Raw genomic sequence first — 55,783 nt, 5'->3', positions numbered from 1 at the left:
GGAGCCCGCACGACCGCCGGCACAGGCCGACACGCCCCCGTTCCTGGCCGGGCCGAGCGTGCCGGACACGCCGACGAGCACCCCCGCCGTCGCGACCCCGGAGGCGACGCTCAACTCGCCGCGACGCCCGACCCCGTCCCCCTCGCTCTCCCGGGCGATCGAGACTCCGGCGCGGCGCCCGCCCGCCCCAGCCCCCGACCTCACCGGTCGCTACCGGACGGTGCAGACCTTCGACGGCGGCTTCATCGGCGAGGTGCTGGTGACCAACTCGTCCAACGCCGGTCGCAAGTGGACGGTACGGCTGCGCTTCCCGCCGACGATCGGTCCGATGCGCACCTTCTGGGTGGAGAGCGCACCGCAGGCGACGCTCAAGCAGGAGGGCGAGGTGTTCGCCTTCACGGGCAGCGTGCCGGTGGGCGCGCGGGGCTCGGTCGCGCTCCGCTTCCAGTTCGACCGCAGGAACGCCGTGACCACCCCGCTGACCTGCGACGTGAACGGGACGGCCTGCACGGCACTTCCGGCCGAGTGACAGTGACCCGGATCACTGTAGACTCGCGCCATCGTCATACCTCGATCGCGAGGGCAGACCCATGCGCCTGTTGCCAGCCGCCATGGCGGCCACTCTCGTCGCACTGACTCTCACCGCCGGGCCGGCAGCCAGCGCCGACCGCTCCGGAGTCCGGGTGACCGACGCCGGACCGGCCCGCTTCTGGACCGGCAGCGTGCGGGCCGACGGCCCCACCAACCCCAAGGTCCCGGAATGCGCCGCGGTCCACTGTGACCGGCTGCGGCTCACCGTGGCCCTGCCGCCGGGCACCTGGCGCCGCCCCGGCGGCCTCCAGGTCGCCATCCGGTGGGCCGGCGTCACGGAGGGCGCGCTCGGCCTCTTCGTCTACCGGGGCAACCGGCTCGTCGCCAAGTCCAACGCGGGTGTGGGCATCGCCCAGTCGCTGCTGATCCCGTCCGCGGCCAACGGCACATATCACGTGTACGTGGCGTACGGCGTCACCTTCGGCGCGGTCGACCCAGACCCCGTCATCTCGTACGAGGGCCTGGCCGAGGTGGAGTACCCACCGTCCGCCCGGCCGCCGCGTGACCTGCTGCCCGACCTTCAGGCGCTGCCCCAGGAGAACGTCACCTACGACAACCCGGGGAGCATCTTCGGCGACACCTCCGAGCCCGGACAGTCCTGTTTCGACAGTGAGCGGGCAGAGCAGGGCGCGGTGCAGTGCCTGCGCTTCGACCAGGTGCTGGAAAACGTCGGCGAGGGCCCGGTGGAGCTGAGGTTCACCCGCGAGACCGGCGTCTTCCAGGACGAGCCGGTCGCCCAGCGGATCCACCACTCGAGCGGCACCTACACCGACCGCCCGGCCGGTCTCGTCGAGTTTCACCCGGTGCACGGCCACTACCACTTCAAGGCCTTCGCCCAGTCGGAGCTCTGGCGCGCGGACGCCAACGGCGCACCGGTGGGCACCGCACCCGCGGCGGTTGGCGACAAGGTCAGCTTCTGCGTCGCCGACACCGACCTCGTTTCGTTCGGCCGCAAGGGCGACGCGCCACTGTCCTACCCGGCACCCGACTGCCTCGACCCGAAGCAGGTCGTCGGCACGACCGAGTACTTCTGGTACGGCATCTCGCGGGGCTGGGCCGACCGCTACAACTGGTACCTACCCGACCAGTACATCGACACGGCGGGCTTGACCGACGGGACGTACGTGCTGTTTACCCGCGTCGACCCGGAAGACAAGCTGCTCGAAGCCGACGACGCCAACAACTGCGGCACCGTGATCGTCCAGCTGACCGGCCTGGCGACGTCCACCCCACGCGCCGACCTCCGCGGCACCGGCCCGGCCTGCACATAGGAGACCGCAGGGCGGCGCGTAGCCGGTAACGCGGCGTAGACAGACAGGTGAGAGGGCCCCGTCGTCGCGAGGGTCAGCCTTCGGGGCGGTTGAGCAGAGCTACCGCGATCGTGTGCACCGCGGCCAGGTCGGCTGGGTTGCTCAGGGTGGCCCGGCCGCCGGTCACGGTGTACCACTCGTCGGCGTCTTTGTACTGCACGCGGAGGGTGACGATGCTGCCGGAGACTTCGCTGCGTAGCGTCAGGTCGCCGGTGACGACGCCGACCTCGTCGGTCATTACGCCGCCGGGACCAGCGGTGATGTCAGTGGTCTGATCGGCCATCACCGCAGTCTAGGGACGCTACTCGCGGGCGGCCGGGCAGGTGTCCAGCATGTCCGACAAAGCGGCTTTCTCCGCCGTGGTGATCCGCAGCCGCCAGAAGTGCTTCACCGCGATCCAGTCGGCCGCGTACTCGCACCAGAAGTCGCGGTTTGCGGGCTTCCACTGTGACGGGTCCTGGTCGCCCTTGGCGCGGTTGGACGTGGCGGACACCGCGCGCAGTTGAGGGCGGCTGAGGTCGTTCGCGAAGTCGCCGCGGCGGTCGTCGTTCCACTTGTCGGCGCCGGAGCGCCAGGCGTTTGCCAGCGGCACCATGTGGTCGATGTCCACGTCGGACGGATCGCTGAAGGTGCGCCCGTCGTACGCGCTGACCCATCGACCGCCGACCACGTTGCAGCCGCTCAGCTTGATGTTCTTGCCGTCGCGCTTGAGGACCGTGTCGCGCACGTCGCAGTTGCGGCCGGCGTCGCGCCAGTGTGGAAAGCGGTCGCGGCTGTATCCACGCATCGAGCTCGACTTGGTGACCGTGAGCTGGCCGAGCAGGCGGGCCGAGTCGGCGGCGGCGGGTGGCGTGCCGGTCGCGCCCGTGGTGTCCTCGACCGGCACGCAGCCGGCCAGGGCCAGGACGGCGACGCAGAGCGTGGAGATCAGGCGCACCTCTTCAGCTTGCGGGTTGCGCGGCGATCCGCACGGCAACCCGGTGTGGTTTCGGCGTTTCGTGGCTTAGGCCGCATCTCGCTGGGAAGCTGTAGCGGTGAGTGGCAGCCTCCGGCTCGGCACCGGGGCGGACGTACATGCTCACGCTCGCCGCGTTCGTACTGCTCGGCGGCTCGCGCTGGGTGACCGGTACGGGCGGCGGCGGATCTTCATGGTCGGCGTGCTGTGGTTCACGGCCGCGTCTGTCCTGTGTGGTCTGGCCGTTGGCGTGGGATGGCTGGTGGCGGCCCGCGCGCTACAGGGTCTCGGCGCCGCGCTGCTCGTGCCGGGCTCGCTCGCGCTGCTCCAGGCGAGCTTTCACCCGGACGAGCGGGGCAAGGCGATCGGCGCCTGGACCGGGCTGTCCGGCGTGGCCACCGCGGCCGGCCCGTTCGTCGGCGGGTGGCTGATCGACGCGCTGTCCTGGCGTGCCATCTTCTTCCTCAACGTGCCGCTGGCGCTGGTCGCGTTGTTCGCCGCGATCCGCTGGGTGCCGGAGAGTCGCACGCCGCGGGTGGAACGGTTCGACGTGGTGGGCGCGCTGCTCGCCGCGGCCGGGCTGGCCGGCGTCACGTACGCCCTGATCGAGAGCGCCGACCGCGGCTTCGGCTCGTGGTCGGTGCTGCTCTCCGTCGCCGCCGGTGTGCTCGCGTCGACCGCCTTCGTGCTGGTCGAGCGGCGGCGCGGGCCGGCGGCGATGCTGCCGCTGTCGCTCTTCGGGTCGAGGCTGTTCAGCGCCCTGAACGTGTACACGGTCGCCGTCTACGCCGCCCTCGGCGGGCTGTCCTTCTTCCTCGTCGTCTACCTACAGAACGTGGCCGGCTTCTCGGCCTTGGCCGCCGGCGCGTCGATCCTGCCGGCCACGCTGCTGTTGCTGATCGGCTCGTCGTGGTCGGGCGCGCTCGCGACGCGGCTTGGCCCGCGCCCGCAGCTCACGGCCGGGCCGCTGGTCGCCGCTGCCGGGCTCCTGCTGTTGCGCGGCGCGGAGCGAGACGCCAACTTCTGGACCGACGTGCTGCCGGGCACCGTCGTCTTCGGCGCCGGCCTCACGCTGCTTGTCGCGCCGCTGACCGCGACCGTGTTGGGCGCCGTCAGCGACGAGCACGCCGGCGTCGCGAGTGGCGTGAACAACGCCGCCGCGCGCGCTGGCGGGCTGCTCGCCGCCGCGGCCCTTCCGCTCCTCGTGGGACTTTCGGGCACGGCGTACGAGCAACCCGACGAACTGGCCGCCGGTTTCCTGGGCGCGATGTTGTGGTGCGCCGGGCTCCTAGCGGCCGGGGCGGTGCTCGGTCTTGTGTTGGTGCACCGCCCCGAAAACCAGCGCGTCGCTCCTAGCGGGCGCGGTTGACTGCGCTTGTCACGGCCTTCATCGAGGCGGTGACGATGTTGGCGTCGAGGCCGACGCCCCACACCGTGCGGCCGTCCACTTCGCACTCCACGTACGCGGCGGCCTGGGCGTCGCCACCCGCGGACATCGCGTGCTCGGCGTAGTCGAGCACGCGTACCTGGATGTCGACGGTCTGAAGCGCGTTGACGTACGCGTTGATCGGGCCGTTGCCGACCGCCACGAGCGCGCGCCGCTCGCCGCGGAAGGTCACGTCGGCCTCGATCTCGACCTTGCCCTCCACAGTGGACGTGGCGTACGTGTGCATGCCCAGCGCCGGCTCCTCCTGGTGGTCGACCAGGTACTCCGTCGCGAAGATGTCCCACATGCGGCCGGGCTCGACCTCGCCGCCCTCGGCGTCGGTGAACTGCTGCACCACGCCGGAGAACTCGATCTGGAGCCGCCGGGGCATGTCGAGGTGGTGCTCTTCCTTCATGATGTACGCCACGCCGCCCTTGCCGGACTGCGAGTTGACCCGGATCACGGCCTCGTAGCTGCGGCCCAGGTCCTTGGGGTCGATCGGCAGGTAGGGCACCGCCCACTCGTGCTTGTCGATCGTCACGCCGGCGGCCGCCGCGTCGAGGGCCAGCGCGTCGAAGCCCTTCTTGATCGCATCCTGGTGTGAACCGGAGAACGCCGTGTACACAAGGTCGCCCGCGTACGGGTGGCGCTCGTGCACCGGCAGCTGGTTGCAGTACTCCACCGTCCGCTTGATCTCGTCGATCTCGGTGAAGTCGATCTGCGGGTCGATGCCCTGGGAGAAGAGGTTGAGGCCCAGCGTCACCAGGTCGACGTTGCCGGTGCGCTCACCGTTGCCGAAAAGACACCCCTCGATGCGATCCGCGCCGGCCAGCAGGCCCAGCTCGGCGGCGGCCACGCCGGTGCCGCGGTCGTTGTGCGGGTGCAGGCTCAGCACGACGCTGCTGCGCCGGGGCAGGTGGCGGTGCATCCACTCGATCGAGTCGGCGTACACGTTGGGGGTGGCCATCTCGACGGTGGCCGGCAGGTTGACGATCAGCGGGCGGTCGGGCGTCGGGTCGACGACGTCGATGACCGCGCCGCAAATCTCCAGCGCGTAGTCGAGCTCGGTGCCCGTGTACGACTCCGGCGAGTACTCGTAGAAGATCTCGGTGTCCGGGGTGTGGATCTCGGCGTACTTCTGGCACATCCGCGCGCCGTCGGTGGCGATCGCGGTGATGCCCGGCCGGTCGAGGCCGAAGACCACGCGGCGCTGGAGCGTGGAGGTCGAGTTGTAGAAGTGGACGATCGCCCGCTTTGCCCCGCGCAGTGACTCGAAGGTGCGGTCGATCAGGTGCTCGCGGCACTGGGTCAGCACCTGGATCGTGACGTCGTCGGGGATCAGATCCTGCTCGACGAGCTGGCGTACGAACTCGAAGTCGGTCTGGCTGGCCGCCGGAAACCCGACTTCGATCTCCTTGTACCCCATCTGCACCAGCAGCTGGAACATCCGCCGCTTGCGCTCGGGGGACATCGGGTCGATCAGTGCCTGGTTGCCGTCGCGGAGGTCGACCGCGCACCAGCGGGGCGCTACTTCGACGCGGCGGGTGGGCCACTGGCGGTCGGGCAGCTCGATGGAGAACTGCTGGTGGTACGGCTGATAACGCTGGTATGGCATGCGGCTGGGCCGCTGCCGAGCGATGGGATTTTGATCTTGAACGCTGCCGGCAGACATTGCGAAACGCTCCTGGGAGTCATGGGCGGTGGAGGATCCGGACAAGAAAGCCGGCGCACACGCCAAACTCCGCGACGAGGTGCCGGCCTAGAGGGCCTCGTCGCGGCGGCGAAGAAGGAGCGCCTGCCACATGACAAACGACACTCTAGGTGATGGGAACCTGGTTTACCAAGAGCTCGGCGACGGGGACGCGGGTGCGCAGGGCCGTCTCCCAGACTCGAAGCTCGGGCGGGAGCATGGCCGGGTCACCCACCCGCCCCACCGCTACGACGACCGAAGGGCGCAGGTCATCGGCGAGTTCGAGGTCGGCGCGGAGGCCGGCGGCATCGAAGTCGGTGATCTGGTGGACGTGCAGCCGCAGCGCCGTCGCCTGCACCGTGAGATGCGCCACGGCCTGCCCCAGGTCGTACACCGCGTGGGGCAGCGTCGCGTGATCGAGGTGAGCCGCGACGAGGAGCGCCGAGGCGTTACCGGCCCAGTGCTGGCACTGGGTGGAGAGGTTTTCCAGGATCCGCTTGTACGTCTCCTCGTTACGCCGGCCGACGGCGAACCGCCACGGCTGGCTGTTGGCGACCGATGGCGCCCACCGGGCCGCCTCGAGCAAAGAGCTGACATCGTCGTCGGACAGCACGGCGACCGGGTCGAAGGCGAGCGGGCTCCACCGGGTCGCGAGCAAGGGGTGTAGCTCGGACATGGCGCCGAGTGTGCCGTATCGGACGCTCCGTCACCACTTGGGGGGTCACCCGGCGTGTCCGGTGATCCACTCAGAGTTCACGCGGACGGAGTCACCGATGGGGTGACGGTTGGCGACGGTGGGGCCGCCATCCCCAGCGGCTCCTGAGCCACCACCGGGCCGGGCAAGGCGATCGCCGGCGGCGCGGCGGATGGCGCGCCGGCGAGCAGGAGCGTGCCGAAGCTCACCTTCGCCCCGGTGAGCGTGCCGTCCGGGGCGTAGCAGTAGATGCCGGCGTCGATGGGCGCGTCGACCGACGCGGTGGTGGTCTCGACGGAGAAGCACGCGCCGCTGGCACCCGGCAAAAGCTGCGCGGTCGAGACGGACAGCGGCGCGGTGCGGTCGGTCAGCACCTTTCGCCAGTCGGTGAACGGGTGCTGCACCCGCGGGTCGATGCCCCGGTCGAGCGCGCCGTCCGGGTCGGCGACCCGCACGCAGGCCGGCTGCACGGGCCGCTCGGCCGAAGGGAGCGCGCACTGGAAGAGGCCTTCGGCGTTTTGCGCGATCGAGACGTCGGCCGTGCCGCCGAGCGCGCCGGACGGCACGTCTACCCGCCAGCTGCCGTCGGCGGCGGAGGTCAGCACGACCGTGCGGTCTGAGCGGCCCGGCGCCGACCAGGTGTAGAGCGCGGTGATCTTGCGGTCCTGTGCGGCCGCCGCGAGCCCGGCGAGCTGCACCCGGGCGTCCGGTGCGCCGGTGGGCGGCGTGGTGATCGGCGCCTCCTGCTCGGGCGCCGGCTCGTCGGAGCCGCACGCGGTCAGTGCGACGAGCCCGAGGAGGGCCGCGGTGCCGGCGATTCCGCGCGTATACACGTTCACATTCTCGTGTCCGGGCCGGGGCGGAGCGGGTGACACGCCGGGCGCGCGCGTGTCCTGCCGGCCGGATGCTGGGATCGCGTGTTCGTACCGTCACAGGGCGCCGGTAACCTGGTGTCGTCTTACGCGGCGCCGCCGGCCTCGGACCGGCGGCGTTGGCACGTAGATGACGATGTGGAAAGGAGCGCGGCTGCCGTGGCACTCGTCGTGCAGAAGTACGGCGGTTCGTCGGTCTCGGACGCGGAGCGGATCAAGCGGGTCGCTGAGCGGATCGTGGCCAGCCGCAAGGCGGGCGACGACGTCGTCGTGGTCGTTTCGGCGATGGGTGACACCACCGACGAGCTGCTCGACCTCGCTCACCAGGTGAGCCCGGTGCCGGCCGGCCGCGAGCTCGACATGCTGCTGACCTCGGGCGAGCGCATCTCGATGGCGCTGCTCGCCATGGCGATCCACAATCTCGGCTTCGAGGCTCGGTCCTACACCGGCTCGCAGGCTGGCGTGATCACCACATCGGTGCACGGCAAGGCGCGGATCATCGACGTGACGCCGGGCCGCCTGCGCGGCGCGCTCGACGAGGGCGCGATCGCGATCGTCGCCGGCTTCCAGGGCGTCTCGCAGGACACCAAAGACATCACCACGCTGGGGCGGGGCGGCTCCGACACCACCGCGGTCGCGCTGGCCGCCGCCCTGCGGGCAGACGTCTGCGAGATCTACACCGACGTCGACGGCGTGTTCACGGCAGACCCGCGGATCGTTGCCAACGCTCGTCACATCAAGCAGATCACGTACGAAGAGATGCTGGAACTGGCCGCATGCGGTGCGAAGGTGCTGCACTTGCGCAGCGTGGAATACGCACGGCGGGCCGGATTGCCCATACATGTCCGCTCGTCGTACTCGCACAACACCGGCACCATGGTCACCGGATCGATGGAGGACCTTCCCGTGGAGCAAGCACTGATCACCGGGGTCGCTCACGACCGTAGCGAGGCGAAGATCACGATCGTCGCCGTTCCGGACGAGCCTGGCGCCGCCGCCCACATCTTCCAGACGGTGGCCGACGCCGAGACCAACATCGACATGATCGTGCAAAACGTCTCTACCGAAGGGACCGGCCGCACCGACATCTCGTTCACCCTGCCGAAGACGGACGGGCCGACCGCGATGGCCGCGCTGAGCAAGGTGCAGGAGAAGGTCAAGTTCAAGGGCCTGCTGTACGACGACCACGTCGGCAAGGTGTCGCTGGTCGGCGCCGGGATGCGCTCGCACCCGGGCGTGGCCGCCAAGTTCTTCGCGTCGCTCGGCGAGGCCGGCGTCAACATCGAGATGATCTCCACATCGGAGATCCGGGTTTCCGTGGTCTGTCGCGACACCGACCTGGACGCCGCCGTGCGCGCTGTGCACGCCGCGTTCGACCTGGGTGGTGCGGAAGAAGCGGTCGTGTACGCCGGGACGGGGAGGTAGGCATGCCGATGCCAACGCTCGCCGTTGTCGGCGCCACCGGTGCGGTCGGCACCGTGATGTGCGATCTGCTCTCCTCCCGCCGCAACGTGTGGGGCGAGATCCGCGTCATCGCCTCCGCCAGGTCGGCCGGCCGCAAGCTCCAGTGTCGTGGCGAGGAGCTGACCGTCCAGGCCCTCACACCCGAGGTGTTCGACGGTGTCGACGTCGCGATGTTCGACGTGCCCGACGAGATCTCCGCCGAGTGGGCGCCGATCGCGGTGTCCCGCGGTGCGGTCGCGGTGGACAATTCCGGCGCGTTCCGGATGGACAAGGACGTGCCGCTGGTCGTCCCGGAGATCAACCCGGAGCAGCTGCGTAACCGGCCCAAGGGCATCATCGCCAACGCCAACTGCACCACGCTCAACATGATCGTGGCGGTCGCTCCGCTCCACCGCGAATATGGCTTGCGCGAGCTGGTGCTCGCCTCGTATCAAGCCGTCTCCGGTGCCGGCCAGGCCGGTGTGGACACGCTGCACGACCAGCTTGCGAAGGTCGCGGGAGATCGGGTGTTGGGAGGGCGTCCGGGCAATGTGCGGCAGGCGGTCGGCGACGACCTCGGCCCGTTCCCGGCGCCGCTCGCGCTCAATGTGGTGCCGTGGGCCGGTTCGCTCAAGGAGGCCGGCTGGTCCTCCGAAGAGCTGAAGATCCGCAACGAGTCGCGCAAGATCCTCGGCCTGCCCGACCTCAAGGTCTCGGCCACCTGCGTGCGGGTGCCGGTGGTGACCGGCCACTCGGTGGCCGTGCACGCGGTCTTCGGCACCGAGGTCGACGCCGAGGGTGCCCGCGAGGCGCTGCGCAACGCGCCCGGCGTGATCCTTGTCGACGACCCGGCGGCGGGCGAGTTTCCGATGCCGATCGACGCGGTCGGCACCGACCCGTCGTGGGTGGGGCGGCTGCGCCGCTCGATGGACGACCCGCGCGCGCTCGACCTCTTCGTCACCGGTGACAACCTGCGCAAGGGCGCCGCGCTTAATACCGCCCAGATCGCCGAGCTGCTCGCCGCCGAGCTGGCGAGCCGCTGAGCAGGGTGCGCGTCACCGGTCGAAGGTAAACAGTCGCTCGCCGGCCGGCAGCTCCGCGGGCGGGCCGTTGTAGACGTGCGCACCGGCGCCGAAGCCCGCTTCGCGGTCGGAAACCCAGAGCGCGCTGAAGCCGGCGGCCTCGAACCAGTCGCAGATCGTCGGCACGAGGTCGGGTGGCTCGCGGTGGCGGGTCCAGACGACGGTGGCGCCCGCCGCGCAGAAGCCGGGCAGGTGGTCGATCGTGCGGTGTATGTCGCCGTCGCTGATGTTGCCGAAGACGCCGCAGACCAGCACGATGTCGGCGGGGACCGCGCCCGCGTAGTTGGCGGTGTCCGCCGCGTCGCCGACGAGCACCTCGATGCCGGCGGGTGCCGGGCGCCGGGCGGCTTCCGCGTTTTGCGGATCGAGCTCGACGAGGCGTCCGGTGACGTCCGTGCGGCGCGGATGGTCGGCGAGCACGCCGAGGATGTCGCGCCCTTGACCGGCGCACATGCTAACCACGCGGATCGGCCCGGGTGGGCGCCGATCGAGGGCAGACCGGATCTGCTGCTGGACGGCATCGAGGCGTCTGGACAGCGACGACGCCGGATCCTCGTACGCCTCGTGCCACCGGACCCAGTCCCTCCCCGCCATAACCCACGACACTAGTGAGCTTTCGCGGTCGGGGGTTGGCGAGCCTGGCCACAATGCACGGTCAAATCCGAGACAGAATTTTTCCCAGGTCCCCGTCAGCTGCGGACCGCATGCTCCCGCGGGCACCGTTCCCGGCCGGCGGCTCGCCAGGGCGAGCCGAAATCCCCGGCCGTCCACTGCCAGGTCCGCGCGACAAGTCCCCCAGGTGAGTTCCACGCCCCTACCTGCAACATCCTGACGCAGCGTTACCAACGTCGGGGGCCGGACTTCGAGATCCACGCCGTGTCACCAAGCGGCGCACCGACCCCGCGGCAGCCATCCGGGAAGGTCCGACCCCCGGTGGGCTTGCGACGCGGACCTGGCAGCGGCCCGCAGCTGACCCGGGCCCGGGGCAAACTCCATCTCGAGGCACACCACGACTGCGTCACCCTCGCAGATCTTGCCCACCGCCAGCTCCCGCAGACACCGCTCCCGGCTCGCGGGGGGAGCCGAAATCCCCGGGCTGAGACCAGCGTCAATAGCGGGATGCGCAATTGGACTATCGTTTGCGGTGACATCGTCGATCATGATCGCGGCCTCGCGGAGAGGAGCAGTGGTTGCCCGCCGACCCGCCTCCTCCGCTGAAAAAGGCCCTCTATTTGCTCGCCGGGGTCTTGGCGACGGTCGCGGTCACGATTTCCACGGGCACGCCCTCCAACCCGTTTCGGTGGGTCGCGCTGGTCATTGGCGCGTTGATTCTGGTCCTTTCCACGACCGGCTTTGTCAGCGCCGGCAAGCCGCCTTCCGAGGGTCCGCCGCGACGGCGGATCGTGACCCGGCGGAGGATCGTGCTGGCCGGGCTGGCCGTGCTGATCACCGGCACCCTTGTCTGGACGGTGGTGCCGCGCGCGCCGGGCTGGGCCGATGCGGCCGGCGTGTGGTGGTCGGGCTGCGACCACCCCACGATGGTGCGGGTGCTCGCGACCCCGGAGGGCCTCGAGTCGACCAGGCGCCTCGCCGACGAGTACCAGCGGCACACGGCGCACGAACACCACGGCTGCCCGGCGGTGCGGATGCACGTCTACGCCGAGCCGCCTGACGAGGCACGCGAGCTGCTCCACAACGGTTGGCCCACTGTGGACGGTGGCGCGTATCCCCGGCCGGACCTCTGGCTGCCCGGCTCCGCTCTGCACGTGAGCGAGGCTCTCGCCGGTTCCACGGATCGTCTCGTGGCAGTGACCACGACGGTGGTGGCCTCGACCCCGATCGTCTTGGCCGTGCCCGCCGGGGAGGCGGCACGCGAGGTCGACGGTGCGCGCCACGGCCGCACATGGTCCGAGCTGATCGAGATGGCGGGCGATCGGGATTGGGGGCTGGCGCGGCCCGACCCGGGCGTCTCGACGGTCGGCCGGCTCGCCACCGTCGCCCTGTACACGAAGGAGGGTCAGCCCGATCGCCTGGCACCCCTCGGCCGGCTGCGGACGGTGGAGCAGCAGCTGGCCCGCGGTCTCGACGAGGGCCACTACACGCTCGGCACCGAGGCGAGCCTGCTGTGCCAGCACCGCAGGGAAGGGGTGTCGCCCACCGCGGTGATCGTGACCGAGCAGGCGATGGTGCGGTTCAACCAGGGCGCCGCACTCGGCGCGCGATGCACCTCTGCCGGCGCCCCGCTGCCCGAGGAGCGGATCCTGACGGCTTTCTACCCGGCCGACACGTTCACTCTCGACCATCCGGTGGTGGCGATCCGCTGGGCCGACACCTCATCCGCCCAGCGGGCGGCGGCGGACGCGTTCACGGCGTGGCTGAAGTCGCCCGGCGGCCGATCCGTCCTCCTCGCGCTGGGCCTGCGCCCGCAGCGCACCACGATCAGCGACCCGGTGAGCCGGCGGTTCGGAGCCGTGCCCGCTCTCGGCTCGGCGCCTAAGGCCCGGGCGCTGCCGGCGGAGCCGACCGTCGAGGCGGTGCTGGAAACCCAGCGGCGCGCCGCCCGCCACAGCCGCGTGCTGCTGGTGCTCGACGCCTCCGGCTCGATGGGCCTCGCGGTGCCCGGCGCCAGAGCGACGCGTTTCGGGGTCGCCGCCGAGGGCGCCAACACCGCGCTGTCCTATCTGGGCGAACGCGACGAGTTCGGCCTGTGGGTCTACCCGGGCACCCCGGGCACCGCGCGCACTCTCGTGCCGATCGGCCCGGCCGGCGCGCCCGCTCGTCGCGACGCCGCCGCCCGCGCGCTCCGCACCGTGCGCCCGGGCGGTCCCACCCCGCTCTACGAGGTGATGCGGCAGGCGGTACGGTCCGTTGGCGCGAGCGACGACAACCGCGCCGCCGCGGTGGTCGTCCTGACCGACGGCCAGGACCAGAACGCGACACTCACCGAGGGCAAGCTCCGTGACGACGCCCGCGCCCGGCAGGTACGCGTCTTCGTGGTGGCCGTCGGCGCGGCGAGCTGTTCGCGTCAGGGCCTGGCCGACCTCGCGGACGGCACCGGCGGCGCCTGCTTCGACTCCGAGCTGAGGAGCATGGACACGGTGCTCGAAGACCTCTTCAGGTCGCTGTGGGGAGGGTCCTGACATGTCGCCCTTTGGCTGGCTGCGGCCCGCCGTACGCAGCGGCCGGCTCTGGTCCGGCTTCGCCGCCGGCGTGGCCGCGGGCACGGCCCTCACGCTGGTCGGCGCCAACTACCTGGCCGATCGCGGCGGCGGCAAGCCGATGGAAGACGGCACGATCGTCATCCTCAGCAGCTTCGACGAGAGCATCGGCAAGCAGCAGCTCGCGCTCGTGGAGCAGTGGAACGCGACGCATCCGAAGCACAAGGCGGAGTTTCGGGAGCTGCGCGGAGTCGCCGACGACCACTACAGCCAAATTGTGGGCCAGGCCGAGGCGAGCAAGAGCGACGTGGACATATTCAGCCTCGACGTGCCCTGGGTGGCCGAATTCGCCGACCGCGGTTTCATCCACGAGATGCCGGTATCCGATGATGAGCTGGACGGCTTTCTCACGCAGCCGTTGGAAACGTGCCGCTGGGCCGGAAAGCTGTGGGCACTGCCCTTCTACACGAATGCCGGCCTGCTCTATTACCGCTCCGACCTCGTCGACGACCTCGAACCGCCTACGGGCTGGTCACAGCTCACCAACTACATCACCGAGGCGTTCGACGCACTCCCGGACGACAAGCAGCCCGCCGCCGGATATGGCGGCCAGCTAGCCGACTACGAAGGCCTCACGGTCAACGCGCTCGAAGCGATCTGGGCGGCCGGCGGAGACGTCGTCGACCGCGGCGGAAACGTGGTCGTCGACTCACCCGAGGCCCGCGAGGGACTGCGCGGTCTCGCCACCGGACTGGCACGCACGAATCCGCAACTCATCGACCGCGAGGCCCGCTCCTACGACGAGGCCGAAACCACCCGGACGTTCCGCGAAGGCCGCCTCCTCTTCATGCGCAACTGGCCGCTCGCCCTCCGCGACCTGGAGACGAGCGAGACCTCGTCCATCAAGTACGACGTGGTGCCACTGCCCGGCCCGAGCGTGCTCGGCGGCCAAAACCTCGCGATCGCCAACAGCACCGACCAGCCGGTGGCCGCCAAGGCGCTGATCCGGTTTCTGACCAGCCCTCGCAGCCAACAGATCCTCTTCGAACGCGGAGGCTTCGCCGCGACCCGCGAGCTCGTCTATCACGACGGCAGCGTCAAGGAGCGGTACCCGTACGCGCAGACGCTGCTGTCCGCCCTGCGCATCGCCCGCCCCCGCCCGGTGACACCGCATTACGCGCAATTCAGCAGGACGTTCCGGGCCGGCGTAAACGAGGCGCTGGACAACGACGGCGAGCTGCCCGACGACTTCACGTCGCGTCTGGACGCCGCGCTCGACGGCCGCAGTTAGGCCTCCAGGGCGGCGAGGTCGCGCTCGGCGTAGCGGCGGTGCTCCCACTCCTCGTTGAGCACCACCAGCAGGCATTCGCGGACCGGGTAGCTGCGCGGCTCCGGCCAACCCGGCCCCTCGACCGGCTTGGTGTGGCCATCCAGCGTCTCGGCGGTAAGCCCGTCGACGAACCGGCGGACCGACGACATCCGATCGCGACGCAGCTCCAGGACCGTGTCGAGTGAGGGCCGGACGGTACGGTCACGCGGCACGCCAGGTGTGTCAGGCATCTCGTCCCACGGCAGATCGAGCGGATGCCAGGGCGACGGATCGCCGAGGATCGCCCGCCGGACCCAGGAGTCGGTGGCAAAGGCAAGGTGGCGCAGCGTCTCGATGAACGACCACTCGCCGCCGACCGACTCGTGCAGCAACGCCGGATCGAGCTTGCGCGCCCGCTCCACGGTGCCTTGCCACAGCCGCTCGACGATGTCCCACGCCTCCCGGAAGCCGGCCGGATCGGTGGGCCGCATCTTGGCGCGTTCCGGGTCGCGGCGGTCCAACTCCGCGTCCACCAACGGGGCGATGTCGACACCGTTGATCGTCAGGCCCTGGATGTCGCCGTAGATGTCCGCGTCGACAAGGTCGACATTCTTCATCTCGACCCTGCTGAGATCGACGGCGCGGAACCGGGCGCCGCTCAGGTCGACGGTGCGGAAGTCAGAGCCGCTGAGGTCGACCCGCCCGAAGCGCGAGTCACGCATGTCGGCGCGCTGGAAGTCAGCCATGGAGGCACGCTAGCCCTGGTTTAGGACGAACGACTGCCGGAAAGGTCCAGAACAGGGCTTCATTGCCCGCGTCCGCGTCAGCTGAAGACCGTTCGCTCCCGCGGGCACCGCTCCGGCCGGCGGCTCGCAGGGCTCGCCGAGATCCCCGGCCTCCGCTGCCGGGTCCGCCGTTCAAGCCCGTCCGGGCAGAGCCAGGATCGTGACCACGGGTCGCGGTCCCGTCACGTCTGGCCATGAAGGCTTTGGTTCGATAAGAAATTGGCTACCGCGATGTTCGTCGTGGTCCAGGCCTCTGGTCCGCTGCTCCCGCGGCTCACCCTCGCGTTTGGACGCGGTCACCCCTCTGCCTCGGCGGATGCGCGGGCCCGTCGCGACGCGGTGCAGCGGTGTTTGTCCACAATGCCTGTTGCTGAACAGGCGACGAGAGATCGAGAACAGGGCTTCGTCCCCCTGGGTAACCGCCGCCGCCGTGCGCGCCGCTCAAGATTCGAGAATTTCTCACCTGAGCCTGCTGACGCTGCGTCACAGACAGCGGCCGGCGAGGCCGGCCCACCCTGTGCGGGCGGGCATGGTCTTGCACCGCGGGCCCGGCAGTGGACGGCCGGGGGTTTCGGCTCGGTCTACGAGCCGCCGGTCGGGAGCGGTGCCCGCGGGAGCAAACGGCCTACAGCTGACGCGGACGTGGGCAAATCTGTCTCCGGGTGTTTCACGAAGGGCGAGACACACTGACCAACCGCTCCCCCGGGGCCGGCAAAGCCCGCCAACGTTTGTAGACGCCCGGCTAGACGTACGACCCGGGTTCGCTTGGTGCGGAGACCACGCTTGGGGCCTCGCCCTCGTCGCCGGGGCGGACCAGCTGCACCTTCACCTCGTGCGCCCGCAGTGCGCCCGAGGCGATCTGCTCCGCCCAGTGGCAGGCCACCTTCGTGCCGCCGATGTCGCGCAGCACTGGCCGCTCGTCGGCGCAGCGGGTGGGCTGGGCCCATGGGCAGCGGGTGTGAAAGCGGCAGCCGTGCGGTGGGTTGGCCGGGGAGGGGAGATCGCCGGCGAGCAGGATCCGTTCGCGGCGGTCTTCGATCTCCGGGTCGGGCACCGGCACGGCGGACATCAGCGCGCGCGTGTACGGGTGCAGCGGCTCGCGGTACAGCCGGTCACTCGGCGCCTCCTCGACCAGCGCGCCAAGGTACATCACGCCGACCACGTCGGAGATGTGGCGCACCACGGCGAGGTCGTGCGCGATCACCAGGTAGGTCAGGCCCAGCTCCTCCTGGAGCTCGTCGAGGAGGTTGATGACCTGGGCCTGGATCGAGACGTCGAGCGCGGAGACCGGCTCGTCGGCCACGATCAGCTCCGGTCCGAGCACCAGCGCGCGGGCGATGCCGATCCGCTGCCGCTGGCCGCCGGAGAACTCGTGCGGGTAGCGGGACAGCGCCCAGTGTGGCAGGCCGACCGCGTCCAGGGTCTTGTTGATGATCTCGCGTCGCTCGGTGCGGCCGGCGCCGATGCCGTGTGCGCCAAGGCCTTCGGTGAGGATCGACTCGACGTTTTGCCGGGGGTCCAGGCTCGACATCGGGTCTTGGAAGATCATCTGCATGCGCCGCCGCATGCCGCGCATCTTGGCGGCCGGCAGCTTGGTCAGCTCCACGCCGTCAAACCGCACCTCGCCCGCGGTCGGCGGGGTGAGCTGGAGGATCGCCCGGCCGAGCGTGGACTTGCCGCAGCCCGACTCGCCGACGAGGCCGTACGTCTGGCCGCGCGGGACGGTCAGGTCGACGCCGTCGACGGCCTTCACGTGGCCGACCACCCGGTCGAAGAACACACCCGTGGTGATCGGGAAGTGCACCTTGAGGCCGCGCACCTCCACCAGCGTTTCGGTCATGACTGTGCCTTCTCTGGCGACGGCGGAGGGACCGGGTTGACGCACCGGTACTCGTGCCCGGTGTGCGTGGGGATCATCGGGGGCGGCTCGCCGACGCAGGCGTCGACCCTGCGGTCGCAGCGGGGCGCGAAGGCACAGCCGTCCGGCCACGGCAGCACGTCGCGCACGGAGCCGCGGATCGGCGTGAGTTTTTCGCCGCGGCCCGCGTCGAGACGCGGGATCGACCCCAAGAGGCCCACCGTGTACGGGTGCCGCCGCTCGGCGAACAGCTCCTTGCGGCGCGCGGTCTCGACCACCCGGCCGGCGTAGAGCACATTGATCGTGTCGCACATGCCGGCGACCACGCCCAGGTCGTGCGTGATCATCATGAGCGCGGTGCCCGAGTCGCGTACCAACTCCTTGAGCAGCTCCAGGATCTGGGCCTGGATGGTGACGTCGAGCGCGGTGGTGGGCTCGTCCGCGATGAGCAGCCGGGGCTGGCAGGCCACCGCCATCGCGATCAGCGCGCGCTGCCGCATACCGCCGGAGAGCTGGTGCGGGTACTCCTTCAGGCGCCGCTTCGGGTCGGGGATGCCGACCCGGTCGAGCAGCTCCGCGGCCTCCTTGCGGGCGGCGTCGCCACTCATGTCGCGGTGGCGGACCAGCACCTCGGTGACCTGGATGCCGATCGGGAGGACCGGGTTGAGCGAGGAGAGCGGGTCCTGGAAGACCATCGCGATGTCGCGGCCGCGCACGTCGCGCATCGACCTCTGGTCGAGCGCGAGCAGGTCGGTGCCGTCGAAGTCGGCTGATCCACGGACCTCGACGCCGCGCTGCCGGGGCAGCAGCCCCATCAGGGCCAGCGACGTCACGCTCTTACCGCAGCCGGACTCGCCGACCAGGCCGACCACCTCGCCAGCGTCCACATTGAACGAGACGCCGTCGACCGCGTGCACGGTGCGCTGGCCCCGCCGGGCGAAGGTGACCGACAGGTCCTTTACATCGAGAAGCGCCATCGGTCACCTCACCTCCGCAGCTTGGGGTCGAGGGCTTCGCGCATCGCCTCGCCGAGGAGCGTGAAGCCCAGCGCCGTGATGATGATGCCGAGTGCGGGGTAGATCGCCAGCCCGGGGCGCACGTCGAGATAGACCTGCGCGTCGGCGAGCATCAGGCCCCACTCCGGCTGGGTCGAGTCGGGGTTGCCGAGGCCGAGGAACGACAGCGCCGCGACCTCGATGATGGCCGTGGCGAGCGTGAGGGTCGCCTGGACGATCACCGGCGCCAGGGAGTTCGGCACGATGTGGCTGATCGCGATCTTCGAGTTGCGCACACCGAGCGAGCTGGCCGCCAGCACGTAGTCGCGGTTGGCCTGCGCGATCATCGACCCGCGCAGGAGGCGGGCGAAGATCGGCACCGACACCATGCCGACCGCGATCATCACGGTGACGAGACTCGGCCCGAGCAACGCCGCCACGCTCACCGCGAGCAGCAGGCCCGGCAGCGAGAGGAGCATGTCGATGAACCGCATCAGGACGCTGTCGACAAGCCGGCCCCACCGGCCGCCGAGGCCGGCCGCGGCGCCGGCGACGCCGCCGATCAGCACGCCGATCGTCAGGCCGATGAGCGTGGAGATGATGCCCACGATCAACGTCTGCCGGGCGCCCACGATCAGCCGGCTGAACTCGTCGCGTCCCTGGTGGTCGTACCCGAGCCAGTGCTCCGCCGACGAACCCGGGATCGAACCAGGCTTGATCACGCCTTCGCGGATGCCCGACTGGTCGACCGGGTCGTACGGAACCAGGAACGGTCCTACGACGGCGACCAGCACGAAGATCGCCAGAATCGCGGCGCCCACGATGGCCGCGGGGTTACGCCGCAGCCGCCGCATCGCCTCCCGCCAGAGGCTGACGCCCTGCTCGTCGTCACGTACGGCGGACAGCTCGGAGAGCCGGTCCAGCTTTTCTTTCTTCTTGCCGGGAGCAAGTGTCATCGGACCCTCACCCTCGGGTCGATCAGGCTGTACGAGATGTCGACCAACAGGTTCACCAGCGCGAAGATCACCGCGATGATCATGATGAAGCCCATCAGCACCGGGTAGTCCAGGTTGCTGATCGCGTCCTTGATGAACGAGCCGATCCCGCTGAACGCGAAGACCGTCTCGGTCAGCACCGCGCCGGAGAGGAGGAGGCCGGTCAGGAGGCCGATCGAGGTGGCCACCGGCAGCATCGCGTTGCGCAGCACGTGGCGGCGGCGCACGGTGCGCTCGGTCAGGCCCTTTGCCTCAGCGGTGCGCACGAAGTCTTCGCCGAGCACCTCGAGCACGCTCGCCCGGGTGATCCGCACGATGATCGCGAGCGGGATGCTCGCCAGCGCGATGCCGGGCAGGACCAGATGCCAGATCGCGTCGCCGGCCGCATCCCACTCCCGGGTGAGGAGGCCGTCGAGCACGAAGAAGTTTGTGATGTGGGTGGCCTCGATCGTCGGGTCCTGCCGGCCGATCGTGGGGAACCAGCCGAGGTTTTCCGCGAAGATCGCCTTCAGCACGTACGCCAGGAAGAAGATCGGTATGCAGGTGCCGAGCAGCGAACCGCCCACCGAGGCCTGGTCGAGAAACGAGCCGCGGCGGCGGGCGGCGAGGTAGCCGAGCGGGATGCCCAGGCCGATCGCGATGACCATGGCCGTGACGGTCAGCTCGACGGTGCCGGGGAAGCGCTGTAGGAATTCGGTGGTCACCGCGCGCTTCGTGGAAATCGACGTGCCCAGGTCGAGCTGGACGAGCCGTTTCACGAAGCGGCCGTACTGGATGAATATCGGCTCGTTCAGACCCAGGCTTTCCCGGATCGCGGCGCGCGACTCGGGTGTGCCGCGCTCACCGAGGAGCGCGGTCTCCGGACCGCCCGGCAGGCGGTGCAGCCAGATGAAGAGCAGGATCGAGAGGCCGAACAGCGTGGGTACCAGCTGCAACAGCCGTCTGACGATGAATCGGAACACGGGCGCCTCGGCGGTTGAAGAGGGCCGCGCGGGCGGGCACCTGGTGAGTGCCCGCCCACGCGTTCCTATCTATATGTTTCAGGACTTGAACTCGGCGGTGGCGTACCGCTCATCCGTGAGCGGGCTGGCCTTGACGCCGGTCACGTCCTTACCGAGGACAAGGGCGGGAGGCGAGTGGGAGATCGGCACGCCGGGCAGGAAGTTCATGATGTCGGCGTTGAGCTCCTTGTAGAGCGCGTACCGCGCGGTCGCGTCCGCGGTGCTGTCAGCCTGCGCGAACTTGTCGAACAGGGCCTTGTTGTTGAAGCCCCACTCGTCCTTCGGGCGGCCGAAGAAGGTGCCGATGAAGTTGTAGCCGTCGCCGTAGTCACCGGTCCAGCCCAGCAGGTGCAGGTCGTGCTTGCTGCCCGAGGTGGTGGTGTTGAGGTAGTCCGGCGTCCACTTCAGCGGGATGCCCTCCACCTTGATGCCGGCGGCCGTCAGGTCGGCCGAGAGGAGCTCGAAGATGTCCTTCGGGTTCGGCATGTACGGCCGGGTGACCTCGGTCGGGTAGTGGAAACGCAGCGTCAGGTTGGACGCGCCGGCCTCGGCCAGCAGCTGCTTGGCCTTGTCCAGGTTGTAGTCGTACTTGGTGACCTGGTCGTTGTAGCCCTCCACCGTGGGCGGCATGAAGTTTGCCGCCACCTCGGCGCCCGGCGGCATCTTCGAGTCGACGAGGGCCTTGCGGTTCAACGCGTACGCGATCGCCTGGCGCACCCGGAGGTCAGCGAGCTTCGGGTTGCCCTTCTGGTTGATGGCCAGATAGAGGATGTTGAACGCCGGCCGGGTCAGCACGTTGAAGCCCTCACCCTTGAGCGGCTCGACGTCGGCGGGACCGACCAGGTCGTAGCCCTGGATGTCGCCGGAACGCAGCGCCTGCTTGCGCGCGTTTTCGTCGGAGATCGTGCGGAAGACCAGCGTCTTGAGCTTCGCCTTGGTGCCCCAGTAGTCGTCGTTGCGCTCGATCGTCAGCGTCTTGTCCGCGACGTTCCACGACTTGAACTTGAACGGCCCGGTGCCGGTCGGGTGCTCGGTCGCGTACGACGGGTACTTGATGTCGTCGGCGGTGCCGCTGATGTTGCTGGCGTCGAACTCCTGGAGCGCCTTCGGGCTGCTGATCGAGAACGAGGGCAGCATCAGGGCGGCCGGGATCTTGCTGGACACCGCCGTGAACGCGAGGTCGACGGTCGTCGCGTCCTTGGCCGTGCACGACTTGAAGAGGCTCGGCGGAAGGTCGGGGTTTTCGTTCTTGGCGAAGCCGCCCATGACGTCCTGCCAGTAGGCGGTGACGTCCGCGCTCTGCATCAGGCCCGTGGAGTTGTACCACCGGTTGAAGTTGACGCAGACGGCCTCGGCATTGAAGTCCGTACCATCGTGGAACTTCACCCCGGACCGGAGCTTGAAGGTCCAGACGGTGCCGGTGGAGTCCGGCGTCCAACTCTCGGCCAGACCGGGGGTGACCTTCGTGCCGCCCTCCTCGGGCTTGACCAGGGTCTCGTACATCTGGCGGGCGACACGCAGCGACTCACCGTCGCTGGCGAGGGCCGGGTCGAGCACCTTGGGATCTCCGGCGGTGCCGAAGACCAGGGTGTCTTTGGTGCTCTGGCCAGAGCCCTCATCGCCGCGATCGCTCTCGGCACAGCCGGCTACCGCGAGGGCCGCGACCGCAACGACCGCGATAGCGGCCTTGGGCCTTGCTGCACGCATGGTGCTTCACCTCGTCCTTGGGGTACGGACATACGCGGTGACGGGGGTCACCGATGGCGCGACACTAGCGGGCTGTCTCACTAGCCGGAAACCAGCCGATAAGGGGTTGGTACCGGATCGTGTCCTTGCGGCCACGCTCGACGCACAGAAGATCGACATCGTGTAAGCAAACGGGCCGTTTGTCCTGGTTTACTCGATGCCAAGTTGTTACATGCCGAAAGCGTTTCGGCGGCGCGGTGTCAGATGGCGCGGCACGGTGCGAGATGGCGCAGCGGGGGTGTCAGATGGCGCGGCGCCCTTCGAATGCTCGGCCCAGAGTGATCTCGTCTGCGTACTCGAGGTCGCCACCGACCGGGAGGCCGCTCGCGAGCCGGGTGACCGAGATGCCCATCGGCTTGACCATCAGCGCGAGGTAGGTGGCCGTCGCCTCGCCCTCGGTGTTGGGGTCGGTGGCGAGGATCAGCTCCTTGACCTCGCCACTGCTCAGCCGCGCCATCAGCTCGCGGATGCGCAGGTTGTCCGGACCGATGCCCTCCAGCGGATTGATCGCCCCGCCGAGCACGTGGTAGCGCCCGCGGAACTCACCGGTCCGCTCGATCGCCACCACGTCTTTGGGCTCCTCGACCACGCACAGCACCTCGTCGGTGCGGCGCGGGTCGCGGCAGATCCGGCACTGCTCGGACTCGGCCACGTTGTAACAGGTCGTGCAGAAGCGCACGAGCTCCTTGACCTTCCGCAGCGCGGTGGCCAGGCGGGTGACGTCCGCCGGATCGGCGGAGAGGATGTGAAACGCGATCCGCTGGGCACTCTTCGGACCCACGCCGGGGAGCCGACCCAACTCGTCGATCAGGTCCTGGATAGCGCCTTCGTACATGCTGCCCTGGTCTTAAAAGCCCGGCAGGCCGAGGCCGCCCATGCCGCCCGCGACCGGTCCCATCTTCTGCTCGGTCAGCTTGCGCACCGCGTCATTGGCGCTGTGCAGAGCCGCCAGCACGAGATCTTCGAGCGTCTCGACGTCGTCGGGGTCGACCGCCTTGGGGTCGATCTTCACCGACTTGACCTCACCGGAACCGGCGATCGTGACGGTCACCAGGCCACCGCCGGCGGTGCCCGTCACCTCGGCCTCGGCCAGCTCCGCCTGTGCCTCGGCGAGCTGCTGCTGCATCTTCTGCGCCTGCTGCATTAGCTGTTGCAGGTTGGGCTGTCCACCGGGACGCATCGCCGTCTCCTCGTGTGTTCGACTGCGTGTCAGCCTAATGCGGCCCGCGGCCGCCTCGTGGCGGCGGGCTCTAGACCTCGCCGATCTTTTCGGCGCCGAAGGTCTGCTGTAACAACTGCATGGCCTGCTGCTCACTGCTCTGGCGGGCGGTGCGCTCGTCGACGACCTCGTCGGTCGGCTCGTCGCCGGGGTCGAAACCCTCGTACGCGGCCGCCGCCGGGGGCGCGCTCACTGCCGCGGCGCCCGGCCGTGGGCTGTCGTAATCCGGGTCGTAGGGAGGCTCACCCGCCCAGGTGGTGTCGGCCGTCGGAGCCGCAGGGGTACGCGCGCCACGTCCCGCCGCCGCGGCGCGTGCCGCGGCGAGCCCGTTGGACTCCGCCCGTGCCGCGGGCGACGGCGCCTCCGGCGCGTTGTCGGCTTTGGCGGCTCCGCCCCCGGGGCGCGCCGGCTCGGGCCACTCTTCGGTCTGGGCGGGCTTTGGGGCTGGGGCTGGTTTTTGGTCCACGGGTGCGGCGGGTCGAGTGGGCTGCGGCGCGGCGGCGGGGCGCGAATCGCCGGCGACCTCGCAGCGCAGCTCCCAGCGGACGCCGAGCACCTCGTAGATGGCATCGCTGAGCACGCTGGTTTCCTTGGCCATCATCGACGCGAGCGCCGACGACTGGAACGTCAACACCAGCACGTCACCGTCGAGGTCGCGCACCGTCGCATTGCGGGCGAGCGCGGCGATCCGCTTCTTACGGCTATTGACCATGCCGAGGATCTCGTCCCACGCCCGGCGCACGCCGGCGACGTCGAGCTGGGCGGGCGGGCTGCTGCCCGGACGCTCCGGCTCGGGCGTGGCCGGGTCGTCCATGACCGCCAGAGGCCTTTCCACCTCTCGCGCTGGTGGGGTGGCTTCTGACCGGGGTGGTGTGGCGGCGGGCCCGGTTGGGGTTGCGGCTGGCACGGGTGCCGTCGCGGTCGGCGCGGCGGCTGGCCGGGGTGGCGTCGCGCTCGGCGTGGCGGCCGGCGCGGGTGGCGTCGCGGTCGGCGCGGGTGGCGTGGCGGCCGGCGCGGGTGGCGCTGAGGCCGGCGCGGGTGGCGCTGAGGCCGGCGCGGGTGGCGTCGCGGCCGGCGCGGGTGGCGCGGCGGCCGGCGCGGGTGGCGTCGCGGCCGGCGCGGGTGGCGCTGAGGCTCGCGCTTGGGGCTGCGGCCGCGCCGCTTCCACTGGGACAGTGACCCCGCGCTCCACCCGCTCCAGGCGCTGGAGCAGGTCTTCGGTCTTGTCGGCCCCCGGCAGCAGCATGCGCGCGGTGATCAGCTCAAGCAGAAGCCGCGGCGCGGTGGTGCCGCGCATCTCCACAAGTCCGTTGTGGACAATGTCGGCGCATCGCGAGAGCGTCGCCGGACCGAGCCGCGCCGACTGCGCCACCATCCGCTCGATCTGGTCGCTGGGCCCGTCGATCAGCCCCTTGGTCGCGGCATCGGGCACCTGCTGAAGCACGATCAGGTCGCGCAGCCGCTCCAGCAGATCGGACGCGAACCGCCGCGGGTCGTGCCCCGCCTCCGCCACCCGGTCGATCGTGCCGTAGGCAGCGGCGCCATCCCCGGCCGCCAGCGCGTCGCACATCTCGTCGATCAGGGCCACGTCGGTCACACCTAGCAGCGCGACCGCCCGCGCGTAGGTCACACCCTCCGGACCGGCGCCGGCGATCAGCTGGTCGAGCACCGAGAGCGTGTCACGTGCGCTGCCCCCACCGGCCCGCACCACCAGCGGGAACACCGCCGACTCGACCTTGGCGCTCTCGGCCGCGCACAGCTGCTCGAGATAAGGACGCAACACCCCGGGCGGGATCAGCCGGAAGGGGTAATGATGCGTACGCGACTTGATCGTCCCGAGCACCTTCTCCGGCTCGGTGGTCGCGAAGATGAACTTGACGTAGTCGGGCGGCTCCTCGACCAGCTTGAGCAGCGCGTTGAAGCCCGCCGACGAGACCATGTGCGCCTCGTCGATCACGTAGATCTTGTATCGGCTGGTCGCCGGCGCGAAGAACGCCCGCTCCCGCAGCTCACGCGCGTCGTCGACACCACCGTGGCTGGCCGCGTCGATCTCGATGACGTCGATCGACCCGGACCCGTCGTTGGCCAGCGACTTGCACGAGTCGCACTGGCCGCACGGCTCCGGCGTGGGCCCGCGCTCGCAGTTGAGCGAGCGGGCCAGGATGCGGGCACTCGAGGTCTTGCCACACCCGCGCGGCCCCGAGAACAGGTAGGCGTGGTGCAGCCGCCCGCTCCGCAACGCCTGCGACAGCGGCTCGGTGACGTGCTCCTGCCCGATGACCTCTGCGAACGTGCGGGGCCGGTACTTGCGGTAGAGCGCCAGTGCCACTCTCGCCGCCTCCTCTCGACCGCGCCATTCTCCCCGCCTGCCGGGGAGCTTGCCAGCGGGGTACGACACTCGGCCGGGTGCTTCTGGCGGCCACTTCGACCTCATGGGGGTCGCTTTGACCTCTTGGGCCGCTTCGACCTCTCGGGGGCCGCTTTGACCTCTTGGGCCGCTCTGACCATGAAGAGGCCCCCCGTGCACCCGTCAGAGCCCGCTTATCCTTGCTGCCTTCCGGCCCTGGGGAGGTTCACAGGATGACGCCGCACGAGGGGCGCCGCCAAGTCTACCGGGCCGCGCCCGGAAGGCCGGGACCCGGGGCGGGCGGTGCGCCGTGCGCCTGCTTCGTCCCCCGGCGGGGTATGCCTGTACTCTGTCCGGCGGAGGATTCGCCTAGAGGCCTAGGGCGCACGCTTGGAAAGCGTGTTGGGGGCAACCCCTCACGAGTTCGAATCTCGTATCCTCCGCCACCCTCGAAGGCCCGGTCGCTGTCATGGCTGCCGGGCCTTTCGCTTGGCCCACCCACTCGTACACACGTGCTATCCACAGCCTGTGGACAACCTGGGGACACCGTCGGGTTGGGGGCGGTCCGCCAAGACTGGTCATACGGCCGTCGTACCGTCTCACCGTGAACCTCGACGCCGTGACGCAAGCCAACGTCTTGGCCGCGATCGCACAATGCGATGACCTCGGCCGCCGCGCCTTTCTTAAGGCCGCCCACTTCGGCACAAGCTATGCCTACTTCTTGGATCACGAAGACAAGTTGTACGACGTGGGGGCGATCATGAGCGTGGCTCACGAACGGAGCGAGGGTCAGCCTCTGACCCGCGCGGATCTCAAGGGCGCGGAAGCAGCCGTTGCTCGGCTGCTTCAGAAACTCGGATTTCGCGTCGTGAGTCTGCCCAGACCTGATTGGACCCGCGAAGAGATCCTCCTCGCTTGCGAGCTCGTCGTCCAAAACGGAGGGCGACAGCTTGGGGCAGACGAGGCACGAGTCAAAGAGCTGTCGGCGCTGCTACAAAGCTCCGCGATCCACCCAGGTCGTAAGCACCCCGACTTCCGAAATCCTGCAGGAGTTGCCCGCAAAACGCTGAACATCGTCGATCCACGCAGCAATGGCAACCGGCTGGACCACGAGGTGTTCGAGGACTTCCAGGCCCGTCCAGTAGAGATGCATGCCGAGGCCGCCCAGATCCGTTTGCGGCTGTTGGGCGAAGCATCGCGTGACGACCGGAAGGCAGAGGGGACGGCCGGTCCCGGCTTCGATCGCTCCTATCGCGGCAAGCCCGCCGAAGGCCTTTACCCATCCATGCAAGCAACGAGCCCAGAGGCGAAGGAAGCCGCTCTGATGGAGCACGACGCCCTCTGCCGGCGGCTCATCGACTATCTAAACGGCCGTGGGATCCTCGCGGGCGAGCTGGTCGACCCACCTGTAGACATCGCCTGGCAAAGTCCGGCGGGCTTCCAGATGATCGCCGAAGTCAAAAGCTGTAGCGGCGGTAACGACATCAATCAGCTGAGGCTCGGACTCGGCCAAGTGATCGAGTATCGGCACCGTGTCACTGCCCAACGTTGCCCTGCCACGGCGGTGCTGGTCGTTAGCCGAGTCACAGACCCGACCTGGTTCCAAGTCTGCCGCAGTGTCGACGTGCACCTGCTCGCAGGTGACGATGAGGCCGGTTGGTCCCGCCTGGTGACCATGGGATAAGCGAAGGCCCAGCGGCTCATTGGAGTCGCCAGACGCACACCGCGACCGGCGCCGTGCGTACCAGGCAACAGACAATCTTGGGTAGGCCGCCACACAACCTGGTTCCCCCTCGAATGAGACGACAACTGAGACTGTCCAGGAGCAGGCGCCGGCTGGTCCGGTTCGGCGCGGCCGCTCCCGTTGCCGCGTTGCCCGAGCCAAGAGCTTGAAGCGGAGCTGACGTCTCTGCGGTGCTGCCACTGACGTGCTTCCACCAGGGACGCATCTCCTTCGGCGGCGCCCGCGGGGAGGCCGCTGAAGCATTGCGGCACCGCGTGCGCGCGTACTGGTTCTCCCGCAGTTCCAGTTCAGGTAACTGCGGGGGTTGCGGTGATGAACCACTCCAACGTAATGTCCGCGCTACAGACCACACGGTGAGGAGCAAAGGGTGACGTTTGGTGTACTGGAGGGCGTGCCGATCCGGCTGATGCCGTTCCGTCAATACGCTGCGGTGGGGGTGATGACCTGGGGCACGCTCCTTACGCTCGTCCCGGACCCTGTCAGGGAGGAGAACGCGACGGCCCTCCGGAGCGACCGCAAGCTACGGGAGCATGCGGAGCTGCGATCCGAAGTCCAGCGCCTGCTGAAGGGCACCGCAAAAGGCAAGAACGTGAAGCCGTACGCCGCCTACATTGCCGCGGGGCTGCGGGGTGAACTCGACAAAGCATGGTCCTCGCCTCCAATCTGCCTCTGGTCTTCGCGACCGCTAGAACCCGGGCCGGACGGCGTCGCATCGTTGCCACTGGGGGTCCCTATCGTAGCCATCGATGGCGAAACCCAGGTTGCCGCAATGCACGCGATCATGAACGACCCAGCAGCATTCGATCTGGACGAGGCGACCATTGGCCGGACCCCTGTTGCCTTCGAGATCTACTGGGACATAACAACCAGCGATGCTCGACAGATCTTCCATGACCGGAACTTGTTCGGCGTGTCAGTCGCCAAGACCCTAGCTCTCTCGATGGACCAGCGCGATTTCGGCACGACGATTGCTCAACGCGTTCTGTCGATTACGGAGGTATCGGTTGGCGGCAAGAGTGAGAGCTTCAGCCATTTCGTGAACTCACGCAAACGCCAACTAGGGCAGAGTGATCCAGAGTGGATGACGCTTTCTGGGCTTCGATCCCTCTGCGTAACGGTACTCTTCGGCAAACCGGGCATAGAGGCAACCTCGGGAACGATCGAAAAGTCTGATCTCGCTGATATTGAGCCTCAGATTGCGCTCAACGAAGTCTCATCCACCGTCTCCAGTCTCGTCCGAGCCTTTTCCGATGACCTGGCAACGCGCTCCGCCTTGACCGCCCCCGCGATCCTCGCTGGTGTGGGAGCAGCCGCACATCGGACGACCAGCTGGACGAGAGAACAGCCGCGACTTACGAGCGACCAACTTCACTCGCTCCTCCGGCAGGTTCGATGGGAGCGTGAAGAGAAGTATTGGGAGGGCGTCGCAGCTAAGCGAACCGCAAGCGGCGGGCTTTCGTTCGCGGGCGGCGCAAAAGACTCCGGACACCGCGTTTGCGACGCTGTCCTTAACCCGGACTCCGACCTTGGAAAACGTATTCGCGGGCGCTAGGTGATGCTGTAGGCCCGCCTGTCTTCAAATCTAAAGCGGCCTGCCGCTTATCCACCACTACGAACGTCGCGTGTCGCGTTTCGGTACGGCTTTCCATATACGTTGCCGATACTGCCGTCATTTCGATACACGGGTGGGGCGGCCCCCGTAACGCTGCGGGCTGTACGGTGCCAACGTCCGGAGGCATGTACGGCAGAAGGTCGCCAACCGAGTCGGCGGCTTGCTCTGGCGCTCGAACGCCGACCTAACGGACGGCGACGAAGTGCCGCCAGGGGCCTCACCAGGCCTCGCGCGGGCACAACTGAACCCACATGGCACAAACGCCTGGCTGGTTTGCGAGCGCCAGCCAGGCACTCTGCCTGCTTGGGAGCGGTGGCGGCGGGATTTGAACCCGCGGAGGGCTTGCACCCTCACACGCTTTCGAGGCGTGCTCCTTAGGCCACTCGGACACACCACCGCCGAGAAGGGTACCCGACCGGTGGGGGTCGCTCCTCGGGGGCATGCCGCCTGGCAGGATCGCGGTCATGAGTACGCACATCGGCGCCAAGCCGGGCGAGATCGCGGAGCGGGTCCTGATGCCGGGGGATCCGCTGCGGGCCAAGTGGATCGCGGAGCACTACCTCGAGGACGCCAAGTGCTACTCGACGGTCCGCAACATGTTCGGCTTCACCGGGACCTACCAAGGGGTCCGCGTGTCGGTGCAGGGGTCGGGCATGGGCATGCCGTCCGCGTCGATCTACGCCCACGAGCTGATCAACGAGTACGGCGTCAAGACCCTCATCCGGGTCGGGTCGTGCGGCGCGCTCACCGAGTCGCTGAAGCTGCGGGACGTGGTCGCGGCGATCGGGTCCTCGACCGACTCGAACATGAACCGGATGCGCTTCGACGGCCTGATCGACTACGCCCCGGTGGCGGACTTCGGCCTGCTCCGCACCGCTGTGGACGTGGCCGAGCGGCGGGGCGTCCAGATGCACGTGGGGCCGATTCTCGCCGCCGACGCCTTCTACACCGACCGCCCCGACCTCTACGACACCCTCGCCGACTACGGCGTGCTGGCCGTGGAGATGGAGTCCGCCGCGCTGTACACGATCGCGGCGAGGTTCAAGGCCCGGGCGCTGACGGTGCTGACGGTGAGCGACCACATCAAGACCGGCGAACGCACGACCGCCGAGGAGCGCGAGCGTACGTTCGCCGAGATGGTCGAGATCGCCCTGGACACCGCGATCGCCTAAGGGGTCGCGAGGGCCTCCGTGGGGGCCAGGCGGGAGGCGCGGACAGCCGGGTAGAGGCCGGCCACGGCGCCGATCAGCAGGGTGGCGACCAGGCCGCCTCCCATCGCCCAGGCGGGGACCACCGTGGGCCACTCCTGGGTCCAGGAGTACACGCCGGTCACGCCGATGCCGACCAGTACGCCCGCGAGGCCGCCGAGCGCCGACAGCAGCAGCGACTCGGCCAGAAACTGGAGGCGGATCTGGCCCCGGGTGGCGCCCAGCGAGCGGCGCAGACCGATCTCGGCGCGCCGTTCGAGCACCGAGATGACCATGGTGTTGGCCACGCCGACGCCGCCGACCAGCAAGGCGACCGCGCCGAGGCCGAGTAGCAGGCCGTTCAGGGCTTCGTCGGTCGCCTGCTTGGCGGCCAGCGCGTCGGACGGGCGGGACACCTCGACCTCGTTGGGGTTTTCCGGGTTGGCGGTGGCCGCGAGCACGCCCTGGACAGCCTCCACCGAGGACTCGGTCGTGCGGGTGTAGACGGTGGTGGCGTACCCGTCGAAGCCGAGCTCCGACGTGGCCACCGACCAGCCGACCAGCGCGGCCGTGTCGAGCTCGGCGGCCAGCGGCACCGGGGCGAGCACACCGACCACCGTGAACCACCGCTCGCCGAGCCACACCTGCACCGACGGTCCGGCCAGGGCGACACCGAGCCGGTCGGCCGCGGTCGAGCCGAGTACGACGGCGGGGTACTCGGCGGTGCGGTCGTTCAGCCACGTGCCGCTCGCCATCGTGGCGCCCACCGTGCCGGGCAGGTCGGTACGAGCGGCGCGTACCCCGATCCCGCCGGACTCGGCGGTGGGGATCTGGTCGGTGCGGTAGACCTTGGCGTCGACGTTGCCGGTGGCGCTGACGGACTCGACCGGGCCGATCCGGTCGATCATGCCGATCGCCTCCTCCGGCAGGTGCGACTCCTCGCCGAAGAAGGTCTGTCCGGGGCCGACGGTGAGCAGGTTGGTGCCGAGCTTGTCCAGGGTGCGGTCGAGCTCGGCGCGGGACGACGTGGAGATGCCCACGACGGCAAGCATCGCGGCAATCCCGATCGCGATGCCCAGCGCGGACAGAAACACCCGCAGCGGCCGGGACCGGAGTCCGGACGCGCCCACCCGCACGACGTCCATAGGGGACAGTCGCGCCGGCTTCACGACAGCACCTGCCCGTCGCGCATGCGCACCTGCCGGGGCAGCGAGGCGGCGATGTCCAGGTCGTGGGTGATCACGACGACGGTCGTACCGCTGGCGTGCAGGTCGTGCAGCAATGCCATCACCGCCGCGCCGGACGCCGAGTCGAGGTTGCCGGTCGGCTCGTCGGCCAGCAGGATCGGCGGCTCCCCCACCACCGCCCGCGCGACCGCCACCCGTTGCCGTTCCCCGCCGGACAGCTCGTGAGGCCGGTGGTCCAGGCGGTGCCCGAGCCCGACCCGCTCCAGCGCGGCGCGGGCGCGCCGCCGCCGCTCCCGCAGCGGCACGCCGGCGTAGAGCAGGCCGTCGGCCACGTTGTCCACCACCGGCACACCGGCGGCCAGATGGAACTGCTGGAAGACAAACCCGATCCGGGTCGAACGCAACGCGGAAAGCGACCGGTCGGACAGCACGGACACGTCGTACCCGTCGATGGTGACCTGGCCGGACGACGGGCGGTCGAGGGTGCCGATCAGGTGGAGCATCGTAGATTTTCCCGACCCTGACGGCCCGACGATCGCGACGAGCTCGCCCGCGGCGATCGAGAGGGAGGCGTCGCGGAGCGCGGTCACGCCGCCCGGGTAGGTCTTGGAGACCCGCTCCAAAAAGATCACTTGGGAACCCCCACGACCAGCCCTTCGGTCAGACCGGCGCCGGTGACCTCCACCTTGCCGCCGGCGAACATGCCGGTGTCGACGGCCACGTACCGCGTCGTGGCGCCCTCCACCACCTGCACGCCGTACCCGCCTTCGGCGAGGGCGACCAGGGCGTTGAGCGGCACGGTGAGGACGTCCTTGCGCTGCTCGGCCTGGAGGATCACGTCGACCGGCGCCTCGTCGAGCGTGCCTAGTGCCTTCTGGTCGGCGACGGTGACGGTCACGTCGAGGGTGGTGGTCTCGTCGTCGCCGACCTTCGTCGTGGCCGCCACGGTGCCGACCTCGGAAACCTTGCCCTGCACGCGCTTGCCGTCCGGCAGCTCGACGGTGGCCGCGGTGCCCTTCTTCACCAGCTGCTGTTTGTCCACCTCCAGGTCCACGGTGACCACCCGCGTGGTGCCGGTATAGGTGAACACGGGTCCGTTCGCCGGATCGCCGGTGCTGAGCTGGAGGTCAGCGACACGGAGCTGGCCGGGTGCGACCGCGACCTGTCCGACTCCGACGGCGCCCGTGGACGAGATGCCCAGGTCTTCCTGCCACTCCTCGACCGCGTCCGCTGTGGACGACGTGTACTCGTCGTCCACGGTGAACCCGTCGTAGCCGAGCGCAGAAAGGTTCTGCTCGAAGAGCTTGACGTCCGCGCCCTCGACGCCGGCCGAGAGCGTGCGGTAGAGCGGCGACGCTCCATAGAGGAGTACCACGGGGTCGCCGTCCACTTCGTACAGTGGTTTGCCCCGGCTCACCACCGCGCCCTCGGCCGGCAGCCAGGTGAGCGTCCCGCCCGACCCGCGCGCCTTGAGCGCCGTCGCGTCGCCGTACCCGAGGGTGCCGTCCACCGTCTCGGTCTGGGTGAGGGTGGCGCGGGTGACCTTCGCGGTGGCGGGTGGTTGGGCGCTGCGCTCGGGTGTCGACGCGTCGGCGCCACCGAAACCGACCGTGGCGGCGGCGCCGGCCGCGACCACGAGCACCAGGCCCCCGGCTCCCAGCACGGCACCGCGCCTCATGAGCCCTGCCCTTGCCGGAATGTGAACTTGTCCTGGCAGGCCTCCATGGCCTTCTGGAACTTGGGGTCGTCCATGTCGAACGGGAGCTCCCCGCCGCCGCCGAAGAGCGAGCCGCTGTTGGGGTCCGGATCCGGTACGTCGACGCCGTTGTCACGCATGCACTGCGCCCACTGCCGCAGCTGCTCCTGCTGCGCGGGGTCCAGATCCCGCCGTTCACCCCCGTTGGGCGCCAGGTCGCGGCACTTGTCGAGCGCCGCCCGCCCCTTGTCCGAGTCGAGTACCGCACGCATCGCCTGGGGGTTTCCGCCGCCGAAGGTGCCGTCCGGGCCCGGATCGGGGAAGTCGGGTACGCCGTTGTCCCGCATGCATTGGGCGAACTTGCGGTTCTGGTCGGCGCTGTCCGCGCTCGCGCTGGCGCTCGCCGTGGGGCTGGCCCCACCGTTGGACGCGGTCGCTATGCCGTCGTCGCTGTCCGTCCCGCCGCATCCGGCCACCAGCACCGCCGCGAACGCGACTACCACGAGTCTTCTCATGTCCCGGAAGTGAAGCGACTCGCCCATAACCACGCCGTAACGCCGCGAGTTAACGCCGGCGTTATCCGCCGCCGAGTGACCATGGTGGGGTGCGGATCCTGGTGGTCGAAGACGAGAAGGTGTTGGCCGACGCGGTCGCCGAGTGGCTGCGGCGGGAGGCGTTCGCGGTCGACGTCGTCTACGACGGCGAAGCCGCCCTGGAGCGGTTCGGCGTCAACGAGTACGACGTGGTCGTACTCGATCGGGACCTGCCCGTGGTGCACGGAGACGAGGTGTGCCGCGCGATCGTCGAGTCCGGCGCGGCGGCCCGGGTGCTCATGCTGACCGCCGCCGCCGGCATCCGCGACCGGGTCGCCGGCCTGGGCATCGGCGCCGACGACTACCTGACCAAGCCGTTCGCGTTCGCCGAGCTGTCGGCACGCGTGCACGCGCTCGGCCGGCGGGCCCGCCCGGCCGTGCCACCGGTGCTGGAACGCGCCGGCATCCGGCTCGACCCGGCCCGGCGCGAGGTCTTCCGGGACGGGCGCTTCGTGCCGCTGGCCAACAAGGAGTTCGCGGTGCTGAGCGAGCTGATGCGGGCCGGCGGCGCGGTCGTCTCCGCCGAGCAGCTGCTGGAGAAGGCCTGGGACGAGCACATCGACCCGTTCACCAACGTCGTGCGGGTCACGGTGATGAAGCTGCGCCGCAAGCTGGGCGAACCGCAGGTGGTGGAGACCGTACCGGGAGTGGGGTACCGAGTGCCATGAACCGATGGACGATCCGGGTACGGCTGACGGTGCTCTACGGCGGGCTCTTCTTCCTCGCCGGCGCGGTGCTGCTCGGCGTGACGTACCTGCTGATGGCGCAGCGCCTCGACCGCAACCTCACCGACCCCGGCGACCTCGCGCTGCGCAACGAGCAGGTGTTCGAGAGGTTCGGCAACCCTGAGGTGATCAAGCAGGCGATCCTCAACGCACAGGCCGAGCGGGAGCAGCTCCGCGCGGACGCGCTCAACTCGCTGCTCACCCAGGGCGGCATAGCCCTGCTGGGCGTGGGTGTCGTCGCCGGCGCGTTCGGCTGGCTGGTGGCCGGGCGGGCGCTCCAGCCGCTGCACCGGATCACCGACACGGCCCGCCGCATCGCCGGCGCCGACGGCGCCCGTGCGGCACTGCACGAGCGGATCGCGCTCGCCGGGCCGCGCGACGAGGTCAAGGAGCTTGCCGAGACCTTCAACGTGATGCTCGAGCGGCTGGACCGCTCCTTCGACGGACAGCGGCGCTTCGTGGCCAACGCGTCGCACGAGCTGCGCACGCCGCTCGCGCTCAACCGGGCGCTCGTGGAGCTGGCGGTCACCCGACCCGGCGCGGCGGCCGAGACCAAGCAGCTCGGCGAGTCGCTGCTGACCGTCAACGAGCGCCACGAGCGGCTGATCGACGGCCTGCTCACGCTCGCCGACGCGGAAAACGAGGTGGCCGAGCACTCGCCCGTCGACCTGTGCGAGGTGGCGGACTTCGTGCTCGACCAGGCCAAGGCACCCGAGCTGGAGGTGGTGCGCCAGCTCGCCCCGGCGCCCACGCGCGGCGACCCGATCCTGCTGGAGCGGCTGGTGCAAAACCTCGTCGAGAACGCCGTGCGCCACAACGCCCCGGGCGGCTGGCTGGCAATCACCACCCAGGCGGCGAACGGGTGGGCCGTGCTCACCGTCACCAATACCGGCCCGGTCGTGCCAGCGTACGAGGTCGAGACCCTCTTCCAGCCGTTCCGGCGGCTCCACCGCGAGCGGGTGGACGGCGGCCGTGGCTTCGGCCTGGGCCTGTCGATCGTCCGCGCGGTGGCGATGGCCCACGGCGGCACGGTACGCGCCGAGCCGCGGGAGGGCGGCGGCCTGGAAATCACCGTCGCCCTCCCCCAGCACGCCTGATCACGGCGCGGCCAGCGCCTCGGTGAGTGAGAGGCAGGCCGCACGCGCCGCATCACGGCGCGGCCAGCGCCTCGGTGGGTGAGAGGCGGGCGGCGCGCACCGCCGGGTACAGGCCGGCGATCGCGCCGATGAACAGCGTCGCCAGCACCCCACCGGCGGTGGCCAGCGGCGGCACCACGGTGGGCCAGCCCTGTGTCGCCGCATAGATCGCGGTGACTGCGACGCCGAGCGTCACGCCGCCGAGGCCGCCGAGCGCGGACAGCAGCAGCGACTCGGCCAGGAACTGGAGGCGGACCTGCCCCCGCGTCGCGCCGAGCGACCGCCGCAGCCCGATCTCGGCCCGCCGCTCCAGCACGGAGATCACCATCGTGTTGGCCACGCCCACGCCGCCGACCAGCAGCGCCACCGCGCCGAGGCCGAGCAGCAGCGCGTTGAGCGTGGCGTCGGTGGCCCGCTGGGCCTCCAGCGCGTCGGACGGGCGGGATACCTTGACCTCGTTGGGCTGCTCGGGATTGGCCGTCGCGGCGAGCACCGCCCGCACGTCCTCGACCGCCGACTCCCGCGACCGCGTGTAGATCATCGTCGGATGGCCGTCGAAGGCCAGGTGCTCCTCCGCGGCCGGCCAACCGACCATCGCCGACTGGTCCAGCTCGGGCGCGAGCTGCCCGGGCCGCAGGATGCCGACCACGCTGAACCACGTGCCGCCCAACCACACCCGTACGCCGGCCGCGCGGATGTCCAGCCGGCGGGCGGCCACCGCGCCGAGCACCACGCCCGGGTATTCGGAGGTCGCCGAGGTCAGCCAGGTGCCGGTCGCCACCTCGGCGGCGACCGTGTCGAGCAGGTCGAGCCGCGCGGCCACCACCGCGATGCTGCCGGTCTGGCCGCGCGGGATGTGGTCGTTGCGGTACACGGCCACGTCCGGTACCCGCCCCACCGCGCTCACCGACTCCACCGGCCCGATCCGGTCGACCATGGCCAGCGACTCCTTGGGCAGGCGGGAGGCGTCACCGAAGAGCGTCTCGCCCGGGCCGACCGTCAGCAGGTTGGTGCCGAGCCGATCGAGCGTGCGGTCCAGCTCGGCCCGGGACGACGCCGAGACGCCGACCACGGAGATCATCGCGGCGATGCCGATCGCGATGCCCAGCGCGGAGAGGAACACCCGCAGCGGCCGGGCGCGCAGCCCCGCCGCGCCGACGCGGACCACGTCGGCCGGGCTCAGCCTCGCCGGCCTCACGGCACGACCTTCCCGTCGCGCATGTGCACCTGGCGGGGCAGCGCGCCCGCGATGTCCCGGTCGTGGGTGATCACCACGACCGTCGTACCCGTGTCGTGGAGATCGCGGAGCACCGACATCACCGCGGCGCCCGAGGCCGAGTCGAGGTTGCCGGTCGGCTCGTCGGCAAGCAGCAGCGCCGGCTCCCCCACCACCGCACGGGCGATCGCGACCCGCTGCTTCTCACCGCCGGAGAGCTGGTGCGGGCGGTGGTCGAGCCGGTGCGCGAGACCCACCCGCTCCAGCGCCGTCCGGGCGTGCCGCCGCCGCTTGCGCAGCGGCACGCCGGCATAGAGCAGGCCGTCGGCCACGTTGTCCACCGCGGGCACGCCGGCCGCGAGGTGGAACTGCTGGAAGACGAACCCGATCCGGTACGTGCGCAGCGCGGACACCTGCCGGTCGGACAACCCGGCCAGGTCGTGCCCGTCGATGTGTACCCGCCCGGAAGTGGGCCGGTCGAGCGTGCCGATCACGTGCAGCATGGTCGACTTGCCCGAGCCGGACGGCCCGACGATCGCCACCATCTCGCCGGTCGCGATGCCGAGAGAGACGCTGTCGAGCGCGGTCACGCCACCCGGATAGACCTTGGAAACCCCGTCCAGCTCGATCATTTCGGTAGACCCACTGTCATGCCCTCGGCCAGCCCGCCGCCGCTGACCTCGACCCGGCCGTCGGCGAAGAGTCCCGTGTCCACGGCGACGTACCGGCTGGCGCCGTTCTCGACGACCTCCAGGCCGTACCCGCCCTCGGCGAGCGCGAGCAGCGCGGCGACCGGGACGGTCAGCACGTCCTCGCGCTCGTCGGCCACGTACGCGACGTCGACCGGCGTCTGCTCCAGCGAGCCGAGCGCTCGCTGGTCGGCGACCGTCACCGTCACCTGGATCTGGGCGTCATCCGTACCGGTGGAGTTGGGCCCCTGGTCCTCGCTGTCGTCGCCGGTAGCCACCGTGCCGACCGAGGCGACCTTGCCGGCGACCTCCTTGCCGTCCGGGAGGGTGACGGTGACCGGGGCGTTCTTGACCGCCCACCCCGCCTCACCCGCGTCCACCGGCACGGTGATGATGCGGGTGGTGCCGGTGAACGTGTACATCTCGCCGCCCGCCGGCGAACCGACCCGCGCGGTCAGTTCGGCCACCCGTACCGCCCCCGAGGCGACCACGACAAGCGACGCGTCGACCGTGCCGGTCTCGGTGACGCCGAGGTCGTCCTGCCAGCGCTTGACCGCGCTGGCCGTCGAGCTCGTGTACTCGTCGTCGACCGTGAACCCGGTGTAGCCCAGCTCGCGCAGGTTGCGCTCGAACTGCGTGACGTCCGCGCCCTCCACGCCCGCCGCGAGCGGGCGGTAGATCGGCAGCGCGCCGTAGAGCAGCACCACCGGCCGCTCGTCCGCGCGCAGCAGCGCCTGGCCGCGCGAGATGGTCGCGCCGACCCCGGGGAGCCAGGTCACCGTTCCTTGCGCTTGTGATGCGAGAGGCACCGGGTCACCGTGGCTCAGCTCGCCCTCGACCGTGGTCGCCTTCACGAGCGTCTGTCTGGTCACCTGGGTGGTGGTGGCCGGCTGGGCGCTCGGCTCCTCCGTGCCGTCGGCTCGGCCGCCCCCGAATCCGGCGGCCGCGACGCCCGCCGCCGCGACCGCCACCAACGCCACGCCGGAGAAGATCACCCCGCGCTTCACTTACCGCCGCCCTTCCTGCCACCGGTCGGCAGTTTGTCCCGGCACTTCTCGTCGGCTGCCTCGATGTCCTTCTTGGTGATGCCGCTGTCCAGCTCGTTCTTGAAACTCCCGCTTTCCGGGTCGGGATCGGGGAAGGCGGGGACGCCGTTCTCGCGCATGCACTTGGCGTACTCGCGCAGCTTCTCGAGGTCCGCCGCCGACGGCTTCTCCGGCTCGCCCCCGTTCGGGAGGTACTTGCGGCACTTCTCCATCGCCCGCTGCATCTTCTGCTTCTCGGCCTGGACCCGGACGCCCCGTCCCGGCCCCTCCGCGTCATCGATGTCGATGCCTTCGTCGCGCATGCACTGCGTGAACTGGCGCTTGCGCTCCTCGTCATCCGCGGCCGGCGCGCTCGGATCGGGGCTGGCCGACGCCGTGGCGACGTTGCCGACGGTCGCCACGCCCGGCCCCTCCTCCCCACCCCCGCTACACGCGGTGATGGCGGCGAGCAGCAGCAGGGGTACGGCGGTGAGCATCCTTCTCATCTCGGCACACTCCTCTCTGTCGTTCCGGATCCCACCGCGTCGGGCGTAAGACGGTCATCAGCGCGAATGCTTATGGCGTCCTTATCCGGGCGTTGGGCACCATTGGCGCGTGCGGGTACTCGTCGCGGAAGACGAGGAGCTCCTGGCCGACGCGATCGCCGAAGGGCTCCGGCGCGAAACACTGGCCGTCGACGTGGTGTACGACGGCGACGCCGCCCTGGAAAGGCTTGGCGTCAACGACTACGACGTGGTGGTGCTCGACCGCGACCTGCCGCTCGTACACGGCGACGAGGTGTGCCGGGCCGTGGTCGCGGCCGGCGGCGAGACGCGGGTGCTGATGCTCACCGCGGCCGCCGAGGTGCCCGACCGGGTGGCCGGCCTGGCGCTCGGCGCCGACGACTACCTACCCAAGCCGTTCGCCTTCGTCGAGCTGGTGGCCCGGGTGCGGGCCCTGGGGCGGCGGGCTCGCCCGGCGATACCACCACGGCTGGAGCGCGCCGGCATCGCGCTCGACCCGGCCCGCCGCGAGGTCTTCCGCGACGGTCGCTTCGTGCCGCTGTCCCGCAAGGAGTTCGCGGTGCTGGAGGAGCTGCTGCGGGCCGAGGGAACCGTGGTCAGCACCGAGCAGCTCCTGGAGCGGGCCTGGGACGAAAACATCGACCCGTTCACGAACGTCGTGCGGGTAACGGTCATGACGCTGCGTCGCAAGCTCGGCTCGCCGCCGGTGGTCGCGACCGTTCCAGGAGTGGGGTACCAGATTCCATGAACATCCGCGGGAGTTGGACGGTCCGGATGCGCCTGACCGCCCTCTACGGTGGCCTCTTCCTGCTCGCCGGCACGGCCCTGCTCGCCGTGACCTATCTGCTGCTGGCCGCCGCGCTGGAAAAGCAGGAGCCCAAGCCCGGCGTGGTGTACACCGAGTTCACCGGGTTCCAAAAGCCGATCGACGACAAGGCCGCCGCGGCGATCAAGAAGTCGCTGCCGCCCGCCGACCAGGCGGCCATCGAACGCAAGGAAGCGCTCGCCAAGCAGATCCAGCTCGACCTGCGCGAACAGACACTCGGTTCGCTGCTGCGCCGCGGCTCGCTCGCGCTGGGCGGGTTCGCGGTCCTCGGCGTGTGGCTCGGCTGGCTGGCCGCCGGGCGTACCCTCCGGCCGATCACACGGATCACCGAGACCGCCCGCCGGGTGGCCGACCGCAACCTCCACGAACGGATCGCGCTCGGCGGCCCGCGAGACGAGCTGCGCGAGCTGGCCGACACGTTCGACGACATGCTCGAACGGCTGGACAGGTCGTTCGACGGGCAGCGGCGCTTCGTGGCGAACGCCTCGCACGAACTGCGCACCCCGCTGGCGATCAACCGCACGCTGCTCGAGGTGGCGATGGGCCAGCCGGACGCGCCGCCGCGGCTGCACCAGCTCGGCACGACGCTCCTGGAGGTGAACGCCCGCCACGAGCGGCTGATCGACGGCCTGCTGACGATGGCCCGCTCGGAGCAGGCGGTGGTCGACCCGGTGCCGGTCGACCTGGCCGACGTGGCCGGCAACGTGCTGGACCAGACCCGCGCGCCCGGCGTCGAGGTACGGCACGAGCTGCTGCCGGCGCCGACCTCCGGCGACCCGGTGCTGCTGGAACGCCTGACCCAGAATCTCGTCGACAACGCCGTGCGCTACAACGCGACCGGCGGCTGGGTGCAGGTGTCGTGTACCCAGGAGGGCACGCGCACGCGCCTGAGCGTGACCAATACCGGCCCGGTCGTGCGCGCGTACGAGGTCCCGGGGCTCTTCGAGCCGTTCCGGCGGCTGACCGACCGGGTGGGGTCGGCCCGCGGCACGGGGCTGGGCCTGTCGATCGTGCGTTCGGTGGCGCGGGCTCACGGCGGTGAGGTGCACGCCAGCCCGCGGGACGGCGGCGGCCTGGTGGTGCAGGTCACTCTTCCGGCAAATTAGATTTACGACCGGTCGGTCTTATTCATATGCTGGCCGGGTGATGGTCGACGGCCGGGTGGCCCGGGGCGAGCGGACGCGCACGGCGGTGCTGGACACCGCGGTCGCGCTCGTCACCCAAGACGGCCTCGACGGGCTCTCCCTCGGCCAGCTCGCCGAGGCGCTCGGCGTCAGCAAGTCTGGCCTCTTCGCCCACTGGCGCTCCAAGCAGGACCTCCAGCTCGCCACCGTCGAGCGGGCCCGCGAGCAGTGGGAGGAGCAGGTGATCGGGCCGGCCCGGTCGGTGCCGCGGGGCGTGGGCCGGCTGTGGACGCTGCACGTGGCGCGGCTCGACTTCTACGCGTCCAGCACGCTGCCCGGCGGCTGCTTCTTCGCCACCGTCAAGTTCGAGTACAACGCCCGCTCCGGCCCCGTCTACGAGCGGATCGCCCAGACCCACGCCGAGTGGATGCAGTACATGGAGAAGCTCGCCCGCCAGGCCATCGAGCTCGGCGAGCTGCGGGCGGACACCGACGTGGCCATGCTGGCATACGAGATAGAGGCGGCCGGCGTCGCCGCCGTCATGCAGTTTCGCCTGCTCTCGCCGCAAGTCGTCTACCCGCTGGCCCGCCGGGCCGTGCTGGAGCGGCTGCGCGGGCTGTGCACCGACCCGACCCTGCTGCCGGAGGAATGATGACGCACGCCGCACTCGCGGATCGCACCGTGGACTACGGCCACGTCGAGCCGATCGCGATCTACTTCGACGACCTCGACGCGATGGGCATCGTGCACAACGCGCGATACGCGGTGCTCCTGGAGCGGGCGATCACCCCGTACTGGACCGCGCGGGGCCACTACTACGACCACAACGGACCGTCCATGCCGGACCTCTTCCACGCGGTGCGCGAGTTCGCGATCACGTACCACCGGCCGATCCGGGGTGGGGGCGAGGTGCTCGTCCACTTCTGGCTCGACAAGCTCGGCGAGACGAGCGCGCTGTACGGCTTCCGTTTCCTCTCCCGCGACGGCCGCACCTGCTACGCCGAGGGCAAGCGGGCGATCGTGCGGCTCGACCAGGCGACGCTGCGCCCGACCGCGTGGACCGAGTCGGCCCGCGAGGTGGCCACGTCGCTACTCAAGCCGGAAGAAGCCGCGTAGCAGCTCCGCGCACTCCGCTGCGAGCACGCCCGGGTACACCTCGGGGCGGTGGTTGAGGCGGCGGTCGCGCACGACGTCCCAGAGCGACCCGACGGCGCCGGTCTTGGGCTCCCACGCGCCGAAGACCAACGTGGACACCCGGGCCAGCACGAGCGCGCCGGCGCACATCGTGCACGGTTCGAGCGTGACGACGAGCGAGCACCCGTCGAGCCGCCACGAGCCCGCGGCCGCGGCGGCCCGGCGCAGCGCCACCACCTCGGCGTGCGCGGTCGGGTCGCCGGTCAGCTCCCGCTCGTTGCGGCCGGCGCCCAGTTCGGCGCCGTCCGGCCCGTACACGACCGCACCGACCGGAATGTCCGCACCGGACGCACCGGCGACGGCCAACGCCCGCCGCATCCACTCCTCGTGGCGGGCGAGCCGATCACTGCTCACGCAGGTCTTCGACCTCGTCGGCGCAGCCGAGGACCTGGCAGATCTCCGCGGTGACGTCGGCCGGCAGCAGGCCCTCGTGCGCGCAGAGACTGAGCAGCTGGTGTGCGGAGACGCCCAGGTCGGCGAGGAGCTCAGGGTCGCCGACCGGGTCGACGTCGGGCTCGGCGGCCGGCGGCGCCGCCTCGTCGTCGGTGTCCGCCGGCGGGTTGGTCACCTCGTCGATCTCCAGCGCCGGCGCCTTCACGTCGCCGAGCAGCAGCGCGCCGAGCCGGGACTCCTCGGCGAACACCGAGTCGGAACCGAAGACGCGCAGATCCTCGCCCTGGTCGAGGCGGAGGATGGCCAGGTATGAGTCGTCGGACTCGACGAACAGCAACGCCACGTCGGCGTCCGCGTCGGCGTCACGTAGCCGGTCGACGACCTCGTCGATGTCGGCCGCACCGGTCAGATCGAGCTCGGACGCGGCCCAACCGGACGAGCCGCGCGCGACGGCAGCAGCGAAGTACGACACGGTCCCCCCAAGTGAGCGAGCTTGCGAGCGAACCATCAAGCTCAGTGTTAACCAACCGCGTGGGCCGGCGGCATCCCACGGCCGTTGTTTCCGCTACGCGTGACGGTAGCCGCTCCGATCGGCGACTGGCCGCACAACGCCCCGATGAATTGCCTCGAGGGCTCCGCTCAGCTCGCCAGGCGCCGGCGCGTGGCGATCAGCTCCCGCAGCCGATCTCCGCGCAGTCGCCGAGGGCGCTCGCGATCCCGCACCGACTTCGCGCTGGCGAGCTCCGCGAGGAGCTGGAGCCGGCGGCGGCTTCGGTCGGGGTCGAGCCGCTCCACTGTCCAGGCCATGCCGCGAGGATGCCGAGCGGTGGCGCCCTTCGTCAAGCCCGGGTGCGCCACGCAACGACGAGTTAACAGAACGCCTACCCAACGCCTACCAAAGTGGCCAGTCGCCGGTCATCCCCCACCGCACGGCGACCGCGATGGCGGCCGCGGACCAGGCCACTCCGACGCTGATCGCGACGCCCGCGGCCACGCCCCGGTCACCCTGCCGGCTGAGGATCAAGGCCACCGACCAGGCCACGGCGCCCGCGAGCACCGACCACCAGACGTAGCTGCGCAGATCGCTGCCGAGCAGCCCGAGGAAGAGCATCCAGGCGGCGCCCGCGCCCAGCCCGGCGCTCAGCGCACCACCCCGCACGCGGTGCGGCTCGCGGTAGGTGGGGCGCGGCGGCCGGGACGGAAACAACCCCGACGGGGTACGCGGAAAGTGGTCCGCCATAGAGGCAGCCTACCCGCCGGGTCGGCGGGACCCAGGCTCGTCTGCCAGTATGGCCGGGTGCTTTCGGGACGACGGATACGAGCGTCGATGATCGTGGTGCTGGCCGGCGCCTTGGCGGCCGGCTGCGCGCAGGATGCGCCCGAGGCCGGCGAGCCGGTCGCCTGGGAGCAGCCACCGGCCACCACGGCCGCGGCCGACCCGACGACCGCCGCGCCGGAGCCGACGCCCACGCCGAGCGCGACGCCCACACCATCGCCAAAGCCGACCCCGTCCAAGAGCAGCCCCGCCAAGGCCACCGCCGGCAAGTGGAAGTACGTGTTTCCGGTGCAGGCCAGCAACGTGTCCTATCACCCGACCCACTCCGGCTACCCGGCGACCGACATCTTCGCCGACTGCGGCGAGCCGGTCGTGGCGGTCACCGACGGCAAGGTGCTCGAGGTGAGCCGCGTCGACAAGTACTCGAAGACCGGCGTGCAGGGCCCCTACAACGGCGGCCTGTCCGTGTCGCTGCTCGGCGACGACGGCGTGCGCTACTACGGCTCACACCTGACCGTGGTGCAGTCCGGCATCGAGGCGGGTGTCCGGGTCCGCGCCGGTCAGCGGCTCGGCACGGTCGGCAAGACCGGTAACGCCAACAACGTCTGCCACCTGCACTTCGGCGTCTCACCGGTGTGCAAGCGCACGGGCGACTGGTGGATCCGCCGAGGCGTGGTCTGGCCGGCCCCGTTCCTCAACGACTGGCGCAAGAAGAAGAGCACCTCGCCGGTGAGCAAGGTCGCGTCGTACAAGGCGAGCAACGGCTGCCCCAGCGAGCCCTAGGCACTACCAGACCGCGCCCCGGCGGAGATCTCAGTAACCACCCCACAGCGGGGTGTGCTTAAGTCTCCCGCGTGGACATCGCGGTGATCGGGCTGGGACTCATCGGGGGATCGACGCTGCGGGCGCTCGCCCGAGCCGGGCACCGGGTGCTCGGCTACGACGCCGACCCGGCCACCCGGGCCACCGCGCGTACCGCCGCGGCCAAGGCACCGGCCAGCGCGCGGTGGCAGGTCGCGCCGACCGTGCGCGACGCGGTCGCCAGCGCCGAGCTTGTGGTGATCGCGGTGCCGCTGCCCGCCTTCGACACCGTGCTCGACGAGTTGGGCAAGGCCGGCTACTCGGGACTCGTCACCGACGTCACATCGGTCAAGGGGCCGGTCCGCGACCTGGTCGGGCGCCGGCTACACCGGCTGGCCGGGTTCGTCGGCGGGCACCCGATGGCCGGGCGGGAGACCTCCGGCTTCACCTCCGCCGACCCCGACCTCTTCACCGGCTGCGCGTGGGTGCTCTGCCTGGAGCCGCGCGAGACCTCGCTGCCCGACTGGCTCGAGCTGGCCACGCTGCTCACCGGGCTTGGTGCCCGCGTGGTGCCGGCGACGGCCGACGAACACGACCGGGCGGTGGCGATCGTCAGCCATGTGCCGCACCTGCTGGCCGCCGCGCTCGCGGCCAGCGCGACCGACCCGCTCGCCGCGGCGCTGGCCGCCGGGTCGTTTCGCGACGGCACCCGGGTCGCGGCCGCGCGGCCGGAGCTCGTCGCCGCGATGTGCGGTGGCAACGCCGACGCGGTGGGGCCGGCCCTCGACGCGGTGCTCGAAGCCCTGACCCAGGCCCGCGCCGCCCTCGGTGGCGCCGACCCGATCGGCGAGCTGACGGCCTGGCTCAAGCCCGGTGCGGCCGCCCGCGCCGCCTGGCCGCCCAAGCCGGGCACCACGCTCGACCTCCCGGCCCGCTCCGACGCCCTGATCCGGCTCGGCCGCGCCGGCGGCTGGATCACCGCGGTCGCGCAAGACCGCCGCTCGGTGACCGCCGTCCGCCCCACTCCCCCCGACGACTAGGAGATTGTTTCGGGATCAAGGTGATGCCGTCTGGTGTGCCTCAAGCTTGAGTGTGCCCGGGTCCGTGTCAGCTGCGGACCGCCGCTCCCGCCGGAGACCGCGCGGGTCGGCGGCGAGCTGGCGCTCGCCGAGATCCCCGACCCACGCTGCCTGGTCCGCGCCGCAAGCCCACCGGGTGGAGCTTTGTCGGGCGGATGCCCGCGGCCCGCTCCCGGCCGGCGGCTCGCGGAGCCAGCCGAAACCCCCGACGGACATCGCGGTAGCTCAGATCTGCTAGTCGGAGACCCGCTTCAGCACGTCGACGAGGACGTCGCGGCTGTTTTTGGTGATCAGCTCGCTGCTCCACGCCTCCTGCACCGAGATCGTCTGTCCACTGTGCAGTGTGATGTCGGCGCGCAGCGGGACGCTCTTGGTGACGGCGAACGAGGTGACCTCCTCGTACGGCAGGAAGCGGTGGCGCTTGGCGATCTCGTCCGCCGGCGCCGACCCGACCAGCTCCTCCAGCCGGGCCTTCCCCTTGTCGGACTTGCCCGGGTCGCCGACGAACACCAGCCCCTTGTCCAGCACCAGCAGGTCGTGCTCAACGCCGTCGACCTTCACGTTGGCGATCGCGGCGATCACGCCCGCGCCGGTCGCGCTGGCCCGTTGCTCGACCACCACCGCGCTGCCGGGGTCGATGCCGAGGTGGGCAAGCCAGGCGCGGGCCTCACCCACGGTCTGCGGCGACACGGCCCGCGCGGCGATCTCCGCGGTCGGCAGTGGCTGGCCGTCGCGGCCGACGAGGCGGGCCGGCCCGGTCCACGAGTGCTGCCAATAGGCCACATTGGACCGGACCGCGGCGAGCGCGATCAGCATGGCCATCGTGTCGGTGAACCGCTTTGGCACCTCGCGCCGGGTGGCGTCCGGGAAGAGGCTCTCCGCCGCGGCACCGAGCCGGTTGGCGGCGACGATGTCGAGCAGCGCGGACAGGCCGAGCTGGTGGGCGCCGACCGCGCGGCCGATCGCCCGGAAGACCGCGTCCGCCTCGCGCTGCATCGTCGTGGTGGCGGTGGCCGCGGTGAAGTACGCCCACGGCAGCACCTGCCGGTCGCCGACGTTGAGCATCCTGGTCTGCATCGCCCGCCCCGCGCCACGCAGGTCGGGCAGCAGCACGCCGGCCCGGCGGCCGTCCGCCGGACGCGCGACCTCGGGTGTGGCGGCGATCGCGCCGATCCGCTCGCCGATCGGCGGGTGCGTGTCCCACACCGATCCCTCGCTCGGCGGCTCCTGCCCGCGCAGCTCTTCGAGCTCGTCCTTGCGCGCGGCGATCAGCTCGGCGAACCCGCCGAAGAGGTCGTCCGGCGCGTACCCCGATTCCCAGCCCGGCTCGACGTACCGCCGGAAGTAGAAGCCCCAAACCGCGTCGACGACCGGGATCTCGCGCAGCGCGCTGGCCGCGGCGGCCCGGCCGGCGGCGCGGACCGCCGCCTGGTCGGCCTCCAGCTCCTGCCGGCGGGAGGAGGCGTTGTCGACCAGCAGGTACAGCCGGGCGTATCCCTTGAAAACCCAGCCCGCCACGTTGTACTGCCCGATCCGGCTGATCGTGCCGCCGATCGCGAGCCGTCCCCGGTACGCGATCGCGCCGAGCCGGGTGTGCGAGTGCGAGTAGTGGCCGAGCTCGTGCGCGAGCACCGCCCGGAGCTGGTCGACGGTGAACGCGAGGAGCAAGGGCAGTCCGATGTAGAGGGTGCGCCGCCCGCCGATCAGGCCGAGCAGGTGTGCCTCCTCGTACACGGCGGCGTTGACGTCCGGCACGAGCCGGATCTCGTTGGGCACCCGGGTGCCGACGACGTGTGCGAGCTCGTGCACGGTGCGCCACAGCTCGGGCGCCTGATCCGGGCCGACGCTAAGCCCTTCCGGCGGCTTCGGCTTCGCGCGCGCCGCCTTCCACAGCCCGATGGCCACGGATCCGATCGCGGCGATCAGCACCGGCCCGATGAGCTTGACGGCGAGACCGCCGGGCATCAGGGTGCTCAGCCAGACGCCGAACGCGATGGCGGCGACGACCTGTATGAGCGCGACGAGATAGAAGCCGGCGAGCATGAGCACTGACGCACCGGCGCGTACTGCGGCGACCATGCGCTTTCCTCCCCGTGGAAACGTGCGGACAGTACCGAGTTGATCTTTTCTCGGCAACCCCGTCCAGCCCGGTAGAGTCCCCAGGGTCGTCGATACGGGGAGGAAACGATCATGGGGCTGTTCTCCAGGAAACGGCCGGATCAGAGCCAGCAGGCGAGCGACGCGTCGCGGCCGACCATCGACAAAGCCCAGCGCGACCCGGCCGCGCGGCAGCTGATCACCGCGATGGAGCGGCGCGACTGGGCGTCCGCGCGCGGCTTCCTCCAGTCCGTGCGCGACCCCGACGACCACGCCTTCTACATCTCCGTCTGCGCCGACGTCGACGGCGTGCAGGACTGGATCGGCGAGTGGGTGGCGGCCGAGCCGCAGTCCACGCTCCCGCTGCTCGTGCAGGGCGCGCACGGTGTCTTCTGGGCCTGGGAGGCGCGCGGTTCGGCCCGCGCCGAGGCCACCCAGCGGGAGCAGTTCGACCTGTTCTTCAAGCGACTGCGGTTCGCCGAAAACTGCCTCGACGAGGTGGCCGACCGCGACCAGTACGACACCACCGCCCGCGCGTTCTTGCTCACCTCCGGTGTCGGCCGGCAGGTGGACCTCGAGGAGCAGCAGCGCCGCTTCCAGGACGTGGTCAAGCGCCACCCGACGCACAAGTGGGCACACGGCGCGATGCAGCAGTACCTGTGCCGCAAGTGGTTCGGCAGCCACGAGCAGATGTTCGCCTTCGCGCGGCAGACCTCCGGGTACGCCCCGCCCGGCTCGCAGCTGCACGGCGGCCTTGTCGAGGCGCACATCGAGATGTGGCTCGACCTGCCCAGCGGCGAAGACGTCGAGTACATGAAGCGCCCCGAGGTGGGCGCCGAGATCCGGGCCGCCGCGCAGCGGTCGATCTGGCACCCGTCGTACCAGCCGCGCCCGGGCTGGCCGAAGCTGCACAACTCGTTCGCCTTCGCGTTCTGGCAGTGCGGCGACATGCAGGCGGCGATCGACCAGTTCAAGCTGATCGGCTACACGTACATCACCGACCACCCGTGGCACTACATGGGCGGCGGCGACCCGGTCGACTACTACCTGAACGCGTACGGCGGGGGACGGTAGGTTCGGGGCGTGACCACCCGAGACCCCGTCGCCGACCTGCGGCGCATCGCCTTTCTGCTGGAGCGCGCCAACGAGGCGACCTACCGGGTGCGCGCGTTTCGCTCGGCCGCCAAGGCCCTCGCCGCGCTCCCCGCCGAGGAGCTGGCGAGCCGCGCCGCGGAAGGCACGCTCACCAAGCTCTCCGGCGTGGGCGACGTGACCGCGCGCTGCGTGAGCGAGTCGCTCGCCGGCGAGGAGCCGGTGTACCTCCGGCGCCTGCTGGCCACCGAGGGCGTCGACCTCGACGACGCGGCGTCACAGCTGCGCCAGTCGCTCAAGGGCGACTGCCATACCCACTCCGAGTGGTCCGACGGCGGCTCGCCGATCGAGGAGATGGCGCTCGCGGCGGTCGAGCTCGGCCACGAGTACATGGTGCTGACCGACCACTCGCCAAGCCTGACCGTCGCGCGCGGCCTGACCGCCGACCGGCTGCGCAAGCAGCTCGACTACGTGGCGGCGGTCAACGAGGCGCTGCCCGCCGGCTTTCGCATCCTCACCGGCATCGAGGTCGACATCCTGGCCGACGGCTCGCTCGACCAGGACGAGGAGCTGCTGGCCCGGCTCGATGTCGTGGTCGGCTCGGTGCACAGTGGCCTGCGTGACGAGAGCGCCAAGATGACCAGGCGGATGCTGACCGCGATCGCCAACCCCCACCTGGACATCCTCGGTCACTGCACGGGGCGCATGGTCACCAAGCGGCCGAAGGGCGCCGAGGGCGAGGGTGACCGGGGCCACCGCCGGGCGAGCAAGTCCGGCCGGCCGGAGAGCCAGTTTGACGCCGACGCGGTCTTCGCCGCCTGCGCCGAGCACGGCAAGGCGGTCGAGATCAACTCACGGCCGGAGCGGCAAGACCCGCCAAAGCGCCTGATCCGCAAGGCCCTGGAGGCCGGCTGCTCGTTCGTCATCGACACCGACGCGCACGCGCCGGGTCAGCTCGACTGGCAGCGCTTTGGCTGCGAGCGGGCGGCGCTCTGCGGCGTGCTCCCCGAGCACGTCGTCAATAGCTGGCCTGCTGAGCGGCTTGTCGAATGGGCTCGCTCGCACGGCTGACCGGCGGCTTGCGGCGGCGCACCAGGCCCTGCGACACCGCCACGCCGGCGAGGACGACGACCGCGCCCACCGGCTGATACCACGACAGCCGCTCGTCGAGCGCGAGCACGCCGATGACCGTGGCCGCGATTGGGATCACGTAGGTGACGGTCGACGCGGTGCTGGCCCCGGCGAGCCGGATGTTGCGCATGTTGATCACGAACGCGAGGCCGGTGCCGAGCGCGCCTAGCGCGAGCACGCTGCCGATCACGTCGAACGAGAGGCTCGCCGGTGCCGGCGGCGCGCCGACCAGCAGCGGCGTCACGATGGCCAGCAGCACCGTCGCGGCGACAAGCTGGGCCGCCGACAGCGCCACGCCCGACTCGGACCGCCCGGCGACGAACCGCTTCATGTACGGAATGACGAAGCCGTAGCAGGCCGCCGCCCCGAAGCACATGAGCTGCCCGGTGAGGTGGGAGCCGCCGACGCCCTCCCACACGCCGAGGATCGTCAGCACTCCCGCGAAGCCGAGCCCGACGCCCACCGCTCCCCGGCTCGTCAGCCGCTCGGTGCGGAACGCGAACACCGCCATCGGCAGCGCGATGAGCGGGGTCGTCGCATTCCAGATGCCGGCGAGCACCGAGGAGACCCGCTCCTCGCCGTAGCCGAAGAGGGTGAACGGCAGCGCCACACCGATCGCGCCGGCGACGGTCAGGTGGGCCCAGAGCTTAGGGTCGCGGGGCAGCTGGACACGCGTGACCGCGAGCACGACGAGCAGCGTCAGCGCGCCCGTGCCGACCCGGAAGAGCGTGAGGTAGAGCGGGTGTAGCTCGCGCACACCGATTTTGATGAACAGGAAGCTGGCACCCCAGATCACCGCCAGGGCCAGGTAACCCGGCAGGAAGGCCCGAAGACTGAGCCTGTCAGGAGCGGTAGCGGTGGACACTCCTGACACTCTGCCGCAGGGGTACGACGAAAGTCCCGCGCTTTTCGGACCTGGTGATGGCTGTCACTCGGAGCGTTTCGGGGTGACAGGCAATGGCAAGGCGCACGACAGGGGCGTCGCGTAGGGTCGCACCGTGGGACGAATCGATGACCTCGCGGACCGCTACGTCGACGAGTGGGCCGCGCTCAACCCGACCGGCGCCACCTATGCCGGCATCAAGGGCTACGACGACAAGCTGGACGACCTTTCGCCGAGCGGATTCGCGGCCCAGGCCGACCTGACCCGCCGCACGCTGGCCGCGATCGACGCGACCGAGCCGGTCACCGAGCCCGAGCGCGTCGCGAAGGAGGCGATGGCCGAGCGGCTCGGCCTGGAGCTGGAGCGGTACGACGCGGGAGAGGCCGCCAGCGAGCTCAACGTGATCGCGAGCGCGCTGCACGGCCTGCGCATGGTCTTCGATCTGATGCCGAGCGAGGGCGAAGAGGCGGTCGCCAACATCGCTGCCCGCCTGAGCCAGTTCCCGGCCGCCCTGGAGCAGTACAAGGTGACGCTGCGGGAGGCGGCCGAGGCCGGCCACGTGAGCCCGCGCGCCCAGATGATCGAGGTCGCCAAGCAGTGCGACAGCTGGACCGACCCGGACGCCGACAACTTCTTCCACGGGTTCGTCGACGGGCTCGACGCCGGCGACACTCTCACCGCCGAGCTCAAGCGGGGCGCCTCCGCGGCCACCGCCGCGACCGCCGCGTTCGGCGAGTTCCTGCGCAAGACCATGGCGCCGCTCGGGCGGGAAAAGCAGGCCGCCGGGCGCGAGCGCTACCAGCTCGCCTCCCGTTACTTCCTGGGCGCGCGCGTCGACCTCGACGAGACGTACGCGTGGGGGTTCGAGGAGCTGGCCCGCCTGGAGTCGGACATGCGCGCGGTCTCCGCCCGCATCGCCGGCTCGGGCGCCTCGATCGACGACGCCGTCGCCGCGCTCGACGCCGACCCGGCCCGCCGGATCGAGGGCAAGGAGGCGTTCCGCGACTGGATGCAGGCCCTCGCCGACAAGGCGCTCGTCGACCTGCACGGCACCCACTTCGACATCCCCGAGCCGGTCCGCCGCATCGAGTGCTGCCTGGCGCCGACCAGCGACGGCGGCATCTACTACACCGCGCCGAGCGAAGACTTCGCCCGTCCCGGCCGCATGTGGTGGGCGGTGCCGCAGGGCATCACCGCGTTCTCCACCTGGCGCGAGGTCACGACCGTCTACCACGAGGGCGTGCCGGGCCACCACCTCCAGATCGCTCAGACGCTGGTCCGGGCCGAGCTGCTCAACCGCTGGCAGCGCCTGCTCAGCTGGTGTTCCGGGCATGGCGAGGGCTGGGCGCTCTACTCCGAGCGGCTGATGGACGACCTCGGCTACCTCGAGGACCCGGGTGACAAGCTCGGCATGCTCGACGGCCAGGCGTTCCGGGCCGCCCGCGTCATCGTCGACATCGGCATGCACCTGGAGCTGGAGATCCCGCGCGACAACCCGTTCGGCTTCCACCCGGGTGAGCGGTGGACGCCGGAGCTGGGCTGGGAGTTCCTGCGCGCCCACTGCCGGGTGCCGGACGAAAACCTCCGCTTCGAGCTCAACCGCTACCTCGGCTGGCCCGGCCAGGCCCCGGCGTACAAGGTGGGCGAGCGCATCTGGCTACAGGCCCGAGACGACGCCAAGGCGCGCAAGGGTGCCGACTTCGACCTCAAGGAGTTTCACCGCGAAGCGCTCAACCTCGGCTCGCTCGGCCTCGACCCCTTCAAGGCCGCGATGTCCCGCCTCTAGGGACCCTTTCGGAGTCCGGCTTCGGCGCCCGTCGCTTCGAGAAGGTCAAATCCAAAATCGACATTCGAGCTGCCGCGACGTCCGCTCACGCAACGTCACCTCCCGCGCTCGCGGCAAGGTGCGCGCATCCTCGCCCGCGCCGGCCGGCGGCCTACGTGACGAAGCACGCGAGATCTAAGGCGTGTTGACGAGGTCCTTGGCGGTGAGCGTCTTGCAGTCGACGTAGGCGAGCTGGATCTCGACATCGGTGAAGACGATCGGGAGCACCGGCACCGGGACGCCCGGGATCAGCGGCGGCGGCGCGGTCGGCGTGTAGACCTGGGGCAGGCCGAGCAGCTTGCCGGCGAAGCGCGGCGTGAAAAACCGCACGGTGCCCTCGACGGTCAGCGGTTTCGCCTTGATCGACATGCGGCGATTGTTGGGGACGGTCGGCTTCAGCTCGAAGTCGTCCGTCACCGCCTTCGTCATGTTGAACCAGAGCACCTTCATCGTGCCGCCGCCACGCAGCGGGAGGTCGGTCACGCCGTGGTACTCCAGGTTGTAGTTGGTCAGCTTGGAGCCGGTCATGATCGACGGGACGCGGTTGATCGCCTCGATGTCCGCCGGCGGTTCGACCACCCGGGTGAGGATCGGCTTCTCGTCGTCGCCAGGCTCTTCGGCACCAGGTGCGCCGCTTGGCGGGCAGGTGGGTGTGGGCGTGGGGTCGGCCGGCTTGCCGGGCGCCTGCGTGCCGCTCGGGGTGGGAGTCGGGGAGGCCTCGGCGGCCGGCGCCTTCTCGTTTCCACCACCGATCCCGATCAGGTCGCCGATACCTTCGATGATGTCGCCGATGATGTTGCCGCCGCCTTCCTCGGTGCCGCCTTCCGGCGCCGGGGTGGGCGTGGGCGTGGCGGACGGGGTCGGTGTGGGCGTGGCGGGCGGCGCCTCGGGCTTGCAGGGCGCCGCGTGCGCCGGCGTGCCGCCGCGCAGGATCACCGCCCCGGTCAACGCCAGGCTCATCAGCACGACGGCGATCGTGTAGAGCTGAGACCGGCCCGGACCGGGCCGCTGCGTTGGGATCTCGCCGGTCGTGTCTACATCGGACCCTTGCCAGTGGTCGCGCCGCTGCGGCGTCTCGGGCCCGTCCAGCAGGTTGTCCACTGTGGCCTCGTTGGCCGGCTCCGGCTCCTCCGCGGCATCCGGCTCGCTCCCGGCCGGCGCCGGCTCGGGTGGCGCGACCGGCGTCCAGGCGAAGCCCAGCGCGCTGCCCACCATGCCGAGCAGCAGACCGATGAAGAAGCCGCCGAGGTTGACCCCGATGAGGGAGAAGACGGCGGTCATCGCGGCGACGATCGCGTAGAAGAGGCGCTGGCCCGGCGACACCCACATCAGCACGCCGCAGGCGACCAGGATCGTGGGGATCAGCCAGGACAGGAATCCGGTCGGACCCATCTGAAACGTCAGGCCACCCAGGCTCCCCTGCGTGGTCGCGAAGATCTCCAGGCCGGCGAGGATCGTGAACAGGCCGCCCCAGAAGGGTCGGGTCCGCCGCCACACGCGAAAACCCCGCCAGCCGCGGGCAAGGGGGCTGCTCTTCGCGTGCTGCGGCGTCGGGGAAGTCACCAGCTCCTCCAAAGGAGAGATTCGACGGCCGGGCCGGGACAGGGCCCGCGAAGGCGATCGCTCCGCGGGCCCGTGCCGACTACTGCCAGTAGAAGCATTCCTTCGCATCGGCGCCCACGTTGACCTTCAACCTCAGGCCCTTCAGCGTGAACGTGCCGGCGGTGGTCGACCACGCCTCCTGCTGGAGGTCGGTGATGACGACCTTCTGGGCACGCTGTCCGAAGGCACCCGACTGGCCGCCGACGTCGGAGGCGTCCACACCGATGTCGATGTTGGTGAACGTCGCGTCGCCACGCAGCTCTGTCACGTCGAGCAGAAGGTCGGTGGCGGTAGCCGGGTCGCCGTCGCCGCCCGCGTTGATGGTCAGCACGACCGGGAGGTTGGGCACCTTCACCGACTGGCACAGGTCGTACAGCTTCGCGCTCTTGATCCCGGAGATGGCGACCGGGTGCTGGGTGCCGTCCTTCTCCTTGGCGACACCGCCGTACTGCGTGAAGCCGTCACCTTCCAGCTTGCTGGCGGAGACCTTGAAGGTCTGGCCCGAGACGCTGAACGACGCGGCGATCGCGCCGTTGGCCATGCCGAAGATGATGGCGCCGGCGAGAGCTGCCGCCGGGACCATCAGCGCGGCGAAGCGCCGCCATCTGGTGCGCCCCTGCACCAGATTGCCTTGCGGATCCTTCACAAGGTCCTCCTCGATGGGTGCCACCAGCGCGACGGAAGCGCCGGCGGCGGATGGGAGCGTGGGGGAACGCGTATCAGGGCCGCTCCTGCCATTACCAGCCGGTAGCAAGCGCGGTGCCGATGTTCTCGCGAAGCGACCCGGGTCACAAGACCCTTGCTACTGGTTGGTAACACTTTCGTGGAAGACTGATTCGGGACCTGTCACCTGCTGTTATGCCCTAATGACCAGATCAGGGGTGACAAATCCACCTTAAGCGACCATCGGGTACGACAGCGCTCACCCGCCGTAGTGGATTTGTCGAGTAGTTACGATTCCGTAACGACAGCGACCCCGCCCCGCGGCCGGAACCGCGGAGCGGGGTCTGCGAAAGGGATTCGTCAGGCGGCGACGAGAGCCGGAGCCCGCTCCTCCGCCGGCCGCAGGGCCAGTTCGAGTACGTCGGCGACGTCACCGAACGTGTGGATCGTGAGCGCCTCGCGCACCGCCTCCGGCACGTCGTCCAGGTCGGGCTCGTTGCGCGCCGGGATGATCACCTCGGTCAGCCCGGCCCGGTGGGCGGCGAGCAGCTTCTGCTTCACCCCGCCGATCGGGAGCACCCGCCCAGCCAGCGTGACCTCACCGGTCATGCCGACCTCCGGACGCACCGGGCGTCCCGAAGCGAGCGACGCCAGCGCCGTCACCATCGTGATGCCCGCGCTCGGGCCGTCCTTCGGCACCGCGCCGGCCGGGAAGTGCACGTGGATCCGGCGCTTGGCCAGCGAAGCCGCGTCGATGCCCAGCTCCGCGCCGTGCGAGCGCAGGTAGGACAGCGCGATCTGCGCCGACTCCTTCATCACGTCACCGAGCTGGCCGGTCAGGGTCAGCCCCGGCTCGCCCTCCATGGCGGTGGCCTCGATGAAGAGCACCTCGCCGCCCGCACCGGTCACCGCGAGACCGGTGGCCACGCCAGGCACCGCCGTGCGCTCCGCCGTCTCCGGGGTGAACCGCGGCCGGCCCAGGTAGGT

At 70.4% G+C, this 55,783-nt stretch carries 51 protein-coding genes, 2 tRNA genes, 1 other RNA gene and 2 pseudogenes (2 of these 56 cut by a window edge); 22 read left to right on the top strand and 34 right to left on the bottom strand.

Annotated elements, in window-relative coordinates:
- A protein-coding gene (locus AC5L36_RS02395; RefSeq protein ID WP_441220009.1) for a cellulose binding domain-containing protein crosses the window boundary here: on the top strand, nt 1–529 show its 3' portion. Its footprint begins 122 nt before the window's first position; 529 of the gene's 651 nt are visible here — the last part of the coding sequence; its start codon lies beyond the left edge, outside the window; the stop codon is at nt 527–529.
- A 61-nt stretch (nt 530–590) separates the two neighbouring features.
- On the top strand, nt 591–1,862 hold the full coding sequence (locus tag AC5L36_RS02390; protein WP_441220008.1) for a lysyl oxidase family protein: 1,272 nt from the start codon (nt 591–593) through the stop codon (nt 1,860–1,862).
- A gap of 73 nt (nt 1,863–1,935) precedes the next feature.
- On the opposite strand, the pseudogene AC5L36_RS02385 reads toward AC5L36_RS02390, so the two are convergent.
- Together AC5L36_RS02385 and AC5L36_RS02380 are read right to left on the bottom strand one after the other, a co-directional pair.
- Nucleotides 1,936–2,175: pseudogene (locus AC5L36_RS02385) on the bottom strand (hypothetical protein); the annotation flags it as partial.
- 27 nt (nt 2,176–2,202) lie between these two features.
- On the bottom strand, nt 2,203–2,838 hold the full coding sequence (locus AC5L36_RS02380) for an HNH endonuclease family protein (protein ID WP_441220007.1): 636 nt from the start codon (nt 2,836–2,838) through the stop codon (nt 2,203–2,205).
- Nucleotides 2,839–2,972: 134 nt separating this feature from the next.
- Here AC5L36_RS02380 and AC5L36_RS02375 point away from each other — a divergent pair.
- A pseudogene (locus AC5L36_RS02375) lies at nt 2,973–4,225 on the top strand (MFS transporter); the annotation flags it as partial.
- Here the strand turns inward: AC5L36_RS02375 and leuA are convergent.
- The 3 genes from leuA to AC5L36_RS02360 form a co-directional block, all read right to left on the bottom strand.
- Nucleotides 4,209–5,954 (bottom strand): 2-isopropylmalate synthase, encoded by a 1,746-nt coding sequence (gene leuA, locus AC5L36_RS02370; protein WP_441220006.1) that lies wholly within the window; start codon nt 5,952–5,954, stop codon nt 4,209–4,211. The pseudogene AC5L36_RS02375 and the gene leuA sit on opposite strands and share 17 nt — an antisense overlap.
- Nucleotides 5,955–6,099: 145 nt before the next feature.
- Nucleotides 6,100–6,648, bottom strand: coding sequence for a nitroreductase family protein (locus AC5L36_RS02365; RefSeq protein WP_441220005.1), 549 nt, complete (start codon nt 6,646–6,648; stop codon nt 6,100–6,102).
- Between the two features lie 77 nt (nt 6,649–6,725).
- Nucleotides 6,726–7,499 (bottom strand): hypothetical protein, encoded by a 774-nt coding sequence (locus AC5L36_RS02360; RefSeq protein ID WP_441220004.1) that lies wholly within the window; start codon nt 7,497–7,499, stop codon nt 6,726–6,728.
- Between the two features lie 198 nt (nt 7,500–7,697).
- On the opposite strand from AC5L36_RS02360, the gene AC5L36_RS02355 reads away from it, so the two are divergent.
- Both AC5L36_RS02355 and AC5L36_RS02350 read left to right on the top strand, forming a co-directional pair.
- Nucleotides 7,698–8,963: an aspartate kinase gene (locus AC5L36_RS02355; protein WP_441220003.1), complete on the top strand. Its 1,266-nt coding sequence runs from the start codon at nt 7,698–7,700 to the stop codon at nt 8,961–8,963.
- A 2-nt stretch (nt 8,964–8,965) separates the two neighbouring features.
- Nucleotides 8,966–10,024, top strand: coding sequence for an aspartate-semialdehyde dehydrogenase (locus AC5L36_RS02350; RefSeq protein WP_441220002.1), 1,059 nt, complete (start codon nt 8,966–8,968; stop codon nt 10,022–10,024).
- Nucleotides 10,025–10,036: 12 nt separating this feature from the next.
- Here the strand turns inward: AC5L36_RS02350 and AC5L36_RS02345 are convergent, their stop codons facing one another.
- On the bottom strand, nt 10,037–10,657 hold the full coding sequence (locus AC5L36_RS02345; protein WP_441220001.1) for an SAM-dependent methyltransferase: 621 nt from the start codon (nt 10,655–10,657) through the stop codon (nt 10,037–10,039).
- A 596-nt stretch (nt 10,658–11,253) separates the two neighbouring features.
- Here AC5L36_RS02345 and AC5L36_RS02340 point away from each other — a divergent pair.
- Both AC5L36_RS02340 and AC5L36_RS02335 read left to right on the top strand, forming a co-directional pair.
- Nucleotides 11,254–13,203, top strand: a complete 1,950-nt coding sequence (locus AC5L36_RS02340) for a vWA domain-containing protein (RefSeq protein WP_441220000.1) — start codon at nt 11,254–11,256, stop codon at nt 13,201–13,203.
- Between the two features lies 1 nt (nt 13,204).
- Nucleotides 13,205–14,512 (top strand): extracellular solute-binding protein, encoded by a 1,308-nt coding sequence (locus AC5L36_RS02335; RefSeq protein ID WP_441219999.1) that lies wholly within the window; start codon nt 13,205–13,207, stop codon nt 14,510–14,512.
- Here AC5L36_RS02335 and AC5L36_RS02330 read toward each other — a convergent pair.
- The 10 genes from AC5L36_RS02330 to ffs form a co-directional block, all read right to left on the bottom strand.
- Complete coding sequence (locus AC5L36_RS02330; RefSeq protein ID WP_441219998.1) at nt 14,509–15,276, bottom strand: DinB family protein; 768 nt, start codon at nt 15,274–15,276, stop codon at nt 14,509–14,511. The genes AC5L36_RS02335 and AC5L36_RS02330 overlap by 4 nt on opposite strands.
- Nucleotides 15,277–16,057: 781 nt before the next feature.
- Nucleotides 16,058–17,155, bottom strand: coding sequence for an ABC transporter ATP-binding protein (locus tag AC5L36_RS02325; RefSeq protein ID WP_441219997.1), 1,098 nt, complete (start codon nt 17,153–17,155; stop codon nt 16,058–16,060).
- On the bottom strand, nt 17,152–18,150 hold the full coding sequence (locus AC5L36_RS02320; protein ID WP_441219996.1) for an ABC transporter ATP-binding protein: 999 nt from the start codon (nt 18,148–18,150) through the stop codon (nt 17,152–17,154). Before AC5L36_RS02320 ends, AC5L36_RS02325 begins: the two co-directional genes overlap by 4 nt.
- A gap of 8 nt (nt 18,151–18,158) precedes the next feature.
- Entirely contained in the window at nt 18,159–19,124 is a 966-nt protein-coding gene (locus AC5L36_RS02315) for an ABC transporter permease (protein WP_441219995.1), read from the bottom strand.
- Nucleotides 19,121–20,125: an ABC transporter permease gene (locus AC5L36_RS02310; RefSeq protein ID WP_441219994.1), complete on the bottom strand. Its 1,005-nt coding sequence runs from the start codon at nt 20,123–20,125 to the stop codon at nt 19,121–19,123. The genes AC5L36_RS02315 and AC5L36_RS02310 overlap by 4 nt, the downstream gene beginning before the upstream one ends.
- Nucleotides 20,126–20,203: 78 nt before the next feature.
- A complete protein-coding gene (locus AC5L36_RS02305; protein WP_441219993.1) occupies nt 20,204–21,871 on the bottom strand; it encodes an ABC transporter substrate-binding protein in 1,668 nt (555 codons plus the stop codon).
- A gap of 280 nt (nt 21,872–22,151) precedes the next feature.
- Complete coding sequence (gene recR / locus AC5L36_RS02300; protein WP_441219992.1) at nt 22,152–22,745, bottom strand: recombination mediator RecR; 594 nt, start codon at nt 22,743–22,745, stop codon at nt 22,152–22,154.
- 12 nt (nt 22,746–22,757) lie between these two features.
- Complete coding sequence (locus tag AC5L36_RS02295; protein ID WP_441219991.1) at nt 22,758–23,090, bottom strand: YbaB/EbfC family nucleoid-associated protein; 333 nt, start codon at nt 23,088–23,090, stop codon at nt 22,758–22,760.
- 70 nt (nt 23,091–23,160) lie between these two features.
- Complete coding sequence (locus tag AC5L36_RS02290; protein WP_494907317.1) at nt 23,161–25,458, bottom strand: DNA polymerase III subunit gamma and tau; 2,298 nt, start codon at nt 25,456–25,458, stop codon at nt 23,161–23,163.
- Between the two features lie 179 nt (nt 25,459–25,637).
- An RNA gene (gene ffs / locus AC5L36_RS02285) (signal recognition particle sRNA small type) lies at nt 25,638–25,731 on the bottom strand.
- A 103-nt stretch (nt 25,732–25,834) separates the two neighbouring features.
- On the opposite strand from ffs, the gene AC5L36_RS02280 reads away from it, so the two are divergent.
- From AC5L36_RS02280 to AC5L36_RS02270, 3 genes are all read left to right on the top strand, one after another.
- Nucleotides 25,835–25,922 (top strand) — tRNA-Ser (locus tag AC5L36_RS02280).
- A gap of 158 nt (nt 25,923–26,080) precedes the next feature.
- Nucleotides 26,081–27,160 (top strand): ScoMcrA-related endonuclease, encoded by a 1,080-nt coding sequence (locus AC5L36_RS02275; protein WP_441215866.1) that lies wholly within the window; start codon nt 26,081–26,083, stop codon nt 27,158–27,160.
- Between the two features lie 427 nt (nt 27,161–27,587).
- Nucleotides 27,588–28,772, top strand: a complete 1,185-nt coding sequence (locus AC5L36_RS02270) for a DNA sulfur modification protein DndB (protein WP_441215867.1) — start codon at nt 27,588–27,590, stop codon at nt 28,770–28,772.
- Between the two features lie 370 nt (nt 28,773–29,142).
- On the opposite strand, the gene AC5L36_RS02265 is transcribed toward AC5L36_RS02270, so the two are convergent.
- Nucleotides 29,143–29,229 (bottom strand) — tRNA-Ser (locus tag AC5L36_RS02265).
- A gap of 67 nt (nt 29,230–29,296) precedes the next feature.
- On the opposite strand from AC5L36_RS02265, the gene deoD reads away from it, so the two are divergent.
- On the top strand, nt 29,297–30,004 hold the full coding sequence (deoD, locus tag AC5L36_RS02260; RefSeq protein ID WP_441215868.1) for a purine-nucleoside phosphorylase: 708 nt from the start codon (nt 29,297–29,299) through the stop codon (nt 30,002–30,004).
- Here the strand turns inward: deoD and AC5L36_RS02255 are convergent.
- The 4 genes from AC5L36_RS02255 to AC5L36_RS02240 are packed head-to-tail and all read right to left on the bottom strand — an operon-like array spanning nt 30,001 to nt 33,417.
- Nucleotides 30,001–31,164, bottom strand: coding sequence for an ABC transporter permease (locus AC5L36_RS02255; RefSeq protein WP_441216303.1), 1,164 nt, complete (start codon nt 31,162–31,164; stop codon nt 30,001–30,003). The two genes, deoD and AC5L36_RS02255, sit on opposite strands and share 4 nt — an antisense overlap.
- 20 nt (nt 31,165–31,184) lie before the next feature.
- Nucleotides 31,185–31,838, bottom strand: coding sequence for an ABC transporter ATP-binding protein (locus AC5L36_RS02250; RefSeq protein WP_441215869.1), 654 nt, complete (start codon nt 31,836–31,838; stop codon nt 31,185–31,187).
- Nucleotides 31,835–32,884, bottom strand: a complete 1,050-nt coding sequence (locus AC5L36_RS02245; RefSeq protein ID WP_441215870.1) for a peptidoglycan-binding protein — start codon at nt 32,882–32,884, stop codon at nt 31,835–31,837. The genes AC5L36_RS02250 and AC5L36_RS02245 overlap by 4 nt, the downstream gene beginning before the upstream one ends.
- Nucleotides 32,881–33,417, bottom strand: a complete 537-nt coding sequence (locus AC5L36_RS02240) for a hypothetical protein (protein WP_441215871.1) — start codon at nt 33,415–33,417, stop codon at nt 32,881–32,883. Before AC5L36_RS02240 ends, AC5L36_RS02245 begins: the two co-directional genes overlap by 4 nt.
- Before the next feature lie 89 nt (nt 33,418–33,506).
- Between AC5L36_RS02240 and AC5L36_RS02235 the strand changes: the two genes are divergently transcribed.
- Together AC5L36_RS02235 and AC5L36_RS02230 are read left to right on the top strand one after the other, a co-directional pair.
- Nucleotides 33,507–34,163: a response regulator transcription factor gene (locus AC5L36_RS02235; RefSeq protein ID WP_441215872.1), complete on the top strand. Its 657-nt coding sequence runs from the start codon at nt 33,507–33,509 to the stop codon at nt 34,161–34,163.
- Complete coding sequence (locus AC5L36_RS02230; protein WP_441215873.1) at nt 34,160–35,317, top strand: sensor histidine kinase; 1,158 nt, start codon at nt 34,160–34,162, stop codon at nt 35,315–35,317. Before AC5L36_RS02235 ends, AC5L36_RS02230 begins: the two co-directional genes overlap by 4 nt.
- A 52-nt stretch (nt 35,318–35,369) precedes the next feature.
- Here the strand turns inward: AC5L36_RS02230 and AC5L36_RS02225 are convergent, their stop codons facing one another.
- Genes AC5L36_RS02225 through AC5L36_RS02210 form a run of 4 tightly spaced genes read right to left on the bottom strand, consistent with a single transcriptional unit; the run spans nt 35,370 to nt 38,792 of the window.
- Entirely contained in the window at nt 35,370–36,554 is a 1,185-nt protein-coding gene (locus AC5L36_RS02225; protein ID WP_441215874.1) for an ABC transporter permease, read from the bottom strand.
- Nucleotides 36,551–37,204 (bottom strand): ABC transporter ATP-binding protein, encoded by a 654-nt coding sequence (locus AC5L36_RS02220; protein WP_441215875.1) that lies wholly within the window; start codon nt 37,202–37,204, stop codon nt 36,551–36,553. The genes AC5L36_RS02225 and AC5L36_RS02220 overlap by 4 nt, the downstream gene beginning before the upstream one ends.
- The gene (locus AC5L36_RS02215; protein WP_441215876.1) at nt 37,201–38,268 is read right to left on the bottom strand and encodes a peptidoglycan-binding protein; all 1,068 of its coding nucleotides are present in this window, start codon (nt 38,266–38,268) and stop codon (nt 37,201–37,203) included. The genes AC5L36_RS02220 and AC5L36_RS02215 overlap by 4 nt, the downstream gene beginning before the upstream one ends.
- A complete protein-coding gene (locus AC5L36_RS02210) occupies nt 38,265–38,792 on the bottom strand; it encodes a hypothetical protein (RefSeq protein WP_441215877.1) in 528 nt (175 codons plus the stop codon). The genes AC5L36_RS02215 and AC5L36_RS02210 overlap by 4 nt, the downstream gene beginning before the upstream one ends.
- A gap of 109 nt (nt 38,793–38,901) precedes the next feature.
- On the opposite strand from AC5L36_RS02210, the gene AC5L36_RS02205 reads away from it, so the two are divergent.
- Genes AC5L36_RS02205 through AC5L36_RS02190 form a run of 4 tightly spaced genes read left to right on the top strand, consistent with a single transcriptional unit; the run spans nt 38,902 to nt 41,876 of the window.
- Nucleotides 38,902–39,558, top strand: a complete 657-nt coding sequence (locus AC5L36_RS02205; RefSeq protein ID WP_441215878.1) for a response regulator transcription factor — start codon at nt 38,902–38,904, stop codon at nt 39,556–39,558.
- Nucleotides 39,555–40,742 (top strand): sensor histidine kinase, encoded by a 1,188-nt coding sequence (locus AC5L36_RS02200; protein WP_441215879.1) that lies wholly within the window; start codon nt 39,555–39,557, stop codon nt 40,740–40,742. The genes AC5L36_RS02205 and AC5L36_RS02200 overlap by 4 nt, the downstream gene beginning before the upstream one ends.
- A 40-nt stretch (nt 40,743–40,782) precedes the next feature.
- Nucleotides 40,783–41,412 (top strand): TetR/AcrR family transcriptional regulator, encoded by a 630-nt coding sequence (locus AC5L36_RS02195; RefSeq protein ID WP_441216305.1) that lies wholly within the window; start codon nt 40,783–40,785, stop codon nt 41,410–41,412.
- Nucleotides 41,412–41,876: an acyl-CoA thioesterase gene (locus AC5L36_RS02190; protein ID WP_441215880.1), complete on the top strand. Its 465-nt coding sequence runs from the start codon at nt 41,412–41,414 to the stop codon at nt 41,874–41,876. The genes AC5L36_RS02195 and AC5L36_RS02190 overlap by 1 nt, the downstream gene beginning before the upstream one ends.
- Here the strand turns inward: AC5L36_RS02190 and AC5L36_RS02185 are convergent.
- From AC5L36_RS02185 to AC5L36_RS02170, 4 genes are all read right to left on the bottom strand, one after another.
- Nucleotides 41,850–42,308, bottom strand: coding sequence for a nucleoside deaminase (locus AC5L36_RS02185; protein WP_441215881.1), 459 nt, complete (start codon nt 42,306–42,308; stop codon nt 41,850–41,852). The two genes, AC5L36_RS02190 and AC5L36_RS02185, sit on opposite strands and share 27 nt — an antisense overlap.
- Nucleotides 42,298–42,819 carry a tRNA adenosine deaminase-associated protein gene (locus AC5L36_RS02180; RefSeq protein ID WP_441215882.1) on the bottom strand — a complete coding sequence of 174 codons (522 nt, stop codon included), beginning with the start codon at nt 42,817–42,819 and terminating at the stop codon, nt 42,298–42,300. Before AC5L36_RS02180 ends, AC5L36_RS02185 begins: the two co-directional genes overlap by 11 nt.
- A 167-nt stretch (nt 42,820–42,986) precedes the next feature.
- Nucleotides 42,987–43,154 (bottom strand): hypothetical protein, encoded by a 168-nt coding sequence (locus tag AC5L36_RS02175; RefSeq protein WP_441215883.1) that lies wholly within the window; start codon nt 43,152–43,154, stop codon nt 42,987–42,989.
- Between the two features lie 85 nt (nt 43,155–43,239).
- Nucleotides 43,240–43,587 (bottom strand): hypothetical protein, encoded by a 348-nt coding sequence (locus AC5L36_RS02170; RefSeq protein WP_441215884.1) that lies wholly within the window; start codon nt 43,585–43,587, stop codon nt 43,240–43,242.
- Nucleotides 43,588–43,674: 87 nt separating this feature from the next.
- Here AC5L36_RS02170 and AC5L36_RS02165 point away from each other — a divergent pair, with 87 nt between their 5' ends.
- Both AC5L36_RS02165 and AC5L36_RS02160 read left to right on the top strand, forming a co-directional pair.
- The gene (locus AC5L36_RS02165) at nt 43,675–44,406 is read left to right on the top strand and encodes a M23 family metallopeptidase (protein ID WP_441215885.1); all 732 of its coding nucleotides are present in this window, start codon (nt 43,675–43,677) and stop codon (nt 44,404–44,406) included.
- 71 nt (nt 44,407–44,477) lie between these two features.
- Nucleotides 44,478–45,464: a prephenate dehydrogenase/arogenate dehydrogenase family protein gene (locus AC5L36_RS02160; RefSeq protein WP_441215886.1), complete on the top strand. Its 987-nt coding sequence runs from the start codon at nt 44,478–44,480 to the stop codon at nt 45,462–45,464.
- A gap of 273 nt (nt 45,465–45,737) precedes the next feature.
- Here AC5L36_RS02160 and AC5L36_RS02155 read toward each other — a convergent pair whose 3' ends face one another.
- Nucleotides 45,738–47,582 carry a M48 family metallopeptidase gene (locus AC5L36_RS02155; protein ID WP_441215887.1) on the bottom strand — a complete coding sequence of 615 codons (1,845 nt, stop codon included), beginning with the start codon at nt 47,580–47,582 and terminating at the stop codon, nt 45,738–45,740.
- A gap of 111 nt (nt 47,583–47,693) precedes the next feature.
- Between AC5L36_RS02155 and AC5L36_RS02150 the strand changes: the two genes are divergently transcribed.
- Both AC5L36_RS02150 and AC5L36_RS02145 read left to right on the top strand, forming a co-directional pair.
- Nucleotides 47,694–48,674 (top strand): DUF4034 domain-containing protein, encoded by a 981-nt coding sequence (locus tag AC5L36_RS02150; protein WP_441215888.1) that lies wholly within the window; start codon nt 47,694–47,696, stop codon nt 48,672–48,674.
- Nucleotides 48,675–48,683: 9 nt separating this feature from the next.
- Nucleotides 48,684–49,763: a PHP domain-containing protein gene (locus tag AC5L36_RS02145; protein ID WP_441215889.1), complete on the top strand. Its 1,080-nt coding sequence runs from the start codon at nt 48,684–48,686 to the stop codon at nt 49,761–49,763.
- On the opposite strand, the gene AC5L36_RS02140 is transcribed toward AC5L36_RS02145, so the two are convergent.
- Nucleotides 49,711–50,688 (bottom strand): DMT family transporter, encoded by a 978-nt coding sequence (locus AC5L36_RS02140; RefSeq protein WP_441215890.1) that lies wholly within the window; start codon nt 50,686–50,688, stop codon nt 49,711–49,713. The two genes, AC5L36_RS02145 and AC5L36_RS02140, sit on opposite strands and share 53 nt — an antisense overlap.
- A 133-nt stretch (nt 50,689–50,821) precedes the next feature.
- Here AC5L36_RS02140 and AC5L36_RS02135 point away from each other — a divergent pair, with 133 nt between their 5' ends.
- Nucleotides 50,822–52,492, top strand: a complete 1,671-nt coding sequence (locus AC5L36_RS02135) for a DUF885 domain-containing protein (protein ID WP_441215891.1) — start codon at nt 50,822–50,824, stop codon at nt 52,490–52,492.
- A 174-nt stretch (nt 52,493–52,666) separates the two neighbouring features.
- Here the strand turns inward: AC5L36_RS02135 and AC5L36_RS02130 are convergent, their stop codons facing one another.
- The 3 genes from AC5L36_RS02130 to lon form a co-directional block, all read right to left on the bottom strand.
- Nucleotides 52,667–54,202 (bottom strand): DUF6114 domain-containing protein, encoded by a 1,536-nt coding sequence (locus tag AC5L36_RS02130; RefSeq protein ID WP_441215892.1) that lies wholly within the window; start codon nt 54,200–54,202, stop codon nt 52,667–52,669.
- A complete protein-coding gene (locus AC5L36_RS02125) occupies nt 54,174–54,716 on the bottom strand; it encodes a DUF6230 family protein (protein ID WP_441216306.1) in 543 nt (180 codons plus the stop codon). The genes AC5L36_RS02130 and AC5L36_RS02125 overlap by 29 nt, the downstream gene beginning before the upstream one ends.
- Nucleotides 54,717–55,156: 440 nt before the next feature.
- A protein-coding gene (gene lon, locus AC5L36_RS02120) for an endopeptidase La (RefSeq protein WP_441215893.1) crosses the window boundary here: on the bottom strand, nt 55,157–55,783 show its end. Its footprint extends 1,695 nt past the window's final position; the window shows 627 of its 2,322 coding nt (coding positions 1,696–2,322); the start codon falls outside the window, past its right edge; it ends in the stop codon at nt 55,157–55,159.

Source organism: Phytohabitans sp. LZ39 (genome assembly GCF_059359075.1).
The sequence above is the reverse complement of the archived record's forward strand: the minus strand, read 5'-3'. Positions and strand labels throughout refer to the sequence as shown.

What these genes read in the sequence shown, in the direction of transcription:
- AC5L36_RS02155 (WP_441215887.1), bottom strand. Translation starts at nt 47,582, where the DNA reads ATGGTCGCCGCAGTACGCGCCGGTGCGTCAGTGCTCATGCTCGCCGGC.
- AC5L36_RS02255 (WP_441216303.1), bottom strand. Translation starts at nt 31,164, where the DNA reads ATGGACGTCGTGCGGGTGGGCGCGTCCGGACTCCGGTCCCGGCCGCTG.
- AC5L36_RS02230 (WP_441215873.1), top strand. Translation starts at nt 34,160, where the DNA reads ATGAACCGATGGACGATCCGGGTACGGCTGACGGTGCTCTACGGCGGG.
- AC5L36_RS02245 (WP_441215870.1), bottom strand. Translation starts at nt 32,884, where the DNA reads ATGAGGCGCGGTGCCGTGCTGGGAGCCGGGGGCCTGGTGCTCGTGGTC.
- AC5L36_RS02195 (WP_441216305.1), top strand. Translation starts at nt 40,783, where the DNA reads ATGGTCGACGGCCGGGTGGCCCGGGGCGAGCGGACGCGCACGGCGGTG.
- AC5L36_RS02190 (WP_441215880.1), top strand. Translation starts at nt 41,412, where the DNA reads ATGACGCACGCCGCACTCGCGGATCGCACCGTGGACTACGGCCACGTC.
- AC5L36_RS02165 (WP_441215885.1), top strand. Translation starts at nt 43,675, where the DNA reads ATGATCGTGGTGCTGGCCGGCGCCTTGGCGGCCGGCTGCGCGCAGGAT.
- AC5L36_RS02365 (WP_441220005.1), bottom strand. Translation starts at nt 6,648, where the DNA reads ATGTCCGAGCTACACCCCTTGCTCGCGACCCGGTGGAGCCCGCTCGCC.
- AC5L36_RS02150 (WP_441215888.1), top strand. Translation starts at nt 47,694, where the DNA reads ATGGGGCTGTTCTCCAGGAAACGGCCGGATCAGAGCCAGCAGGCGAGC.
- AC5L36_RS02305 (WP_441219993.1), bottom strand. Translation starts at nt 21,871, where the DNA reads ATGCGTGCAGCAAGGCCCAAGGCCGCTATCGCGGTCGTTGCGGTCGCG.
- AC5L36_RS02295 (WP_441219991.1), bottom strand. Translation starts at nt 23,090, where the DNA reads ATGCGTCCCGGTGGACAGCCCAACCTGCAACAGCTAATGCAGCAGGCG.
- AC5L36_RS02175 (WP_441215883.1), bottom strand. Translation starts at nt 43,154, where the DNA reads ATGGCCTGGACAGTGGAGCGGCTCGACCCCGACCGAAGCCGCCGCCGG.
- AC5L36_RS02390 (WP_441220008.1), top strand. Translation starts at nt 591, where the DNA reads ATGCGCCTGTTGCCAGCCGCCATGGCGGCCACTCTCGTCGCACTGACT.
- AC5L36_RS02345 (WP_441220001.1), bottom strand. Translation starts at nt 10,657, where the DNA reads ATGGCGGGGAGGGACTGGGTCCGGTGGCACGAGGCGTACGAGGATCCG.
- AC5L36_RS02325 (WP_441219997.1), bottom strand. Translation starts at nt 17,155, where the DNA reads ATGACCGAAACGCTGGTGGAGGTGCGCGGCCTCAAGGTGCACTTCCCG.
- AC5L36_RS02210 (WP_441215877.1), bottom strand. Translation starts at nt 38,792, where the DNA reads ATGAGAAGGATGCTCACCGCCGTACCCCTGCTGCTGCTCGCCGCCATC.
- AC5L36_RS02130 (WP_441215892.1), bottom strand. Translation starts at nt 54,202, where the DNA reads ATGCGAAGGAATGCTTCTACTGGCAGTAGTCGGCACGGGCCCGCGGAG.
- AC5L36_RS02240 (WP_441215871.1), bottom strand. Translation starts at nt 33,417, where the DNA reads ATGAGAAGACTCGTGGTAGTCGCGTTCGCGGCGGTGCTGGTGGCCGGA.
- AC5L36_RS02170 (WP_441215884.1), bottom strand. Translation starts at nt 43,587, where the DNA reads ATGGCGGACCACTTTCCGCGTACCCCGTCGGGGTTGTTTCCGTCCCGG.
- AC5L36_RS02315 (WP_441219995.1), bottom strand. Translation starts at nt 19,124, where the DNA reads ATGACACTTGCTCCCGGCAAGAAGAAAGAAAAGCTGGACCGGCTCTCC.
- AC5L36_RS02320 (WP_441219996.1), bottom strand. Translation starts at nt 18,150, where the DNA reads ATGGCGCTTCTCGATGTAAAGGACCTGTCGGTCACCTTCGCCCGGCGG.
- AC5L36_RS02200 (WP_441215879.1), top strand. Translation starts at nt 39,555, where the DNA reads ATGAACATCCGCGGGAGTTGGACGGTCCGGATGCGCCTGACCGCCCTC.
- deoD (WP_441215868.1), top strand. Translation starts at nt 29,297, where the DNA reads ATGAGTACGCACATCGGCGCCAAGCCGGGCGAGATCGCGGAGCGGGTC.
- AC5L36_RS02125 (WP_441216306.1), bottom strand. Translation starts at nt 54,716, where the DNA reads ATGGTCCCGGCGGCAGCTCTCGCCGGCGCCATCATCTTCGGCATGGCC.
- AC5L36_RS02350 (WP_441220002.1), top strand. Translation starts at nt 8,966, where the DNA reads ATGCCGATGCCAACGCTCGCCGTTGTCGGCGCCACCGGTGCGGTCGGC.
- AC5L36_RS02220 (WP_441215875.1), bottom strand. Translation starts at nt 37,204, where the DNA reads ATGATCGAGCTGGACGGGGTTTCCAAGGTCTATCCGGGTGGCGTGACC.
- leuA (WP_441220006.1), bottom strand. Translation starts at nt 5,954, where the DNA reads ATGTCTGCCGGCAGCGTTCAAGATCAAAATCCCATCGCTCGGCAGCGG.
- recR (WP_441219992.1), bottom strand. Translation starts at nt 22,745, where the DNA reads ATGTACGAAGGCGCTATCCAGGACCTGATCGACGAGTTGGGTCGGCTC.
- AC5L36_RS02335 (WP_441219999.1), top strand. Translation starts at nt 13,205, where the DNA reads ATGTCGCCCTTTGGCTGGCTGCGGCCCGCCGTACGCAGCGGCCGGCTC.
- AC5L36_RS02330 (WP_441219998.1), bottom strand. Translation starts at nt 15,276, where the DNA reads ATGGCTGACTTCCAGCGCGCCGACATGCGTGACTCGCGCTTCGGGCGG.